The sequence below is a fragment of the Microbacterium sp. SLBN-111 genome (genome assembly GCF_049739645.1).
Lineage (GTDB): Bacteria > Actinomycetota > Actinomycetes > Actinomycetales > Microbacteriaceae > Microbacterium.
The window spans coordinates 2,620,137-2,676,075 of the sequence record NZ_JBMGQH010000001.1 but is presented as its reverse complement, the minus strand read 5'-3'; the positions used below and the strand labels follow the sequence as shown (position 1 = coordinate 2,676,075).

At 70.0% G+C, this 55,939-nt stretch carries 53 protein-coding genes, 3 tRNA genes and 2 pseudogenes (2 of these 58 only partly in view); 26 read left to right on the top strand and 32 right to left on the bottom strand.

What is annotated here, in order from left to right; translation table 11 throughout:
- Positions 1-32: the 5' end (the start) of a bifunctional 3-(3-hydroxy-phenyl)propionate/3-hydroxycinnamic acid hydroxylase gene (locus tag RKD05_RS12375; RefSeq protein ID WP_424710365.1), read on the bottom strand. 1,546 nt of this gene lie to the left of the window's left edge; only the first 32 of its 1,578 coding nucleotides appear in the window; its start codon is at positions 30-32; its stop codon lies beyond the left edge, outside the window.
- 187 nt (positions 33-219) lie between these two features.
- Between RKD05_RS12375 and RKD05_RS12370 the strand changes: the two genes are divergently transcribed.
- From RKD05_RS12370 to RKD05_RS12350, 5 genes are all read left to right on the top strand, one after another.
- Positions 220-1,038, top strand: a complete 819-nt coding sequence (locus tag RKD05_RS12370; protein WP_424710364.1) for an IclR family transcriptional regulator domain-containing protein — start codon at positions 220-222, stop codon at positions 1,036-1,038.
- A 153-nt stretch (positions 1,039-1,191) separates the two neighbouring features.
- Positions 1,192-2,409, top strand: coding sequence for a CaiB/BaiF CoA transferase family protein (locus RKD05_RS12365; protein WP_424710362.1), 1,218 nt, complete (start codon positions 1,192-1,194; stop codon positions 2,407-2,409).
- Positions 2,402-3,193: a citryl-CoA lyase gene (locus RKD05_RS12360; RefSeq protein ID WP_424710361.1), complete on the top strand. Its 792-nt coding sequence runs from the start codon at positions 2,402-2,404 to the stop codon at positions 3,191-3,193. Before RKD05_RS12365 ends, RKD05_RS12360 begins: the two co-directional genes overlap by 8 nt.
- Before the next feature lie 26 nt (positions 3,194-3,219).
- Positions 3,220-4,083 (top strand): hypothetical protein, encoded by an 864-nt coding sequence (locus RKD05_RS12355; protein WP_424710359.1) that lies wholly within the window; start codon positions 3,220-3,222, stop codon positions 4,081-4,083.
- On the top strand, positions 4,080-4,454 hold the full coding sequence (locus RKD05_RS12350; RefSeq protein WP_424710358.1) for a hypothetical protein: 375 nt from the start codon (positions 4,080-4,082) through the stop codon (positions 4,452-4,454). The genes RKD05_RS12355 and RKD05_RS12350 overlap by 4 nt, the downstream gene beginning before the upstream one ends.
- A gap of 63 nt (positions 4,455-4,517) precedes the next feature.
- Here RKD05_RS12350 and RKD05_RS12345 read toward each other — a convergent pair.
- From RKD05_RS12345 to galU, 4 genes are all read right to left on the bottom strand, one after another.
- A tRNA-Ala gene (locus tag RKD05_RS12345) sits at positions 4,518-4,593 on the bottom strand.
- 223 nt (positions 4,594-4,816) lie between these two features.
- Complete coding sequence (locus tag RKD05_RS12340) at positions 4,817-5,863, bottom strand: large exoprotein (RefSeq protein ID WP_424710356.1); 1,047 nt, start codon at positions 5,861-5,863, stop codon at positions 4,817-4,819.
- A gap of 166 nt (positions 5,864-6,029) precedes the next feature.
- The gene (locus RKD05_RS12335; protein ID WP_424710355.1) at positions 6,030-6,653 is read right to left on the bottom strand and encodes a GNAT family N-acetyltransferase; all 624 of its coding nucleotides are present in this window, start codon (positions 6,651-6,653) and stop codon (positions 6,030-6,032) included.
- A 14-nt stretch (positions 6,654-6,667) separates the two neighbouring features.
- On the bottom strand, positions 6,668-7,558 hold the full coding sequence (gene galU, locus RKD05_RS12330) for a UTP--glucose-1-phosphate uridylyltransferase GalU (protein ID WP_424710353.1): 891 nt from the start codon (positions 7,556-7,558) through the stop codon (positions 6,668-6,670).
- A gap of 66 nt (positions 7,559-7,624) precedes the next feature.
- Here galU and RKD05_RS12325 point away from each other — a divergent pair, with 66 nt between their 5' ends.
- From RKD05_RS12325 to mscL, 3 genes are read left to right on the top strand one after another with little or no spacing between them, the layout of a single operon-like run.
- Positions 7,625-8,221, top strand: a complete 597-nt coding sequence (locus RKD05_RS12325; RefSeq protein WP_022880044.1) for a 5-formyltetrahydrofolate cyclo-ligase — start codon at positions 7,625-7,627, stop codon at positions 8,219-8,221.
- Positions 8,222-8,238: 17 nt separating this feature from the next.
- Positions 8,239-8,517: an FmdB family zinc ribbon protein gene (locus RKD05_RS12320; RefSeq protein ID WP_424710352.1), complete on the top strand. Its 279-nt coding sequence runs from the start codon at positions 8,239-8,241 to the stop codon at positions 8,515-8,517.
- A gap of 43 nt (positions 8,518-8,560) precedes the next feature.
- Positions 8,561-8,977: a large conductance mechanosensitive channel protein MscL gene (gene mscL, locus RKD05_RS12315; protein ID WP_424710350.1), complete on the top strand. Its 417-nt coding sequence runs from the start codon at positions 8,561-8,563 to the stop codon at positions 8,975-8,977.
- 109 nt (positions 8,978-9,086) lie between these two features.
- On the opposite strand, the gene RKD05_RS12310 is transcribed toward mscL, so the two are convergent.
- A complete protein-coding gene (locus RKD05_RS12310) occupies positions 9,087-9,317 on the bottom strand; it encodes a hypothetical protein (RefSeq protein ID WP_424710349.1) in 231 nt (76 codons plus the stop codon).
- Complete coding sequence (locus tag RKD05_RS12305; RefSeq protein WP_424710348.1) at positions 9,314-13,045, bottom strand: AAA family ATPase; 3,732 nt, start codon at positions 13,043-13,045, stop codon at positions 9,314-9,316. The genes RKD05_RS12310 and RKD05_RS12305 overlap by 4 nt, the downstream gene beginning before the upstream one ends.
- 175 nt (positions 13,046-13,220) lie before the next feature.
- Between RKD05_RS12305 and RKD05_RS12300 the strand changes: the two genes are divergently transcribed.
- Positions 13,221-13,748 carry a methylated-DNA--[protein]-cysteine S-methyltransferase gene (locus RKD05_RS12300; RefSeq protein WP_424710346.1) on the top strand — a complete coding sequence of 176 codons (528 nt, stop codon included), beginning with the start codon at positions 13,221-13,223 and terminating at the stop codon, positions 13,746-13,748.
- 82 nt (positions 13,749-13,830) lie between these two features.
- Here RKD05_RS12300 and RKD05_RS12295 read toward each other — a convergent pair whose 3' ends face one another.
- Both RKD05_RS12295 and RKD05_RS12290 read right to left on the bottom strand, forming a co-directional pair.
- Positions 13,831-15,447, bottom strand: coding sequence for a solute symporter family protein (locus tag RKD05_RS12295; protein ID WP_424710344.1), 1,617 nt, complete (start codon positions 15,445-15,447; stop codon positions 13,831-13,833).
- On the bottom strand, positions 15,444-15,794 hold the full coding sequence (locus tag RKD05_RS12290; RefSeq protein ID WP_022879047.1) for a DUF485 domain-containing protein: 351 nt from the start codon (positions 15,792-15,794) through the stop codon (positions 15,444-15,446). Before RKD05_RS12290 ends, RKD05_RS12295 begins: the two co-directional genes overlap by 4 nt.
- A 139-nt stretch (positions 15,795-15,933) precedes the next feature.
- Here RKD05_RS12290 and RKD05_RS12285 point away from each other — a divergent pair, with 139 nt between their 5' ends.
- Together RKD05_RS12285 and RKD05_RS12280 are read left to right on the top strand one after the other, a co-directional pair.
- Complete coding sequence (locus tag RKD05_RS12285; RefSeq protein WP_424710342.1) at positions 15,934-16,785, top strand: helix-turn-helix transcriptional regulator; 852 nt, start codon at positions 15,934-15,936, stop codon at positions 16,783-16,785.
- 126 nt (positions 16,786-16,911) lie between these two features.
- On the top strand, positions 16,912-17,196 hold the full coding sequence (locus tag RKD05_RS12280; protein WP_022879049.1) for a (Fe-S)-cluster assembly protein: 285 nt from the start codon (positions 16,912-16,914) through the stop codon (positions 17,194-17,196).
- Between the two features lie 145 nt (positions 17,197-17,341).
- Here the strand turns inward: RKD05_RS12280 and RKD05_RS12275 are convergent, their stop codons facing one another.
- The 3 genes from RKD05_RS12275 to RKD05_RS12265 all read right to left on the bottom strand — a co-directional run bounded on the left by RKD05_RS12275 (position 17,342) and on the right by RKD05_RS12265 (position 19,077).
- The gene (locus RKD05_RS12275) at positions 17,342-18,217 is read right to left on the bottom strand and encodes a DUF4436 family protein (protein WP_424710341.1); all 876 of its coding nucleotides are present in this window, start codon (positions 18,215-18,217) and stop codon (positions 17,342-17,344) included.
- Positions 18,218-18,253: 36 nt separating this feature from the next.
- Positions 18,254-18,326: transfer RNA gene (locus RKD05_RS12270), tRNA-Arg, on the bottom strand.
- A gap of 16 nt (positions 18,327-18,342) precedes the next feature.
- Positions 18,343-19,077: an NRDE family protein gene (locus RKD05_RS12265; RefSeq protein WP_424710339.1), complete on the bottom strand. Its 735-nt coding sequence runs from the start codon at positions 19,075-19,077 to the stop codon at positions 18,343-18,345.
- A gap of 103 nt (positions 19,078-19,180) precedes the next feature.
- Here RKD05_RS12265 and coaBC point away from each other — a divergent pair.
- Positions 19,181-20,384, top strand: a pseudogene (coaBC, locus tag RKD05_RS12260) (bifunctional phosphopantothenoylcysteine decarboxylase/phosphopantothenate--cysteine ligase CoaBC).
- A 71-nt stretch (positions 20,385-20,455) separates the two neighbouring features.
- Here coaBC and RKD05_RS12255 read toward each other — a convergent pair.
- The 8 genes from RKD05_RS12255 to RKD05_RS12220 form a co-directional block, all read right to left on the bottom strand.
- Entirely contained in the window at positions 20,456-21,352 is an 897-nt protein-coding gene (locus tag RKD05_RS12255) for a DUF2510 domain-containing protein (RefSeq protein WP_424710338.1), read from the bottom strand.
- A gap of 67 nt (positions 21,353-21,419) precedes the next feature.
- On the bottom strand, positions 21,420-24,854 hold the full coding sequence (locus tag RKD05_RS12250; protein WP_424710336.1) for an error-prone DNA polymerase: 3,435 nt from the start codon (positions 24,852-24,854) through the stop codon (positions 21,420-21,422).
- 138 nt (positions 24,855-24,992) lie between these two features.
- Positions 24,993-26,537, bottom strand: coding sequence for a DNA polymerase Y family protein (locus tag RKD05_RS12245; protein ID WP_424711836.1), 1,545 nt, complete (start codon positions 26,535-26,537; stop codon positions 24,993-24,995).
- Positions 26,537-27,277: a hypothetical protein gene (locus RKD05_RS12240; RefSeq protein ID WP_424710335.1), complete on the bottom strand. Its 741-nt coding sequence runs from the start codon at positions 27,275-27,277 to the stop codon at positions 26,537-26,539. The genes RKD05_RS12245 and RKD05_RS12240 overlap by 1 nt, the downstream gene beginning before the upstream one ends.
- An 84-nt stretch (positions 27,278-27,361) precedes the next feature.
- Complete coding sequence (locus RKD05_RS12235) at positions 27,362-27,919, bottom strand: cysteine hydrolase family protein (RefSeq protein WP_424710333.1); 558 nt, start codon at positions 27,917-27,919, stop codon at positions 27,362-27,364.
- Positions 27,920-28,080: 161 nt separating this feature from the next.
- Complete coding sequence (locus RKD05_RS12230) at positions 28,081-28,578, bottom strand: HNH endonuclease (RefSeq protein WP_022877431.1); 498 nt, start codon at positions 28,576-28,578, stop codon at positions 28,081-28,083.
- A gap of 338 nt (positions 28,579-28,916) precedes the next feature.
- Positions 28,917-29,828, bottom strand: a complete 912-nt coding sequence (locus RKD05_RS12225) for a peptidoglycan DD-metalloendopeptidase family protein (RefSeq protein ID WP_424710332.1) — start codon at positions 29,826-29,828, stop codon at positions 28,917-28,919.
- Positions 29,829-30,160: 332 nt separating this feature from the next.
- Positions 30,161-30,859: a metal-dependent transcriptional regulator gene (locus RKD05_RS12220; protein WP_424710330.1), complete on the bottom strand. Its 699-nt coding sequence runs from the start codon at positions 30,857-30,859 to the stop codon at positions 30,161-30,163.
- Positions 30,860-30,955: 96 nt separating this feature from the next.
- Here RKD05_RS12220 and serC point away from each other — a divergent pair, with 96 nt between their 5' ends.
- Positions 30,956-32,077, top strand: a complete 1,122-nt coding sequence (serC, locus tag RKD05_RS12215) for a phosphoserine transaminase (protein WP_424710329.1) — start codon at positions 30,956-30,958, stop codon at positions 32,075-32,077.
- Between the two features lie 107 nt (positions 32,078-32,184).
- On the opposite strand, the gene RKD05_RS12210 is transcribed toward serC, so the two are convergent.
- Positions 32,185-32,853 carry a DUF3027 domain-containing protein gene (locus RKD05_RS12210; RefSeq protein WP_424710328.1) on the bottom strand — a complete coding sequence of 223 codons (669 nt, stop codon included), beginning with the start codon at positions 32,851-32,853 and terminating at the stop codon, positions 32,185-32,187.
- Positions 32,837-33,220: a cold-shock protein gene (locus RKD05_RS12205; protein ID WP_026095562.1), complete on the bottom strand. Its 384-nt coding sequence runs from the start codon at positions 33,218-33,220 to the stop codon at positions 32,837-32,839. The genes RKD05_RS12210 and RKD05_RS12205 overlap by 17 nt, the downstream gene beginning before the upstream one ends.
- Positions 33,221-33,326: 106 nt before the next feature.
- On the opposite strand from RKD05_RS12205, the gene RKD05_RS12200 reads away from it, so the two are divergent.
- The 5 genes from RKD05_RS12200 (at position 33,327) to RKD05_RS12180 (ending at position 39,581) form a co-directional block, all read left to right on the top strand.
- Positions 33,327-33,596, top strand: coding sequence for a multidrug ABC transporter ATPase (locus RKD05_RS12200; protein ID WP_424710327.1), 270 nt, complete (start codon positions 33,327-33,329; stop codon positions 33,594-33,596).
- A 1-nt stretch (position 33,597) separates the two neighbouring features.
- Positions 33,598-35,319, top strand: a complete 1,722-nt coding sequence (locus RKD05_RS12195; protein WP_424710326.1) for a helicase-associated domain-containing protein — start codon at positions 33,598-33,600, stop codon at positions 35,317-35,319.
- Between the two features lie 48 nt (positions 35,320-35,367).
- On the top strand, positions 35,368-37,017 hold the full coding sequence (locus RKD05_RS12190) for a DNA repair helicase XPB (RefSeq protein WP_424710324.1): 1,650 nt from the start codon (positions 35,368-35,370) through the stop codon (positions 37,015-37,017).
- Positions 37,018-37,087: 70 nt separating this feature from the next.
- Positions 37,088-37,780: a response regulator transcription factor gene (locus tag RKD05_RS12185; RefSeq protein ID WP_022877421.1), complete on the top strand. Its 693-nt coding sequence runs from the start codon at positions 37,088-37,090 to the stop codon at positions 37,778-37,780.
- 88 nt (positions 37,781-37,868) lie between these two features.
- Positions 37,869-39,581 carry a sensor histidine kinase gene (locus RKD05_RS12180; protein WP_424710322.1) on the top strand — a complete coding sequence of 571 codons (1,713 nt, stop codon included), beginning with the start codon at positions 37,869-37,871 and terminating at the stop codon, positions 39,579-39,581.
- Between the two features lie 119 nt (positions 39,582-39,700).
- On the opposite strand, the gene groL is transcribed toward RKD05_RS12180, so the two are convergent.
- From groL to RKD05_RS12155, 5 genes are all read right to left on the bottom strand, one after another.
- On the bottom strand, positions 39,701-41,320 hold the full coding sequence (gene groL, locus RKD05_RS12175; RefSeq protein WP_424710320.1) for a chaperonin GroEL: 1,620 nt from the start codon (positions 41,318-41,320) through the stop codon (positions 39,701-39,703).
- A gap of 176 nt (positions 41,321-41,496) precedes the next feature.
- Positions 41,497-41,700: a cold-shock protein gene (locus tag RKD05_RS12170; RefSeq protein ID WP_022877418.1), complete on the bottom strand. Its 204-nt coding sequence runs from the start codon at positions 41,698-41,700 to the stop codon at positions 41,497-41,499.
- A 132-nt stretch (positions 41,701-41,832) separates the two neighbouring features.
- Positions 41,833-42,417 carry a LytR C-terminal domain-containing protein gene (locus RKD05_RS12165; RefSeq protein ID WP_424710318.1) on the bottom strand — a complete coding sequence of 195 codons (585 nt, stop codon included), beginning with the start codon at positions 42,415-42,417 and terminating at the stop codon, positions 41,833-41,835.
- A 35-nt stretch (positions 42,418-42,452) separates the two neighbouring features.
- Complete coding sequence (locus RKD05_RS12160) at positions 42,453-42,707, bottom strand: DUF3263 domain-containing protein (RefSeq protein ID WP_424710316.1); 255 nt, start codon at positions 42,705-42,707, stop codon at positions 42,453-42,455.
- A 9-nt stretch (positions 42,708-42,716) separates the two neighbouring features.
- On the bottom strand, positions 42,717-43,709 hold the full coding sequence (locus RKD05_RS12155) for a DUF2332 family protein (protein ID WP_424710315.1): 993 nt from the start codon (positions 43,707-43,709) through the stop codon (positions 42,717-42,719).
- Positions 43,710-43,791: 82 nt separating this feature from the next.
- On the opposite strand from RKD05_RS12155, the gene msrB reads away from it, so the two are divergent.
- The gene (gene msrB, locus RKD05_RS12150) at positions 43,792-44,211 is read left to right on the top strand and encodes a peptide-methionine (R)-S-oxide reductase MsrB (RefSeq protein ID WP_424710313.1); all 420 of its coding nucleotides are present in this window, start codon (positions 43,792-43,794) and stop codon (positions 44,209-44,211) included.
- On the top strand, positions 44,208-44,777 hold the full coding sequence (locus tag RKD05_RS12145; protein ID WP_063256377.1) for a nitroreductase family protein: 570 nt from the start codon (positions 44,208-44,210) through the stop codon (positions 44,775-44,777). Before msrB ends, RKD05_RS12145 begins: the two co-directional genes overlap by 4 nt.
- Positions 44,778-44,790: 13 nt before the next feature.
- Here RKD05_RS12145 and RKD05_RS12140 read toward each other — a convergent pair whose 3' ends face one another.
- On the bottom strand, positions 44,791-45,732 hold the full coding sequence (locus RKD05_RS12140) for a DMT family transporter (protein WP_424710312.1): 942 nt from the start codon (positions 45,730-45,732) through the stop codon (positions 44,791-44,793).
- Positions 45,733-45,814: 82 nt separating this feature from the next.
- Here RKD05_RS12140 and RKD05_RS12135 point away from each other — a divergent pair.
- Positions 45,815-47,723: pseudogene (locus tag RKD05_RS12135) on the top strand (amylosucrase).
- A gap of 27 nt (positions 47,724-47,750) precedes the next feature.
- On the opposite strand, the gene RKD05_RS12130 reads toward RKD05_RS12135, so the two are convergent.
- A complete protein-coding gene (locus tag RKD05_RS12130) occupies positions 47,751-48,389 on the bottom strand; it encodes a hypothetical protein (RefSeq protein ID WP_424710310.1) in 639 nt (212 codons plus the stop codon).
- A 311-nt stretch (positions 48,390-48,700) separates the two neighbouring features.
- Here RKD05_RS12130 and RKD05_RS12125 point away from each other — a divergent pair, with 311 nt between their 5' ends.
- Complete coding sequence (locus RKD05_RS12125; RefSeq protein ID WP_424710309.1) at positions 48,701-49,606, top strand: hypothetical protein; 906 nt, start codon at positions 48,701-48,703, stop codon at positions 49,604-49,606.
- A 140-nt stretch (positions 49,607-49,746) separates the two neighbouring features.
- Here the strand turns inward: RKD05_RS12125 and RKD05_RS12120 are convergent, their stop codons facing one another.
- Positions 49,747-49,971 carry a hypothetical protein gene (locus RKD05_RS12120; RefSeq protein ID WP_424710307.1) on the bottom strand — a complete coding sequence of 75 codons (225 nt, stop codon included), beginning with the start codon at positions 49,969-49,971 and terminating at the stop codon, positions 49,747-49,749.
- Between the two features lie 316 nt (positions 49,972-50,287).
- On the opposite strand from RKD05_RS12120, the gene RKD05_RS12115 reads away from it, so the two are divergent.
- Positions 50,288-50,809 (top strand): hypothetical protein, encoded by a 522-nt coding sequence (locus RKD05_RS12115; protein WP_424710305.1) that lies wholly within the window; start codon positions 50,288-50,290, stop codon positions 50,807-50,809.
- Positions 50,810-50,900: 91 nt separating this feature from the next.
- On the opposite strand, the gene RKD05_RS12110 is transcribed toward RKD05_RS12115, so the two are convergent.
- A tRNA-Thr gene (locus RKD05_RS12110) sits at positions 50,901-50,973 on the bottom strand.
- An 841-nt stretch (positions 50,974-51,814) separates the two neighbouring features.
- Here RKD05_RS12110 and RKD05_RS12105 point away from each other — a divergent pair.
- Positions 51,815-53,389 (top strand): hypothetical protein, encoded by a 1,575-nt coding sequence (locus RKD05_RS12105; protein ID WP_424710304.1) that lies wholly within the window; start codon positions 51,815-51,817, stop codon positions 53,387-53,389.
- Positions 53,390-53,424: 35 nt separating this feature from the next.
- Here RKD05_RS12105 and RKD05_RS12100 read toward each other — a convergent pair whose 3' ends face one another.
- Positions 53,425-54,384, bottom strand: a complete 960-nt coding sequence (locus RKD05_RS12100; RefSeq protein WP_424710302.1) for a DsbA family protein — start codon at positions 54,382-54,384, stop codon at positions 53,425-53,427.
- Positions 54,385-54,597: 213 nt separating this feature from the next.
- Between RKD05_RS12100 and RKD05_RS12095 the strand changes: the two genes are divergently transcribed.
- On the top strand, positions 54,598-55,701 hold the full coding sequence (locus RKD05_RS12095) for an ABC transporter ATP-binding protein (RefSeq protein WP_063256374.1): 1,104 nt from the start codon (positions 54,598-54,600) through the stop codon (positions 55,699-55,701).
- 70 nt (positions 55,702-55,771) lie between these two features.
- Positions 55,772-55,939 carry the 5' portion of a DUF4032 domain-containing protein gene (locus tag RKD05_RS12090; RefSeq protein WP_424710301.1) on the top strand. Its footprint extends 1,155 nt past the window's final position, so only the first 168 of its 1,323 coding nucleotides appear in the window; its start codon is at positions 55,772-55,774; its stop codon lies beyond the right edge, outside the window.

Sequence of the window (55,939 nt, the reverse complement as noted above, 5' to 3'; positions counted from 1 at the left end):
TCGGTGGCGTGAATTGCTTCGTTGTCGCTCACGGGTATGTGCCCTCCACTTTGAGGTTGACGGTTCGACACCGTCCTTCTTCGCATACGGACACATGTCCGCTCTGCGGTCTGCGTCGATTGTGGAGCGGATTGCGCAGCCTGTCAACCCGACACCGGCCCCAGCGGGCCGAGTGTGCGAACATCGGTAGATCAGGGGTAGACGGCGAGGGAGCTCAGAATGGCCGGTCGCGGAGAATCGTCCGATTTCGTCGAAGCACTCGCCCGAGGGCTGGACGTTCTCGCGGCCTTCTCCGAGCAACAGCCGCGCATGAGCCTTGCCGACGTCGCGGGGGCGACCGGACTCGCGCGCCCCACCGCGCGCCGCCTCCTCCTGACACTGACGGAGCTCGGCTTCGTTCGTCAGCGCGGGTCTGAGTTCGAACTGACCCCGCGAGTCCTCGATCTGGGTTACGCCTACATCAGTTCCCTGGGCCTGTGGGATGCCGCCCGCCCCCACCTGGAGGAGCTCGTCCGGCACACGAACGAGTCGTCGTCGATGGCGCAGCTCAGCGGATCGGACATCGTGTACATGGCACGCGTCGCGGTCCCCAAGATCATCGCGCTGCGAGTCGAGATCGGCACGCGGTTCCCCGCCGTGGTGACCTCGCAGGGCAAGGTGCTGCTCGCCGCCCTGGACGAGGCGTCGCTGACGGAGACGCTCTCCACCCCGAGCCACTCGAACGTCGTGATCGCCCCCCGGGATCGCGCGGACCTGGCGCGCGAGTTGAGTCGCGTCCGCGCCCAGGGGTGGGCCCTCGCGGACGAGGAGCTGGCACCGGGCGTGCGCTCGATCGCCGCGCCCGTCCGGGACGGCCACGGCGTCGTGAAGGCCGCCGTCAACGTCACCGTCCACGCGGCGGAGACCAGCGTCGAGGAACTCACGTCTCGACATCTCCCGGCGCTCCTGAAGGCGGCGTCGGCGATCTCCGGAGATTGGGCACGCCTCGAGGCGCGTCCTTACGAGTCGGCATCCGACATGGCGCAGCGGGTTCTCTGACCGAACGGTCAGTGGTCCGACGCGCCCCGGGCAACCAGAGCTCGAGCGTTCCGGAAGCCGTGTGCGGCGTTCGCTTGACGTTGCCACGGTCGTCGGATTCAATGGGCATGTCCGCTTGACGGACGAATGTCCGCTAAATGCGATCGGATGACGATGTCTGAATCCTCGACCCGCACGGTCCTCGAAGCCGTCGACCTCGACGGCCGGCCGACCGGCCCACCCGGCCCCCTCTCCGGTCTCCTCGTGGCGGACTTCTCGCGGGTGCTCGCGGGCCCCTTCGCCACCCAGATCATGGCGGACCTCGGCGCGACCGTCATCAAGGTCGAGGCTCCCAGCGGAGACGAGACCCGCGGATGGGCGCCGCCCGAGCGCGACGGGGTGTCCACGTACTACCTCGGCATCAACCGGAACAAGCGCGACGTGGTGCTGGACTTCGGCGACGAGGAGGACCGGGAACTGGCCCAGGAACTCGCCCGCCGCGCCGACATCGTCATCGAGAACTTCAAGCCGGGTGGGCTGCGGAAGTTCGGCCTCGACTACGACTCCGTCAGCCGGACGAACCCCGCGGTCCTCTACGCCTCGATCAGCGGGTTCGGATCCGCCGGCGGGGCCTCACTGCCGGGTTATGACCTGGTCGTCCAGGCCGCCTCCGGATTGATGAGCCTCACCGGCGACCCGGAGGGCCAGGCGTACCGCAGCGGCGTGTCGGTGTTCGACATCATGACGGGCATGCAGGCGACGATCGGTGTGCTCGCCGCGCTGAATCACCGCAACGCCACCGGTCTCGGCCAGCACATCGAAGTGAATCTGCTCTCGACCGCTCTCGCGGCGATGGCCAACCACAGTTCCACCTACGTGGCCGGTGGTCGGATTCCTTTCCGGATGGGCAATGCCCACCCCAGCCTTTTCCCGTATGAGCCGCTGCCCGCGTCCGACGGGGAGATCGTCATCGTCGCCGCCAACGATGCGCAGTTCGGGAAGCTCGCGTCGGCGCTCGGCGTCCCCGCGCTCGCCGACGACGCGCGATTCCGCACGACGGAGGATCGCAACCATCACCGGGACGAACTCCGCCCGCTCCTCGTGGAGGCACTGTCGACCCGTACCATCGCCGACTGGTTCGACATCCTCACCGACGCGGGCGTCGCGTGCGGGCCGATCAACACCATCGATGGTGGCGTCGCCCTCGCGGAAAGGCTCGGATTGGATCCGGTCGTCCACGTCGGCGAAGGGGATGCCGCGATCCCCATGATCCGGAACGCGATCAGCTTCTCGCTCACTCCGCCGCGCTACGTCTCCCCCGCACCCGCGCTCGGCGCCGACAACGACGAGATCCGCGCCTGGCTGAACACTCCGGAGGACAGCAATGAGTGAGTACGAGACGTCTCTCGGGACCTCGGATGCCGACAGCATCACGCTCATGGGACTCGACGTCGCCGACGATCTCATGGGCAAGGTCGGGTTCGGCGAACTCGCCTTCTGGATGGTGGCACAGCGACGCCCCTCCGCGGGCGAAGTGCGACTGTTCGAAGCCGTCCTCGTCTCCCTCGCCGACCACGGCTTCACCCCCACCGCGATCGCCGCACGCCTGACCTACTACAGTGCGCCGGACTCCATCCAGGGCGCCGTGGCCGCGGGCCTGCTCGGTGGCGGATCCCGGTTCCTGGGAGTGACCGAGGACACCGGCACGTTCCTCCACCGCATCGTCGAGGGTCTGGGAGACACCAGCACCTGGACCGACGAGGAGTGGGACGACACGGCCCGCTCGGTTCTCACCGAGGTGAAGGGCTCCGGAAAGTTCGTGCCGGGCCTCGGCCACCCGGTCCACAAATCCGGCGATCCCCGCGTCCCCGCGATGATCCGCATCGCGACGGAGGAGGGTGTGCGGGGGCCGCACATGCGACTGTTCGAAGCGTTCGGTCGCGTGCATCCGGAGATCCTCGGACGCACCCTGCCGCTCAACGGCGCGGGCATCGCGGGAGCCGCTCTCGCTGATCTTCGTCTTCCGGTGTCGATGCTGCGCGGCTTCTCCCTTCTCGCTCGCACGGCCGGCCTGGTGGGACAGATCGCGGAAGAGCAGCGATCGCCCATCGGCCCCGACGTCTACCACTCCGTCGACCGGAACGCGCGCTTCGTCGCGCCCCGCGCCGACCTCTGACCCGAACCCCACGACAGGAGATTTCAATGGCGCACCTCTCCGCAGTCCTCGCGACGACACACCATCCGTTCTTCTTGAAGGCCACCGAGCTCACCCCGCCCGAGCAACGCATCCCGCAAGCCGCGGAGTGGAAGCGCAAGGTCGAGTCCTACCGCGAGACCCTGACGGCAGCCGAGCCGGACATCCTCGTCATGGTGGGTGCCGATCACTTCCACCAGTTCTTCGCCGACAACTACCCCACGTTCCTCATCGGCAAGCAGCCCCGGTACGACGCCACCTTCTACAACGAAGAGCGCGAGTTCGGCATCCCGAGATATGTCCTCGACGGGCACGAGGACCTCTCGGGATTCATGTTCCAGGGACTCCTCGATCGAGGATTCGACTTCTCCATCAGCCACGAGCTCAAGATCGACCACTCGATCATCTGCCCGATCATCACCACCCGCCCGCAGGCGGATCTTCCCGTGGTGCCGATCTACACCAACATCTTCGCGCCACCCCTCCCGAGCCCGAAGAGGTTCTACGACCTCGGCCGCGCGATCCGGTCGATCATCGACGAGTACCCGTCCGACAAGAAGATCGCTGCGGTCGGCAGCGGCCATCTCTCGCTCGAGCTCGGGGGCCCGCGGATGTTCGGCGAGACCGGACCCGACCCGGCCTTCGACACACAGGCGATCGAGTGGCTGGCGACGGGCGACATCGACGCCATCCTCGAGAACGTCACTCACGAGAGCATGACGAACGCGGGCAACGCCACGCACGGATTCATGGACCTGATCCTCATGCTCGGCATCGCCGGCCCCATCGACGCCTCCTACGTCGACGATCTCGACCTGTTCCACACCCGCGAGATGTACATGACCTGGTACCCGGAAGGAGACCCCCGATGAGCAGGTACTACGTCAACAAGTTCCTTTATCAGGTGGACGGCGACCCGCACCTCCTCGCCGCGTACAAAGCCGATCCGGCCGCTCTCGTCCAACGATGGGAGGACGAATACGGCCGACGTCTCGGGACCAACAACAGCGTCGAGACCACCAGCTGGCTCGATTTCACCGACCGGGAGCGCACCGCCCTGATCGAACATGACTACGTCGCTCTGTTCGAGATGGGGGCGCACTTCTTCCTCACCCTGACGATCTTCATCGCCATCTACGACGACGACTACATCGCGCAGAGCGGCCCCCTGTCGTTCCAGCGCGAGTACGCGTCGAAGCTGTCGCACTGGCTAGGGAAGGACTACCCCACCGTGGCGCTCTGACGCACGGCGATCTCCGAAAACCTCAACGGCGCCCCTCCGAAGGGAGAGGCGCCGTTGTGCGGTTGGTGGACCTGAGGGGATTCGAACCCCTGACCTCCTCGATGCGAACGAGGCGCGCTACCAACTGCGCCACAGGCCCGGACAACTCGACAACACTATCACGCACCCCTCGCCCCGACCGACCCGGCCGACCTCCCGGGCGTGCCGCGTTCAGTCGCGCAATATTGCACGACGTGACGCCGCCGTGCGCACTTTGGCGCCACCGGGATTCGACGCGCGGCGCACGCCCGCGCTGAGTCGCGGCAATCGGCGCGCGTGACGCTTCGGTCGTGCAGATCGGCGCGACCCAGGCGGGCGCGCCGCTACTGACCCGACGCGCGGCGCTCGAGGAGCTGCCGCACGTGGTCTTCGATCTCGGCGTCATCGACGTAGCCCATCGACGCGTACGGCGAGACGGCGGCCGGACGTGCGACCTCGATCGGCGTCGGCGCCTGAGCGGCGGCGATCTCGCGGGCGACCTGTTCGCGGGCCGCCGCGCGCAGGGCCTCGCGGGCGAGCTGCTCGTCGACGGTCGCCGCAGCGCGCGAACCCGCCGATGCGACGAGCGGTCGCGGAAGCTCGCGCGGCGTCCACGTCGCACGAGGAGCGGGTGCTGTCGCACCGAAGTCCTGCACCTCGACCGCGGCGCGCTGCACCACCGTTGCCACGGGGCGCGCCGATGCGCGCGCCGCGACGCGCGAGAGACGCTGCAGCACGACGAGACCGAGAACGACCGCCACTCCCCCGACGACGAGCAGAACGGGCGCGGCGCCGAACGACACCTGGATGCCACCGGCCACCGCCGCGACGATACCGAGGCCCGCGAACACCGTGGTGGCCAGGCGGAAACGTCGGCGCGCACGGGCGCGGCGCAGCTCGGGCCGCGCGACCGCGGCGGCACGCTCGGCGTGCGCGCGCTCGACGGCGGCGGCCTGCTCGGCACGCGTCTTCTCGAGGGCCGCTGCCCGCTCGGCCTTGGCGACCTCGACCGCCGCGGCGCGCTCGGCGCGGGCGAGCTCGATCGCTGCCGCGCGCTGTTCCTTGACGAGATCGCGGTCGCGGGCTGCTTCCAGACGCGCGACCTCGAGCCGGGCCTTCGCCTCGGCGAGGTCGGCCTGCGCCTTCTGCGCCTGCACCTGACGCGCGATCTTCTGCTGCTGGTGCGCCGTGCGGGCCGTGAGTTCGAGGTGGACTTCCCGCGGCGTCTCCGCGGTCTCGGCGAGAACGCGCAGCGCCTGGTTGAGTCGCACGGCGTTGCGTTCGGCCGACGTGAACCGGTGCCGGCTCTGCCACGACGGCAGGAGGTACACCAACCACAGCGCGACCGCGACGAAAACGATCACCCCGCCGCCGAGAACCTGTCCACCCATGGCACCACGGTAGGTCACGCCGAGGTCACAGCTCGGCATCCGTCCGCGTGTCGCCCCGCGAATCGCGAGACTGCATCCGCCCGACAAGGCCACGGCAGCGCGCCGCGGGTTCGTCAGCCCGATGCAGTCTCGGCGTCAGGACCGCCCGCACCCGCAGCGCGGGAGACTACAGCCGGTCGGCGGGCGGGATGGTCGCTGCGTCCGGCGGTACCTGGCCCCGGTCCCACCGGTCGAGAACGCCGTACGGCACCTCTTCGCGCACGAGAGCGAAGGAGTAGTGGTCGCGCCAGTCACCGTCGATGTGGATGTAGCGGCGACGGAGTCCTTCGTAGCGGAACCCGAGCTTCTCGACCACGCGGAGGCTCGCGTGATTCTCGGGCCGGATGCAGATCTCGACGCGATGGAGGTTGAGCTCGGTGAAGCAGACGTCAGTCGCCATCGCGACGCTGATGGTCGTGATGTTACGGCCGGCGTACTCCTCGGCGACCCAGTATCCGATCGTCGCGGACGCGAGGGAGCCCCGCGAGACACCCCACACGTTGAGCTGACCGGCGACCTCGTCGTTCCACTCCATAACGAAGGGCACGCCGAGGCCATCGCGATACTGCTGCAGGAGACGGCGGATGCCGAGCCGCATGTCGAAGGAGACGGGCCCGTCCGGGCTCGTCGCCTCCCACGGTCGCAACCACGAGCGATTGTCGATCAGCTCCTGCTGAAGGACGCGCGCGTCGCGGTTACGAATGAGACGGATCGACACCTCGCCGTGCCGTCGTGGGACGGAGAGATCCATGGCATCCCGTCGGGTCAGAGACCCGCCGCGAACTCCTTGAACCACGGACGGAGGGCCGGGCCCAGGTCTTCGCGGTCGGCGGCGAGCTGCACGATGGCCTTGATGTAGTCGACACGGTCGCCCGTGTCGTAGCGGCGGCCTCGGAAAATGACGCCGTACACGCCGCCACCGTCGCCGCCGCCGTTCGCGAGCTCTTCGAGCGCGTCGGTCAGCTGAATCTCGCCGCCCTTGCCGGGCTGGGTGTGCTCCAGGATGTCGAACACGTCGGGTCCGAGAACGTACCGACCGATGATGGCGAGGTTCGACGGGGCGTCCTCGGCCTTGGGCTTCTCGACGAGCTGGGTCACCTTGACCACGCCTTCGTCTTCCGTCGGTTCCACCGCAGCGACACCGTAGAGGTGGATGTGCTCGGGGTCGACCTCCATGAGGGCGATGACCGTCGCGTTGCGCTTGGTGTACTCCGCGAGCATCTGCTCGAGCAGCGGGTCGCGCTCGTCGATGAGGTCGTCGCCGAGGAGAACGGCGAACGGGTGGTCGCCGACGTGGCTGCGCGCGCGGAGCACCGCGTGCCCGAGGCCCTTCGGCTCGCCCTGGCGCACCATGTGCACGTCGGCGAGGTCGGACGAGTGCTCGACCTTGGCGAGCTTGTCGTGGTCGCCCTTCTCGCGCAGCTTCGTCTCGAGCTCAGGCATCGAGTCGAAGTGGTTGGCGATGTTGTTCTTGTTGCGTCCGATGATGATCAGAACGTCATCGATGCCCGCGCCCGTCGCCTCTTCGACGACGTACTGGATGGCGGGCTTGTCGACGACCGGGAGCATCTCCTTCGGCATGGCCTTCGTGGCGGGAAGGAAGCGAGTACCGAGTCCTGCGGCCGGGATCACGGCCTTGAAGGGCTTGTTAGGCATGCGCATACCCTACTGGTGCGGTGCGACAGCGCTGTTACCAATTGCGCACCCCCGTACACTTAGGGCATGCCCGACAGCATCGAGCAGGCGAAACGCGCACTCCGTGCCGACCTGCGCGAACGACGCCAGACCGTCTCCGCACACGGGCGCGAAGTCGCCGAGGCCGGCGTGAAGGAGCAGCTCGACGCCCTCGTCGAACGCCTCGGCGCCCGCAGCATCTCCTGCTTCCTGTCGACGACCACCGAACCGGGCACGCACGCGTTCGTCGCCGGAGCGGTGGCGCGTGGCATCCGGGTCCTCCTTCCCATCACGCGCGAGGACGGCCTGCTCGATTGGTCGGTGGCGACTCCGGATGCCGAGATCGCCGAGGGTCTGTTCGGGTTGCCCGAGCCGGTCGGCGACGTGCTCGGGCCCATGGCGGTCGACGACGTCGATCTGCTCGTCGTCCCCGCGGCAGCTGTGGACCGGGGCGGAATGCGTCTCGGCTGGGGCCGCGGCTATTTCGACAAGACCCTCGGATCGATCGAGAAGTGCCCGCCCGTGTACGCCGTCATCTTCGATTCCGAGTTCGTCGACGACGTGCCGCGCGACGTGCACGACCAGCCTGTCTCGGGCATCGTCACCCCCACGCGCACGGTCACGATCGACCGCTCCCACGCCTGATCACCGAAGGAAACCGAATGCCCACCTACGCCTATGCCTGCAAGCAGTGCGGCCACCGCTTCGACGCGGTGCAGTCCTTCTCGGACGCCGCTCTCACCGAATGCCCCGTGTGCGGCGGTGAACTGCGCAAGCAGTACGGCTCGATCGGTGTGACGTTCAACGGCTCCGGCTTCTACCGCACGGACTCGCGTGGATCGAATGGGGCGTCGTCCGGCGCGGCATCCGGAACCACGGGCGGATCTTCGACATCATCGTCGTCTGAGTCGACGAAGACCGCGTCCACCCCGGCATCCTGACCTTCGCCGACCCTGCGTGACGCGGCTGGAAGGGAGCCTCGTCATGATCAAGGGATTCAAGGAGTTCATCCTCCGCGGAAACGTCATCGACCTCGCGGTCGCGGTCGTCATCGGAGCGGCGTTCACCGCGGTGGTCAACGCGATCGTCAGCGCGATCATCAATCCGCTCATCGAAGTGTTCTACGTGCCGAACGCGAACGGCGACTTCGGTCCGGAGATCACCGGCCTGTACGGGCAGACGGTCGTGTTCCCGCTCGGGTCGCTCCTCACCGCGATCATCAGCTTCTTCGCCGTCGCGCTGGTGGTCTACTTCGTCTTCGTCTTCCCGATGAACCGGTGGAAGGCGCGCGCCGCGGCACGGGCGGGCGTGGTCGAGCAGACCGACGAGCCGAAGCTCCCGACCGAGCAGGAGCTGCTCGTGCAGATCCGCGACCTGCTGGAGCGCCAGCCCCGCGGCTGAGTCGCCCCACCACCCTCACCGAGAAACGCTTCTCACGGGAGGAAACGGCCCGTCGCGCCGTTTCCTCCCGTGGGAAGCGTTTCTCGCGTATCCGGGGGCGGCGCGCGCGTCAGTAGTGCGGCGGAACGTCGCGCAGAAGCTGCGCGTCGTTGGGACCGGATGCCGCGGGTGCCGACGGGCGCTCCCTGCTGCGGTCGTCCGCGGGTGCGGGTTCCGCGCTCGTCCCCGGCGCCGGGAGCAGCCGCGCGCGCCGGGCGCCGCGGACGCGGACGATCGGCTGGCGCTCGTTCGCGGAGGCAGCGGGGTCGGTGGCATCCGGAGTCGGGGCCACCGTGCTCACCCGTTCAGGTCGAGGGGCTCGGTGGTGGTGCCGGGAGCGGCGGAGTCGTCCGGGGCGGCGCCGAGGAGTTCCGCGATCCGGGATGCCACGCCCGCGGGGTCGCTGTACAGGTCGAACGCGTGCACGCGCACGTAATGCCAGCCGAGCCGCCGCAGGATCTGCGGCCGCAACCGCAGCGTCTCGCGGAGCGTCTCACCGATCGTCTCGGGGTCGCTCTCGGCCACGACCGCCTTGCCGCGGTACCGCGCGACCAGCGGTAGCAGCCCGCGATAGTCGAGGTCGACCTCGATGCCGAGCCGCCGCAGCTCGCGCGCGAGCGCGCGGGTGAGCGGGTCGGCGAGGTCTTCGAGCCGCGACTCGCGGCCCCGACCGGCGAGATTGCCGAGGATGCCCATGAGCGTCGCGGCGCCGTGCTCGAGACGGCCGTCGTCGAACGCCGAGGGACGGATCGAGGAGACGATCACCATCGAGCGCCGCGCGCGCGTCATGCCGACCGTGAGCAGCCGCTCCCCGTCGGGCGTCGACAGGTCGCCGAAGTCGCTCAGGACGCGCCCGTGCCGGGTGAGGCCGAAACCGAGCGAGAACACCACGCGGTCGCGGCTCTCGGCCACGGACTCCTCGAGGGTCAGCACGGCGAAGGGCTCCGCGGCATCCCGCGAGATGAAGGCCGCGACGTCGGAGCGTCCGGCGAGCGCCGCCTCGACCGCCGCGCGGACGCGCTCGGCGTGCTTGCGGCTCGCGGTCACGACCATGAGCGACTCCGACGCGCGGTTGACCGCGTGCTCGACGACGAGGGTCACGACGCGGGCGACCTCGGCATCCGGGCTCTCGACGGCGCCGCTGACGGGGTCGGGGGCGCCGACGCCGTTCTCGACGTAGTCGACGCTGAGGCTCCCGCGGCCGAGGTACGAGCCTGCCCAAGGCAGGGACACGATCTCGCCGCCGTAGAAGGCGTCGTTGACGAGCTGCGCGAGATCCTCGCCACCTGCCCGGTAGCTGCGGGTCAGGGTCTCGACCGGGAGCAGCTCCGCGATCCGCTCGAAAACGGACACGTGATCGAAGGGGACGTCGTCCGCCTCGTCGTCCGGAACCGGAACCAGCGACGCGCTGACGCGGAAGGGCGTGGGCTTCTGGATCACGGGGTCGCCGAACAGCACGACCTGACGCGCCCGCAGCAGGGCCGGCGTGGCCTCCGTGAGGCACAGGGCTCCGGCATCCGCGATGATCACGGTGTCGAACGCGAGACCGGTCGGCACGTCGGGAACCTCGTACGGGGATGCCAGCCACACCGGCGCGAGCGTCCGGAGCAGCGTGGGCGCGGCCTCGGCGATCTCGTGAGCGCTGTGCAGTCCGTCCTTGAGCGAGTTCTTCAGCGCCTCCGCCTCGTCGGGGTGATCCACGATCCCGATGCGCCACTGCTTCGCGAGCTCGGCGGCGAGGAGCGGACCGGCCGCGGCGGCGTGGGCCTCGTCGACCAGACGGAAGTCGCGCTCGAGGCGATCGACCACGCTCGTGTTCGCGCCGAGGAGGGCCCGATCGCTGCGCAGCAGGTGCTCGAGGGCGGACTGCCACCAGGCGAATTCGAGCTCGTCGCCGACGCGGTCCTCGGGGACGTGCCGCACCGACAGCTCGACGAGGAGCTGTTCGAGGCCGAGGCGGGCGAGCTCACCGCGCAGCTGCGCGCGTTCGACGAGGTTGTCGAAGAACGTCGACTCGGCCGCGAGACCGGCGAGCGTGCGCACGAGGATCTGGACCGGCAGGGTCGCGAGACGGTCGGAACCCTGGCGACCCAGGATCTGGTCGAGTTCGCCGAGCATCGCGTCGACGCGCTGCCAGGCGACGTGCACGTCGGCGAGTCCGAGCGGAACCTCCGGGGTCACGCCGGCGTCGACGACGCGCTGCCACTCGGTGCGCTGCTGCTGGATCCGGACCAGGGCGTCGTACATATCCGGCACATGGACACCGGGGCGCACGTACTCCTTCGACAGGCGACGCAGGCGACGACGGTTGGGACCGCTCATCGCCGAGGAATCCCGGCGCGGCGAGTGCGCATCGATCAGTTCGCCGAGCGGACGCTCGAACACCGTGGGGCTGAACCGGTCGAGCGACTCGCGGATCCCCTGCAGGAGCTTGAGGTACGCGCCGAGCTCGGACACCGTCTGGAACGGCCGCATGCGCGTCTGCGCGATGAGCTCGTATCCGCGCTCGAGGAGCCGCGGGACGTCCTGCGCGTGCAGCTTGCCGGCGAGGTCGTGCGCGGCGCGGGCGTCTTCGGTCCGCGTGAAGCTGACGCCGTACCACGGCGAGTCGTCGGGCCCGAAGCGGAACTCGCCGAGCCGCGCCGCCGTGGCCAGAGCCTTCGCGGCGGCGTCCCGGCGCCCCGCCAGACGCTCGAGCGTGGCGAGATCGAACCGGGCCGTCGTCGACGGCGGAGGGAAAACGGATGCCAGTGCCGTCAGCGCACGGAGGACGTCGAGGGTTGAGACCCCCAGTGCCAGGTGCGGCTCGGTGACGGCCGAGCGGTAGTCGCGCAGCACGGTCCGGAGGCGGACGAGCGCGTCGTCGATCTCGGAGACCTTGGGCTGCTCCGCTTTCTCGTTGCGGCCGATCGCGCGGATGAGATCGCGGCGCACGTGAGTGGGAGAGACCGCCAGGCCCGTGAGCCCCACACCGGCGAGGCGATGACGGATGCCGTCGAGCGTCGACCGACGCGCACTGACGACGAGCACGCGCTTGCCGGCGTGCACCGCCTGGCCGATCGCGTTGATGACGGTTTGCGTACCGCCCGTGCCGGGAAGCGTGTGGACGGCGAGCGAATGGCCGGCGGCGATCCGCGCGAGGACCCGTTCCTGCTCGGCATCCGCGTCCAGGAGGAGGGTGTCGGCCGCGGGCGTCCGCTCATCGGGGCTCGTCAGCACGGGGTCGGCCGGCCGGACCATGATGCGGGCGCGATCGTCCGGGTGGCCCGCGAGCGCATTGAGCAGCGGAGCGTCGAGGTGCTCCGTCTCGCGCGCCATCCCTGATCCCACGTCGGTGAACGACGAGATGATCAGGCGCGGGTGGACCACGAACGTCGGCACGTGGGTCGTGAGACGGCGCAGGTGGTCGATCACCGGCTGCGGCTTGAAGACGCCCTGGTCGTACGCGAGGCCCGCGAGGGCGGTGCTGTCGATCTGGATGCCGAGGTGGGTGCGGAACGCACGGGCGAGCTCGGGGTTCATGACGAACGCGCCGTGGAGCTTCAGTTCGAAGTCGCCGTTGTGGCGGCGGATGGCGAGCGGGCGCAGCAGCACGGGGGCGGACCACTCCACTCCCCCGATCTTCCACGCGGCCAGGCCGACGGCCAGGTGCACCGGCTCGAGTCCGCGCGCGGTGCGCAGCTCGACGTTCTTCGCCGTGATGCGTTCGGCGGCGATGCGCGCGGTGCGCAGGGCCACCTCGTCGCGGAAGAGGTTGGACAGCAGCGTCGCGCGCCCGATGATGAACTGCGGCAGCGAGCCGGGGTGGGCCTTCGTGATGTCGATGCCGGCGTCGCGGGCATCGTCGAACCGCAGCAGCGTCGAGCGGCCACCCAGGGCCGCGGCCTCCGCGCGGATGCGCTGGCGTTCGGGGTCGGCGACGTGACGAACCACGATGCCGGGCTCCGACAGTCGCAGCTCGCCCGGATCGATCGACGCCGGAACGTCGCCCTCGGCGCCCGTCACGACGCCGTCCTCAGCTCGCCACACACCTGCCAGACTATGCCGGGCACCCGTGGATGGTGCGCAGCAGGCCCGAGTTTCGCGGGATTGCACGAAACGCCGGACGATCGGCCCTTCCTCCCCCGTGGCCCGATTCGCGGATCCATCCACCGATCGTGCCCGCCGCGCTGCGGCGTCGGAACGGCGTGATGAGGATGAGGGAATGAGCACAGCCACCAGCACCGTGTACGACGGCCCGTTCGCCCCGATCCTCCTGACGTTCCTCGACGACGCCCTGGTCCATCTCGACGTCGCCCACGATGGCGTCGACGTCGCGCGGGCCGCGATCGCCCACCGCCTGGGCGTCGTTCCCGACCCCGATCCAGGACCCGCTCGGGATGCCATCGCCCAGTTGGACGAATACTTCGACGGTCAGCGCCGGACGTTCGAGATCCCTCTCGACTGGCGCCTCGTCACCGGATTCACCCGGGACGCGCTGCAGGCCGTCCGGCGTGTCCCGTACGGGGAGGTCGCGTCGTACGGCGAAGTCGCGATCATGGCGGGCTCCCCCGGCGCCGCGCGGGCCGTGGGCACCGCGTGCGCCAACTCGCCGTTCTCCATCGTCGTGCCGGTGCACCGCGTCGTGCGCGCCGACGGGTCGATCGGCGAGTACGGCGGGCACCCCGAGGTGAAGCACTTCCTTCTCGATCTCGAGAACGGCGTCGCGGATCGGTTGCGGACGCCGGCATAGCGAGGCGTAGCGGCTGACCGCCAGAGCGATCGGAACGGCCTCGCCCGGTCCGACGCGTGGGCCGGACCGGGCGAGGACGCGATCAGTGGTTCGACGCTTTCTCCGCGCCGAAGCCGGTGAGGGAACGCACGTCCATCTCGGCGGCCTTGCGCGGATCCTCGGTCTGCTTCGACGTGATCGAGCCCAGCCAGCCCAGGAGGAAGCCGAGCGGGATCGACACGATGCCCGGGTTGTTCAGCGGCCAGATCGCCACACCCGTGTTCGCGAACACGCTCGTGGGGCCGCCCCAGAACACGGGCGAGAGGAGGATCAGCACGAGCGCCGACCCCAGGCCTCCGTACATGCTCCACACGGCACCGCGCGTGGTGAAGCGGCGCCAGAAGAGCGAGTACAGGATCGTGGGAAGGTTCGCCGAGGCGGCCACGGCGAAGGCGAGCGCGACGAGGAACGCCACGTTCTGCCCCTGCACGCCGATCCCCCCGATGATCGCGAGGATGCCGATGACGATGACCGTGCGCCGCGCGACCTTCACTTCGCCGTCGGGCGGGACGTTGCCCTTCTTCACGACGTTGGCGTAGATGTCGTGCGCGAAGGACGCCGCCGCGGTGATCGTCAGGCCCGCCACGACCGCGAGGATCGTCGCGAACGCCACCGCCGAGATGAACCCGAGCAGGATCGGTCCGCCGAGCGCGAGGGCGAGCAGCGGCGCCGCCGCGTTCACGCCGCCGGGCGCGGCCAGGATGGCCTCGGGTCCGACGAGGGCACCGGCTCCGTAGCCGAGCACGAGCGTGAGGAGGTAGAAGATACCGATCAGCCAGATCGCCCACACCACCGAGCGACGCGCCTCCTTCGCGGTGGGCACCGTGTAGAAGCGCATCAGGACGTGCGGGAGCCCCGCCGTTCCGAGGACCAGCGCCAGCGCGAGCGAGAGGAAGTCCCACGGGTTCGCGCCGTACTGCAGGCCGGGTCCGAGGATCGCCTCGCCCTTCGGCGATGCGGCGACCGCAGCCTCGAGCAGCGTGTTGAGGTTGAACCCGTTGATGGCCAGCACCCAGATCGTCATGACCACGGCTCCGCCGATGAGGAGGAATGCCTTGACGATCTGCACCCACGTGGTGCCCTTCATGCCGCCGATCAGGACGTACACGATCATCAGGATGCCGACGACCGCGACGACGATCGACTGGCCCACGCGTTCCGTGATCCCGAGGAGCAGCGACACCAGACCGCCCGCGCCCGCCATCTGCGCGAGCAGGTAGAAGAAGCACACCGCGAGCGTCGTGATGGCCGCAGCCATCCGGACCGGGCGCTCCTTCAGACGGAACGACAGCACGTCGGCCATCGTGAACTTGCCGGTGTTGCGCATGAGCTCGGCCACGAGGAGCAGCGCCACCAGCCACGCCACGAGGAACCCGACCGAGTAGAGGAACCCGTCGTACCCGTTGATCGCGATCGCCCCGCAGATCCCGAGGAAGGAGGCCGCCGACAGATAGTCGCCCGCGATCGCGAATCCGTTCTGCGGGCCGGTGAAGGAACGGCCGGCCGCGTAGTAGTCGGCCGCCGTCTTGCTGTTGCGACTCGCTCGGATCACGATGAACAACGTCACGGCGACGAACGCGCCGAAGATCGAGATGTTCAGGACCGGATTGTTCTCGACCGTCTGAACAGCCGCGTGGACGGTGGCGAAGACCTCGTTCACGACTCACCCCGCTCGGCCCGCTCGAGTTCGACGCGCAGACTCTCCGCACCGGGGTCGAGTCGCCGGTTGGCGTACGCGACGTAGCCCATCGTGATCGCGAAGGTCGTGACGAACTGCCCGAGCCCGAAGACGAGGCCCACGGTGACGGCGCCGAACACCGGCTGCGCCATGAAGTCCGGCGCGAAGGACGACAGCAGAACGTAGACGAAGTACCAGACGAGGAACGCCACGGCCATGGGGAAGATGAAGCTGCGCTGCCGCCGCTTCAGCTCCCGGAACGGGGCGGACTCCTCGACCGCGATGTAGTCGACGCCGCGCGGGGCGCCGTCGATCCTGTTATCCGTCATGTGGCCTCCTTGCCTCATGAGACCGGCGCATCGGCGCACCGGAAGGGGGGAAAACACCGGGTCGGAGCGCCTTCCCGGTGGTAGGGTCGACGCTACGAAAGGCGGCGACGCAGCCGTCACCCCCGGAAGTAGGTAGTTCGTGGGAACACCGGTCGCACTCCGAGACGACGTGACGCTCGTGTCGCACGCCGTGACCGAGCTCGCGCGGCGCACGCACTTCCCCGTCGCCTTCGGTGGTCTCGAGCACGACGGCGCCGTCCACGTCTCCACCGTCGTCGGGGCCCGCACGCGCAGCATCGAGGGGCTGGTCGTCCACGCCGAACGCGGTCTCGGCGGTCGGGCCCTCGTGGAACGGCGCCCCCGACTGGCGCTCGACTACCGCACCGCGCGCACCATCACGCACGACTACGACCGCGCCATTCTCGGAGAGGGCATCGCGACCCTGTTCGCCGTGCCCGTGCTCGTCCGCGGCAGCGCACGCGGCGTTCTCTACTGCGGCTCCTGGGCACAGGCACCCCTCGGCGAGCGCGAGGCGCGCCCCGCCTTCGACATCGCGGGCGAACTCGGCACGGAACTGCGCGTGCGGGACGAGGTCGACCGCCGCCTCGCCTCCCTCAACCCCGGCGACGACGGCCTCAGCGCGGGCGCGCGCGAGGAGATCCGACAGAGCTACGCCCAGCTCCGCAGCATCGCCGCCACCGTCCCCGACGAAGGGGTGCGTCGCCGCCTGGAAGAGCTGGAATCCCGCCTCGCCGCGCTCTCCGGCGACGCGACGATCGAGCCCGAGATCACCGGCATCCACCTCTCCCGTCGCGAACTGGACGTCCTCTCGTGCGCGGCCGTCGGGGCCACGAACGGCGAGATCGCGGCCTCCCTCCACCTCCGCGAGACGACCGTGAAGTCGTATCTCGCGTCGGCGATGTCGAAGCTGGATGCCTCGACCCGACATGCCGCCGTCGCACGGGCGCGCCGCGCCGGGCTGCTGCCCTGACAGCCCCGAGGAGTGCCCTGGGTGCTCCGTGAGAATCCCCTGGCAATGGCGCCGTGGGGTTGAGACCGCGCCTGATTCTCGGAATCGTGGCTGGCCCCTGACGTCGACACAGAAGGAGAGTCACCCATGCTGACGCTCACCGAAGAGGCCACCACCGCCGTCAAGACCATCGCCGCCCAGCTGCCGGATGCCGCCCAGGGCGGTGTGCGCATCGAGGGTGCCGGCTCGCCGGAGTCGCAGTTCCGGCTGTCCGTCGTCGACGGCCCCGAGCCCGAGGACGCCGTCGTGGAGAACTCCGGCGCCCGCGTCTTCCTGGACGCCGACGCCGCCCAGGTGCTCGACGACCGCGTGCTCGACGCACAGCTGGACGGACAGGGTTCCGTGCAGTTCGCGGTGACCACCCAGGCCTGAGTCCTGATCGACGATGCCCCGGCCGCGCGCCGGGGCATCGTCATGTCCGGGCCGGAGCATGTCCCACTTCTTGCGGCCCGAACGAACCGCAGACAGCAACGATCGGGACGCGCACCCGCAGAAAGCGGGACAAGGTGTGACTGCGCTACACGCTCTCCCCGGCGGGGCCGCGCCGGATCCAGGCGACGACGAAGATGACCAGACCCCCGACCAGGGCGGCGAGCACCCAGAGGACGACGAGGTAGTCGATCCACGAGCCGATCGGCGGCGATCCCGGAAGGAAGTTGCGCAACGGGATCGTCGCGAAGAGCATCGCGCCCATCCACCCCAGCGTGGTCACCTCGACCTTGCGCCGCCCCCGCAGCACGAGGATCGCGACGACGAGGACGAGCGCCGGGATGATCACCATGAGCGTGAGCAGGACGATCCCGAACGCGATCGTCGACCCCGAGCGCGACACCGAGATGTCCACGGCGTTCACGCCCTCGCCCACCGGCGTCTCGGCGACGGTGATGTCCCAGCCCGGGATGCCACGTTTCGACGGCTGCACGGTCGTGGGCAGCGGATTCGACTCCCCCGCCGCGTCCTCCTGCAGCGCGGTCATGATCGAGCGCACCGTGTACCGGTCGAACGGCCAGTTCTCGATCTGACCGTCCATGACCAGCGACGTCTCGATCGGCGAGATGAGGTCACCCTCGGCGAACTGCGTCGCCTTCGACCCGGCGACCGCGGAGACGAGCACCCCGAAGGGCCGGTGCGCGATGAGGCCGTTCGTGACCGACCCGTCCTCGCCTTGCGTCGGCAGGATCGACACGGTGAAGCGGTTGGTCGCGGCATCCATCTTCTCGGGCGTCAGCGACAGCGCCACCGTGTCGCCGGAGGTCTCGCCGTCGCCGCTGCCCACGATGTCGCCGCTCCCGGCGTACAGACCGACGACGGTCGCGTAGAGCGCGACGAACAGCACGACGGAGCCGACGATCCAGAGGACCGGGCGACGACGGGAGGACGCGGGGCTGCTCACGGAGTCAGTGTGGCAGAGCGCGGGGACGAGCTTCGGTGCCCCCGACAGGATTCGAACCTGCGACGCCCGCGTTAGGAGTGCGGCGCTCTATCCCCTGAGCTACGGAGGCGGGACTGCCTTCCAGCCTACTGCGAGCGTGCCGGAGCACCGACGCGGAGCTGCGCGGCGAGCGCGGCATCCCACTCCCCCGGCTCGGACAGCACGGCCTCGCGCACGTCCACGCCGTTCGCGTCGACCGTCGCGACGCACACGAGCAACGACTCCAGCACGACATCGTCGTGCGGGTCGCGGCGCAGGATCGACGCGGACGGGTCGGACGTGGATGCCTCGACCACCGCGAGCCACCGACCCCACCAGTCGTCGCCCTCGGCGATGCCTGCTCGGCGGAACTCCTCGAGCCAGCGCCCGACCCGCGGGGTGGCCGGGTCGTCGGGAGCGTGGTGCGCGATCATGTGCGTGCCCGGGGCCAGGCGGGTGCGGTGGGCGGCGAGTCCGTCCCATTCCACGACGGTGGCGCCGTCGGCATCCACTTCGACGAGGTTGAAACCGCGCGTCACGGGGGCCTCCGCGAGCGACCCGGCGACCGACTGCAACGGGATGCCACCCCGGCTCACGACCTCGTCGTCGGATCGCCCGGACAGATCCTCGCGATTCAGCAGGACCGCCAGGCGCCCCGCGCGCGGATCGGCGGCGAGCCAGGCTCCGCCCGCGCGCTCGTCGCGGATACCCCGCACCTCGGGCTGCTCCGGCCACCACTCGCCGAGCCGACGCCACGGACGGTTCCGGTCCTCGTCCCGGACGGCGAGCACCCGGACGGGCTGAGCGCTCTCGCGCGGGACGTCGACCACCACGGTGCACATTCCCACCACGCTACCGGCGCGGGGGCCGTGGTGGGCGGGTGCGGGCTCGGGGGCTCGGCGCGCGCGACGCCACCGCGCGACCCCGACCTGGGAGACTGGGGCCATGTTCGTCGTCGTGGGAGTGACCGGAGGCATCGCCGCCTACAAGACCGTCGGGCTCGTCCGGCTGCTGGTGAAGGCGGGGCACGATGTGCACGTCGTCCCGACCGACGACGCGCTGCGGTTCGTCGGGCTGCCGACGTGGGAGGCGATCAGCCGCAACCCCGTCACGACCTCCGTGCACGAGGACGTCGCGCGCGTGCGGCACGTGTCGCTCGGACAGTCCGCGGACCTCGTCATCGTGGCGCCCGCCACCGCGAACACCCTCGCGTCGATGACCGCGGGGCTCGCAGCGGACCTGCTCGGCACGACCCTCCTCGCGACGACCGCTCCGGTCGTGGTCGCTCCCGCGATGCACACCGAGATGTGGCGGCATCCCGCGACCGTGCACAACATGGACGTGCTCCGCGCGCGCGGCGTGCACATCGTCGGCCCCGCGGGACGGCGCGCTCACCGGCGGCGACAGCGGCCCCGGGCGTATGTCGGAACCCGAGGAGATCGTCGCCGCCGCCCTCGCCCTCGTGGAACGGCCGCGGGATCTGGCCGGGCTCTCGGTGCTCGTGAGCGCCGGCGGCACCCGCGAACCGATCGACCCGGTGCGCTTCCTCGGCAACCGGTCCAGCGGCCGCCAGGGTGTCGCGATCGCGCGCGCCGCCGCCGACCGCGGCGCCATCGTCACCCTGGTGGCGGCGCACCTCGACGCCGATGTCCGCCCCGATCCGCGCGTCGAGGTCATCTCGGTGGGTACGGCCGACGAGCTGGGACGGGCGATGGATGCCACCTCCCCCGACGCCGACGTCGTCATCATGGCCGCGGCGGTCGCCGACTACTCCGTCGCCGCGGTGTCGGAGCACAAGCTCCGCAAGCAGGACACCCCCGGCGGCCTGACCCTCGAACTGGTCGAGAACCGCGACATCGTCGCGGGGCTCGTCGCCGGCCGGCGACCGGGCCAGACGATCGTCGCCTTCGCCGCCGAAACCGTCGACAGCCAGGACGAGCTTCTCGAGCGTGCGCGCGCCAAGGCGGCTCGCAAGGGCGTGGATCTCCTCGCTGCGAACGCCGTCGGCTGGACGAGCGGGTTCGAGACGGCGGACAACGCCCTCACGATCATCGGGCGTGACGGCGACGTCGTCGGCCAGGCATCCGGTTCCAAGGCGGAGACGGCCGACGCGCTGCTGGACGCCGTGCTCGCCGTGCGTTCGCGCTGAGGCCGCGCGGGCGGCACCGGGCGCGGTCGACGCGGGCGCACCGTGCTCGCGCCCGGACGCCGCGCCGAGAGTCAGTAGCCCGTGGAGTACGACAGCTGTTCGATCAGCGGGGCGAGCGAGGTGAAGAGCGTCACCGCCCAGATCACGACGGCGATGATCGTCACGAGCGTCACCGCGATCCAGCCCCAGACCGGTCCGAGCCCCTTCCCGGTCTGGCGCCGCAGGACGACCCCGCGCCCGATGATGTACACCGCACCGCTGGAGACGACGAGGACGAAGAAACTCCACGCCCAGTGGAAGGGCTTCTGGATGCCACGGGCGCGAAGCTGGCGCCAGTCGAGGTACGAGAACAGGACGGTCAGACCGGCGATGACGAAGCTGAACACGGAGGCCCCGGCCGAGACGGCCAGCGACGCCGACGCTGCGTAGGGAGCCTGCTCCGGGTAGAGCGACGCGTACATCGACTCCTGCAGGTAGGTCGACCAGTCGAAGAGGAAGAGCGTGGTCAGCGACACCAGGGGCAGCAGAACGACGAGCCAGATCCAGACGGTGTTCGTCGGGATGTCGGCGCGGCCGGATGCCGGCGTCGCGTCCGCGGGCGTGCCGGGGTATGCGGGCGTGCTCGAGTAGGCGGTCGCGCCCGAGCCGGGGTAGGCCGGGAAGCCGGAGGCCGCGCCGTCGGACGGGGCCCCACCGGAGTACGCGGGGGCGGCAGGGGCACCGGGGTGGGTCGGGGCATCCGAGCCGGGGGCGACCGGCGGCACGGGCGCCTCGGGCGGGGTGACGGGCGGTACGGGCGGGCTCACGGGCTCGGCCGGACGCGGCGCATCGTCCGCGGGGGCGACCGGCGGCTCGGCGGCGGACGGACGCACCTCGTCGGTCCACGCGGTGCCGTTCCAGCGACGGAGTCCGCCGCTCCCGGCGGGGTCGGGGTACCAGCCTTCGGGCGGAGTGGGCGTGTCGGTCATGTCGTTCCCCCTGTGATGCTGCGGCATGGCGTGCGTGTCCCCCCGAGTCTAGTGACGACCCCCGACGTCATCGGAAGTCCCTCGACGCGTGCGAGACCCCGACGCGGAGGTCGGTGAACCCGTCGGCGACGACGTTCGTGACGCCCTCGACCGACCTCTCGAGCATGCCCCGCACGATCAGGGCGGGCGATTCGCGCACGATCCGGCGGTACCTGTTCCAGACCCCCACCGAGCAGACGATGTTCATGAGGCCGTGCTCGTCCTCGAGGTTGAGGAAGGTGATCCCGGATGCCGTCGCCGGCCGCTGGCGGTGCGTGACGAGTCCCGCCACCTCGACGCGGCGGTCGGTCTCTGCCGAGCGCAGTTCCCGCGACGTGAGCACGCCGCGCGCGTCGAGTGCCGAGCGGAAATGGGTGAGCGGATGGTCGTCGGTGGAGAGTCCCGTCGCCCACAGGTCGGCGGCGAGGACCTCGTAGCTCGACGGGTCGGTGAACAACGGAGGCTGCACGAAGGCGACCGAGTCGGGCAGGAACTCGGGCCGGTCGAGCGCCGCCGAACCCGACAGCCAGATCGCCTCGCGTCGCGAGTGCCCGAGGCACTCGAACGCGCCGGCCGTCGCTAGGGCCTCGAGCTGCGCGGTCACGAGCCCCGTGCGGCGCACGAGATCGCGAAGGTCGCGGTAGGCGCCCCCGCGCTCCCGCTCCGCGACGATGCGTTCGGCGACCTTGGCCCCGATCCCCGTGACACCGGCGAGCCCCATCCGCACCGCGAACGCCCCGTCGCGACGGTGCGCCTCGCTCTCGTCGGGCGCGGAACGGTCGAAGTCCCCGGTGGGCGGCTGGTCGGCGCACGCGCACGCGTCGAGCCCGGTCGCGGGGCGGCGGCGGTCGGCATCCGGGCTCCCGGACTCATCGTCGAGCGGCTCGAGCCCCGCCTCGACTCCGGACCGCAACAGATCGGGGCGTCGCACCCGCACGCCGTGGCGGCGGGCGTCCGCGGTGAGCGTCGCGGGTGAGTAGAACCCCATCGGCTGCGCGCGCAGGAGCCCCGCGAGGAACGCGGCCGGGTAATGCAGTTTGATCCACGAGCTGGCGTAGACCAGCAGCGCGAACGACAGCGAGTGGGACTCCGCGAACCCGAAGTTCGCGAACGCCTGGATCTTGGCGTACAGCTCATCGGCCACCGCGCCCACGAGCCCGTTCTCGGCCATGCCTGCGTAGAGCTTCTCGCGCAACGAATCGATGCGTTCGAGCCCGCGCTTCGACCCCATCGCGCGCCGGAGCAGGTCGGCGTCCTCGGCGGTGCAGTTGCCCACGGCGACGGCCATCTGCATGAGCTGCTCCTGGAACACCGGCACACCCATGGTGCGCTCGAGCACCGGCCGGAGGTTCTCGTGCACGTAGGTGATCGGCTCCTGTCCGAGCTTGCGCCGCACGAAAGGATGCACGGCACCGCCCTGGATGGGCCCGGGGCGGATCAGCGCGATCTGCACCACGAGGTCGTAGAACCGTCGGGGCTGCAGGCGTGGCAGCAACCCCATCTGCGCGCGGGACTCGACCTGGAACACCCCGATCGAATCGGCGCGGCACAGCATGTCGTAGACGGCCTTCTCTTCCTTCGGCAGCGTCGACAGCTCCCACCGCTCGCCCGTGGCATCCCGGATCAGGTCGAAGCAGTACTGCAGCGCCGCGAGCATGCCGAGCCCGAGGAGGTCGAACTTCACCAGTCCCATCCACGCGGCGTCGTCCTTGTCCCACTGGATGACCGTGCGGTTCTCCATGCGGGCGTGCTCGATCGGCACGACCTCGCCCACCGGACGGTCGGTGAGCACCATGCCGCCGGAATGGATGCCGAGGTGCCGCGGGGCCTTGAGCAGCTCGGACGCGAACTCGATGACCTCGTCGGGGATATCGTGGTCGGCACCGGTCTCGAGCGTCGCGCCCCAGCGTTCGACCTGCTTCGACCAGGCATCCTGCTGGCCGGGCGAGTGGCCGAGAGCGCGGGCCATGTCGCGCACCGCGTTCTTGGGTCGGTACTGGATGACGTTCGCGACCTGCGCCGCACGATCGCGACCGTAGGTCTCGTAGACCCACTGGATGATCTCCTCACGGCGATCGGAGTCGAAGTCGACGTCGATGTCGGGCTCTTCATCGCGCAGGCTCGACAGGAAGCGCTCGAACGGCAGGCGATAGAAGATCGAGTCGACCGCGGTGATGTCGAGCAGATAGCACACGGCGCTGTTCGCCGCCGACCCTCGCCCCTGGCACAGGATGCCGCGGCGCCGGGCCTCGGCGACGATCCCGTAGACGATGAGGAAGTACCCCGGGAAGTCCTTCATCTCGATGACCGCGAGTTCGCGCTCGATACGGTCGCGATCGGCGGCGGAGAGCTTCGGATACTTCCGCGGCACGGCCTCCCACACCAGATGCCGGAGCCACGACATCGGTGTGTGCCCCTCGGGCACCGTCTGCTTCGGTAGCGCGGGCTTGGCTCGCCGCAGCGGGAAGGCGAGTTCGTCGGCGAGCGAGACGGTCCGCGCGACGGCGCCGGGGTACCGGGCGAACCGCGCCGCCATCTCGGCACCGGAACGCAGGTGCGCCCCGGCGTGCGCGGGCAGCCACCCGTCGAGTTCGTCGAGACTGCGATTGGCGCGCACGGCGGCGACGGCCGCGGCGAGCAGCTCCTTCTGCGGGGCTGCGTAGTGCACGTTGTTCGTTGCGAGGACGGGGAGGCCGCGCTCGGCGGCGAGAGAAGCGAGCAGGTCGTTGTGGGCCGAGTCGAGCGGGCTGCCGTGGTCGATGAGTTCCACCTGCACGGACTCGGGACCGAACAGATCGACCAGGCGGTCGAGCGCGCGGGCCGCCCCCGCCGGACCCTCGGATGCCAGAGCCTGACGCACGCTTCCCTTCCGGCATCCGGTGAGTACCGCCCACTGCGGATCCGTACAGCCCCCAGCGCGTTCGGCCAGGTCGGCGAGGTCGTAGACCGGGCGCCCCTTCTCGCCGCCGGAGAGCTGCGCGTGGGTGATGGCCGCGGCGAGCCGGTGGTACCCCTCTTCGCCGCGGGCGAGCACGAGGAGATGGGAACCGGCGGGATCGGGCTGACCGTTCTGCGGTCCCGGGAGCCCGAGCGAGAGCTCGGCGCCGAAGACGGTCCGCACGGCGCGCGCCTCGGCCGCCTCGGCGAAGCGGACGATGCCGTAGAACCCGTCGTGGTCGGTGAGGGCGAGCGCGTGGAGCCCCAGCTTCTCGGCCTCTTCGACGAGCTCCTCGGGCGAGGACGCCCCGTCGAGGAAGGAGTACGACGAATGCGCGTGCAACTCGGCGTAGGGAACGGCATCGGCGGGGCGCTCGATCGTCGGGGGAACGTAGGGACCGCGTTTGTGCGACCACGCCGGGCTGTCGCCGCCGTCGCCGTTCGCCGGGGCGGAGACCGGTCGGCGCGTGTCGCTCAGCGCGCGTTCGAGCTCCGACCACTTCACGGGGGGATTGTGGAAGCCCATCAGCGCCCGCCCCTCCCGGGCCCACGGGCAAGGAGCGTCGACGCCGTGGGGGCCGCGAGGGCTGCGGGCGCCGCGGCCGACGCGAGGGTCGCCGGCGCCGTGGGAGCCGTGGCCGACAGGGGCGCCGCGTCCCGCCGCTCAGTCATAGCGCCCCTCCGCCCGCCACTCGCCCTCTTCGACGACCAGCAGCCACGCGCCGCCGTCGGCGTCGACCACCTGGAACCGGTGGGCCCGCCGTCGCCGCAGGGGATCCCACCCGCGTTCGCTGATCGGCCAGGGCCCCGCCCACTCGCGGATCCGCACCCGTCGCCCTCCGGCCTCGAGGATCGCCGGTGGCGCGCTCAGCACATCGCGCTCCCCCACCGTGACCGACGCTCCCGCGACGTCGGTGACCTCCACGAGTCGCGGCTCCGGATACACGGTCGCCGGCAGCGGGTCGGGAAGGCTCCCCGGCCAGGGTCGAGCACGGTCCTTCGCCGTGACCGCCCGGTCTCCCCACGGCACCAGCACCTGCCGTTCGGCCAGCCAGCGTCCTCCGCCGACGACGGGGGTGACGACAGCGCGGTGTCCGAGCATCGCCTGCACGCGGGAGAGGGCGTGGTGGACCCGCTCGTCCGGACCGGCGCCGAACAGCCCCTTGGCGTGGCGGGCCGCGTCATCGACCGCCTCGGGCTCGATCGACACGCCCGCCACCCCGCTGCCGAAGATGCCGCGCCCGTCTTCCGCGAGCTGCCACCGGACGCGGTCGACCACGGCACCGGCGTCGAAGGACCCGGGGTGCAGCCACACGCGTTCGCTGCGCTCCCCCCGTTCGCCCGAGAGCACCACGCGCAGCTCGGTGCACACCAGGTTCTGCTCCCCCAGGCGCGCGATGAACTCCTCCGCGGCGACGCGCATGCCGAAGGCGATCTGGTCGGCGAGTTCGAGCGGCGGCTCGAAGGCGACCTCGCGATGCAGTTCGGGCGGAGGCGTGCGGGGCTGCACGGGCTGGGAGTCGCGCCCGGAGGCGAGAGCGTGGAGTCGCGCCCCGCGCTCGGCGAAACGCTCGCGGACGCGCTCGACCGGCATCGCGGCGAACTCGCCCAGGGTGTGTACGCCGAGACGAGCGAGCAGGCTCGCCAGGTCGACGTCGTCGAGCGTGGTCACCGGGAGCGGAGCGAGGAACGCCGCCGCCTGCCCGCCGGGCACCACGCGCACCGGGTCGTCGGCCCGGGTGACGCGGGCGGCGTGCTCGGCGGTGAAGACGCCGTCGGCGACGCTCGCGCGGGCGTCGGTGAACCCCTCGGCCGCGAGGAGCCGGACGAGCATGCGCGCCGCTTCCTCTTCGCCGCCGTAGTACCGCGCCGGACCGCGCGCGCGAAGGGCGCAGAGTCCGGGGCGCACGATCTGCACGCCCGGGGCGTGCTCCTCCACCAGCGCGACCACCGGGGCGAAGACGCGCGCGTCACGGACCGGGTCTGCGGCGACGACGACGACGGACGGACAGAGCGCCTGGGCGTCGCGGCGACGCTGGCCTCGCCGGACTCCCTGAGCGCGCGCCGCGGCGGAGCACGCGACCACGGTGTTGTTCTCGAACACCGCCAGGGGCGCGTCGGCCCGCGGCGGCCGTGTCGCCTCGCGGCGGTACGCCGACACCGGCCAGTCGGGGAGCCACAGCACGAGGCTGCGGGTGGGTTCGCGCATCATCCCGCCGCCCTCTCCCGGTACTCGGGCCGGTACGCCGCATCGTCGCGCGGGACGAGCCGCTCGGTGGGGGCGCCGAGCAGCTCGATCGAGCCGTCGGCCGCGGGCAGCAGCATGCGCGCCCGCCGAGCCGTGGGCGTGCGCTTGCTGCGCACCGACACCGTGAGCTCACGCCCGGCGAGATAGCCGTGCCCCTCTCCGAGCCCCGCCCACCGCGGATCGGCGACGTCGATCACGGCCTCCGCCTGCGGCCACGGCCCCTGCACCAGCAGCACGGTGCCGCGATCGCGCAACCGCGCCGCGAGCCGGGTGGCTTCTGCTCCCCCTCGGGCAGTGTTCGCCCCCGCCGGAGGGCGCACCGCCACGACCGGCAGGACCTCGGCGATCGTGGCCGTGACCGCCAGCCAGCGCGGCCCGGGATCGGGGATGAAGACCAGCCGATCGAGGTCGAGACCGTACTTCTCGGCGGCTTCGGCCCCCAGCTCGGGCATGCCGACGACACCGCACCACGCACCGTCCTGGGAGGGGCGAGCCATGAGCGCCAGCAGCAGCGACATCGAGCGGGCGATCGCGTACGCCGACCCCGACCGCAGACCGCCGCCGGGAAGCAACGAAGTGAAGGCGGGATGCGTCGGCAGCACCGGTGCATCAAGGCGACGCCCCTGCATCCGCTCGAGCCGATCCCGGAGCGCGTGGATGTCGGGAACGGCCTCCGCCTGGTCTCGCACGATCGCCCTCACTCCCACAGGTTAGAACATGTGTTCTACACTCTCAATCCCTGTGGTTCGAAGATACGATCACCCTCCGACATCGCCGCGAGCGGCTCAGATCAGGTCGGCGGTCCGTACGATCCGGGCGAATCCGCCCTGCTGCAGCACCAGCCCGGTCGCGGCCATGAGCTCGGCCGCCGACCGCGTCACGGTCCCCGCGCCCGCGACCTCGGCCGACAGATCGAAGGTGCGGGTGGCATCCAGCACAACGGTCACGTCGTAACCGAGATTGCCCGCCATCCGCGCCGTCGTCTCCACGCACATATTCGTCTGGATGCCGCAGATCACCAGTTCCCGGATGCCACGCTCCCCCAGCCACGCGTGCAGGTCGGGGTCGCCGTAGAACGCCGAATTGACGTTCTTGGTGAGGAACAGCGCCGGCTCCACCGCCGCGACGACGTCGACCAGGGCATTGCCCGGCGACGACGGATGCAGCGGCGATCCTTCCGAAAGCGAGTCGTGACGCACCACGACGACGGGCTCCCCGTCCGCCTCCCAGCGCGCCACGAGCGCGCCGACGTTTGCCTCGCAGTCCGGATTGGCGGTCGGGCCCCAGAAATCGAGGTCGTCGAAACCCCGCTGCATGTCGATCACGAGGAGAGCACGAGTCATACGTCCATCACACCACGCGACGGCACGACGTCAGCGATCCTCACAACCTCAGTCGCGAACGGCCCTCGCGAACTGAGGTTGCGCGAATCACCGACGAACGGACGCTACCGAACGGCCCCACACGGATGCCACGCACCCCCGCAACCGCGGAGGGCGACGCCTCACGCCGCGAGCGCCAGGTACGGCTCCCACCGCGGATCGGACTTGTCCACGCCTCGCACCGTCCAGGACGATCCGTGCGGCGGCCCCGGGATCAGGCGCAGCTCCCACATCATCTCCTGGGGCGTGCGGTCCCCCTTGACGTTGTTGCAGCGCAGGCAGCAGGCGACGAGGTTCTCCCACGTGTCCTTGCCCCCGCGCGACCGGGGAAGCACGTGGTCGATGGTCGACGCCGCCTTCCCGCAGTACGCGCACCGGTGCGCATCCCGACGCAGGACCCCGCGGCGGGTCACCGGCACGCGACGCGCGCCGGGCACGCGGACGTAGCGGGTGAGGATGATCACCGCCGGGCGATCGTACGTTCCCGCCGCCGCCCAGACGGGATCACCGTCCACGCGTTCGACGACGGTGGCCTTCTCGTTCATCACGAGCACCAGGGCTCGCTTGAACGACACGACGGCGAGCGGTTCGTAGCCCGCGTTCAGCACCAGTGTGCGCATTCCGTTTCCTCTCGAATGGCCGAGACGGCTTCTCGGATGTTCGACTCGCGACGGTGGAAGAGGCGCTGGGGCATGAAAAAAGGCGCTGTCTATGCAGACAGCGCCCCAGAAGTCGCGGTGAGGCCGCGGCATCCGCTCACACGATGCCGAAGGACGAGCAGCCCGAGCGCATCCATGGTGCGGATGCGAGGCATGGTGTCCATCAGCGTTCCCTTCGGTTCTCCCGACGTCGCGAACAGGCTAACCCACCGCGACACGCCCGGGGTCCGCTCCACAGGGAAACGACAGACGGCGTGTCGGAGAACGATCGTCTCCGGCACGCCGTCTGGGATGCGCGATCAGCCCGCGTTCTGCTGGAGCCAGGCGTACGGGTCGACCACGGAACCGTTGATGTGCACCTCGAAGTGCAGGTGGTTGGCGGTCGAGCTGCCGGTCGAGCCGACGAGGCCGATGAGCTGGCCGGCGGCGACCGTGTCGCCCGCCTGGACCTGGCGGCTGCCGTAGGTCATGTGGCCATAGGTCGTGGAAACCCTCTGCCCGTTGATGACGTGCTCGATGACGATGCCCACGCCGTAGCCGCCGTAGCTCTCGGACGACACCTTCACCACGCCCGCGGCGGCGGCGAAGATCGGCTGGCCCTGCGGCGCGAGGAGGTCGACACCCTGGTGGTAGCCCGAGTCCCACAGGCCACGGCCGAGGATGTAGCTGGTCAGGGGCCAGCGCACCTCGCCGGAGCCGGGCGCGGTCATGTTCAGGTTGATCGAGGAGACGGCGACGTTCGCGCTGGCGGCGAGCTGCCGGGCACGTTCGGCCGCAGCGGCCGCGGCGGCCTCCTGCTCCTTCTTCTTCTGGATCTCCTCCGCCGTGGTGGCGGAGTAGCTGCTGCGATCCAGGGTTTCGGCGTTCGCGTTCGAGGCGACGACGAGCGACTGGTTGTCGGGGGCCGACATCTCCTGCAGCGTCATCGTTTCGGCGGCCGGCAGCGACGCGGCGTAGGCGGGGATGGCCACCGTCGCGACGAGCCCGGCGACCATCGAGAGGATCACGGCGCTGCGCAGCGACTTCGTGTTCCGCCGGAACGACGACGAGCTCGGGGTGGGAGCGGTACGCGCGACCGTCGACGACGCGACAGCGGGCTTCTGCGGGGGGCGGGCAGCGGGTCGGGTGACCGCGGCGCGCGCGCTCTTTCGAGTCTGACCCGTTGCGGGGACCTCGGGCAGGTCCGCGACGGGATCGGTGTGTTCAGCCAAGTTTCCTCCGGCGCCTCTGCGTTCGTACGCTGGCTCGTCAGCACTCGATTGTGGGCACGATGTGCGGGCTTCACCCTCTGCGGACGACGAGCCGGTGAGGCAAACCGCGAGGGGTCCGACGGCGGGCTTCTCGCCTGTGGACCTTTCGAGGCTACCCGAACATAACGAAACTGTCACGCCTGGTACCCCCGCGTGCAGGCGATGGCCGGGTTGCGACGAATCATGCCGACACGTGATGACGCGGTGCGTCACACGGGCCGGATCGCCTTGGGCGTCGGCCGTTCGGGGCGTGATCGCCCCCGCGGATCGCGCCTCGCCGGCGAAGAAGCGGGTCAGACCTCGTCGACGAGGAAGATGTGCGAGGCGACCTCGACCGGCAGCTCGAGTCCGTCCTCGACGCCGTCCATCTCGACCAGGACGTAACCCTCGTTGAAGCGGTAGTTCCCCCGCGCGCCCGGAAGGACGCCGGCCGCCTTCAGCTGCTGCAGGAGTTCGGGATCGACCTGCGCCGGTTCGGCGAGACGGCGAACCGTGCCGGAGATGGGCCCACCGGCATCCGTCAGCTTGCGCACGAGTCCGACGACGCCCTCTTCGAAGGTGGCGCTCGCGACGTCGCCCAGCTGGTCCAGGCCCGGGATCGGATTGCCGTACGGCGACTCGGTGGGGTGGCCGAGCAGCTCGACGAGACGACGCTCGACCTGCTCGCTCATGACGTGCTCCCAGCGGCAGGCCTCGTCGTGGACGTAGGCCCAGTCGAGACCGATGACATCGCTGAGGAGGCGCTCGGCGAGACGGTGCTTGCGCATGACGTCCACGGCCTTCTGACGCCCGTCGCCGGTCAGTTCGAGACGCCGGTCCTCCGAGACGACGACGAGACCGTCGCGCTCCATCCGACCGACGGTCTGCGAGACCGTGGGACCCGAGTGCCCCAGACGCTCCGAGATCCGCGCGCGCAGGGGAACGATGTTCTCCTCTTCGAGCTCGAGGATGGTGCGCAGGTACATCTCGGTGGTGTCGATGAGATCGGTCATTCAGCAGTCCTCGGGCGTCGTAGCGGTGTTCCCAGCCTACCGACCCCGTCCGACACACGCGCCGGTCGCGTCCGAGCCCCGTCCTAGAATCGACGCATGCCGCACGTGGACCTTCCCGCCGACCTCCTACCCACCGACGGACGCTTCGGATGCGGCCCTTCGAAGGTGCGCGGTGCGCAGCTCGAAGCGCTCGTGACCCGCGGCGCCTCGATCCTCGGAACCTCGCACCGTCAGGCGCCCGTCAAGAACCTCGTCGCCAGCACGCGCGAGCGCCTCGCGGAGCTGTTCCGCCTGCCCGAGGGGTACGAGATCCTCCTCGGCAACGGCGGCTCGACGGCGTTCTGGGATGCCGCGGCCTTCGGTCTCATCGAGAACCGCAGCCAGAACCTGGTGTCGGGCGAGTTCGGCGGCAAGTTCGCCGCCGCGGCCGCCGCGCCCTGGCTGCAGGCGCCCGACGTTCGCCGCGCCGAGCCCGGCACGCGGGCCGCCTTCGAAGCCGTCGAGGGCATCGACCTGTACGCGTGGCCGCACAACGAGACCTCGACCGGCGTCGCCGCACCCGTCACGCGCGTGCACGGGGACGCCGGAGCCCTGACGGTCATCGACGCCACCAGCGCCGCGGGTGGCATCGACTTCGACGTGGCCGAGGCCGACGTCTACTACTTCGCGCCGCAGAAGAACCTCGGCTCGGACGGCGGTCTCTGGTACGCAGCGGTGTCGCCGGCCGCGATCGAACGGATCGAGCGCATCGCGGCATCCGGTCGCTACATCCCCGAGTTCCTGAGCCTGAAGAACGCCGTCGACAACTCGCGGCTGCAGCAGACGCTGAACACGCCGGCGCTCGCGACGCTCCTCCTCCTCGACGAGCAGCTGGGCTGGATCCTCGACAACGGCGGCCTGAGCTGGGCCGGTGCCCGCACGGCGGAGTCCTCCTCGGCTCTCTACGCGTGGGCCGAGGCGAGCGAGGTCGCGACGCCGTTCGTCGCCGATCCCGCCGACCGCTCCCCCGTCGTCGTCACGGTCGACTTCGACGACTCGATCAACGCTGCGGCGATCGCGAAGAGCCTGCGCGCGAACGGCATCGTCGACACCGAGCCGTATCGCAAGCTCGGTCGCAACCAGCTGCGCATCGCGACGTTCGTCTCGATCGAGCCAGAGGACGTCCGGCGCCTCATCGGCGCGATCGACTACACGATCGAGCGCCTGCCGCAGGCCTGACCTCGCATCGCACCGGAAGCCGTCCCGCCACCGCGGGGCGGCTTCCGTCGTTCACGCCGGACCCGGATGCCGACGCTCCGGCGTGTCAGCGACGGGGTGCGCGCGGTTCAGTAGCTGCGTTCGTGCTCGTCGTCGTCGTCGAAGTCGTCTTCGTCGGAGTCGTCCTCGTCGGAATCGTCCGCGTCGGAATCGTCATCCTCGTCGGAATCGTCCGCGTCGGAATCGTCATCCTCGTCGGAATCGTCCTCGTCGGAATCGTCCTCGCCGTCCGCCGAGTCGTCGAGTTCGTCGATGTCGACGCCGTCGAGGTCGCCGGCGTGCAACCGCGCCTTCGGCTCCTCGTCCTCGTCATCGTCCGAATCGTCCGACTCGTCGTCCAGGTCCTCGTCGTCCAGGTCGTCCTGGTCGTCGAGGTCGTCGTCGGACTCCTCGCCTGCGGCAGCGGCGGCGGCCTGAGCAGCTTGATATTCCGCGAGACGCTTCGCCCACGGCACCCAGTCCGGGGCGAGCAGAGCGCCCTCACCGGGCAGCAGCTCCGCCTCGAGAACCGTCGGCTCGGAGTCCTCCACCACGGCGACCGTCACGGTCCAGTGCCAGCCCGGGTATCCCGCGAGGCGCGTGTGGAACCGCAGCGAGACGACGTCGTCGGCCTCCACCACGTGGCCCGCCGGGGGTCCGATCGTGTCGGCAGGGGTGATCTCGCGCAGCGCGGACAGCGCGAGGTCGTGTGCGTGGAGCAGTCGCTCGTCGGCGACGGGCTCAGGCTTCGAAGTCATCGGCGACCTTGCGCAGGACCGCAGCGATCTTCTTGGCGTGCGCGCCGCTGGGGTAGCGACCCCGGCGCAGGTCGCCGCCGATGCCGTCGAGGAGCTTCACGAGGTCCTCGACGATGATCGCCATGTCGTCGGCGGGCTTGCGGGACCGCTTCGCCATGCTGACGGGAGCTTCGAGCACACGCACCGAGAGGGCCTGGAGCCCGCGCTTGCCGTCCGCGACGCCGAACTCCAGACGCGTGCCGGCTTTGGGGGCGGGTGTCCCGGCGGGCAGGGCGGTGGCGTGCAGGAACACGTCCTGGCCGTCATCGGTGGTGACGAAGCCGAAGCCCTTCTCTTCGTCGTAGAACCTGACCTTGCCGGTGGGCATGGACACCTCGCTGAATGTGTGCGCGATTGCGCGGCGGAACACGGAACCCGATCGGATCCCGGCCCCTCAGCCTACGGCACGCCCGCCAGGCACTAGGCTGACGACGATGAGCACGCGCACCCCCGACGGCGATGTCCCGATCCGTCGCATCGATCGCATCCTGGCTTTCATGTCGCTGGGCCTGGGGATCGTCTCGATCGTGTGCTTCTTCGTCGTGATCCTCGCGCGGCCCGCCGGCGTCACGAACTTCGGTGAAGGCATCTGGCCGACCATCGTGGTGCTGCCCCTGGTCGCGCTCCCGATCGCCTTCCTCATGATGATGGCCGTGCTCATCATGAGTTTCGTGCGAAGGGCACGCGCCAACAAGGGACGCTGACGTGCCCGAGACCTCCGACCAACGTGCGCTGGCGGTCTCGCTGAGCGCTCTCGACGACGGGGTCCTGGCCGCTCTCCTCGCCGATCGCCACGTGTCGGAGTCGGCGACGTGGCGCGACATGTTCGACGCCGCGGACGCCCTCCTCGACCCCGCCTCCGTCGCCCGAGCCCTTCCCCTCCTGGACCGCGCGGAGGCCGACGCCCTCGTCGCGGCGGCGGTCGACGGCATCCCGGTTCCGGACGGCGCCCGCGAGACCCTGCACCGCCGCGCGCTCGTCGACGGAGAGGGGCTGCCGTACACCGTGGTCGCGACCGCGGTGCGCGACGCCGCGGCGAACGGACTCCCGGACGCCCCCGCGCCCGCCCCGGTCCCCGCATCCGACGACGCCGCCGCGGCCGAGTCGGCGTTCACGCACGCCGCCGCACTGGCCGACGTCCTCCTGCTGACACTGGAGTCTCCGCTGGGGCGCATCGGCTCGGGTTCGCTCGGGGCGGGCGAGCGCCGTCGACTCGTGGATGCCGGAGCAGCCGCGACTCCGGAGGAGGCCGATCTGCTCGTGGGCATGGCCGCGCGGACCGGGCTCCTCGGCACCAACGGCCGCGCGTGGCTCGTGACGGCTTCCGGTCGCGCGTGGCTGCGACTTCCCACCCTAGAACGGTGGGCGACGACCGCCCGAGCGCTGCGCGACGAGCTCCCCCGCGCGTACCGCACGCCGAACGGTGGATGGATGCCACAGGCCACCTGGTCCACGGCGACGCCCTTTGACCCCGCGGGGCCCGAACGCGCCTCGCGGTGGACGCACCGCCTCCGCGCCTGGGGACTGCTCGACGACCACGGCGCCGTCCCCCCGTGGGGACAGGGACTCTCCGAGGGCGCAGACGTCGACGTGTCGGCGCTCAGCGCGCTACTCCCGCCCGAGGTGGACCGCGTCTATCTGCAGAACGACCTCACGGCCATCGCACCGGGACCGCTCGCCCCGCACCTCGATGTGCGGCTGCGCAGCATGGCAGCGCGCGAATCGCGTGCGCAGGCCTCGAGCTACCGGTTCAGCGCCGCGACGATCGGCGCGGCCATCACGGGCGGCGAGACCGCGGACAGCCTCCGCGAATTCCTGACAGGGATCTCGCTCACCGGTCTCCCGCAGCCGCTCGCGTACGTCATCGAGCGCACCTCGGCCGAACACGGTCGCGTCCGGGTCACCGCCGACACGGCATCCGGTCTCACCACCGTCCGCACCGACGACGAGACGCTGCTGCGCTCGATGGAGGTCGACACGTCGCTCCGCTCCGTGGCTCTGACCCGGTCGGGCGACGAACTCATCACGCACGTCGCCGCCGACGTCGTCTTCTGGGCGCTTACGGACGCCCGATACCCCGCGGTCGCGGTGGACGAGGACGGCCGCCCCCGCGCGGTGGACCGCGCCAGGCTCGCCGCCGCGGAGACGCACGACACGCCGGCCGACGTCTACGCGCCGCTGATCGCCCGGCTGCGCGCCGGGGGCGAGGACTCGGATGCCGCGTGGCTCGAGCGCGAGCTCGACCAGGCGGTGCGCGCCCGCGCCGTGGTCGACGTCACGGTACGCCTTCCGGACGGTTCCGCCCGCGTGTTCCGACTGGAGGCGACCGGTCTCGGCGGCGGGCGCCTGCGCGGCAGGGACCGCGCCGCGGACGTGGAGCGCACCCTCCCGCTATCGCACATCGACTCGGTCAGCCCCGTCTCCTGAGCGACCGGCGACGACGCCGCCCCCGGCGCACCGGTAGAATCGAACGCTATGGCTGACGGCCCCCTCATCGTCCAGAGCGACCGCACGGTGCTCCTCGAAGTCGCGCATCCCGACGCGGAGACCGCGCGGCACGAGCTCGCGGTGTTCGCCGAGCTCGAGCGCGCGCCCGAGCACATCCACACCTACCGCATCACGCGCCTCGGTCTGTGGAACGCCCGCGCAGCCGGGCACGACGCGGACGCGATGCTCCAGACGCTGGACCGCTGGTCGCGCTTTCCGGTCCCCGCCTCGGTGAGCACCGACATCCGCGAGACCGTCGGGCGCTACGGCCGACTCGTCATCGAACGCGACGAGGAGGGCGCGCTCGTCCTGCGCTCGACCGATCCCGCCGTCCTCGGCGAGGTCTCGCGCAACAAGCGCATCTCGCCGCTGCTCATCGGCCACCCCACCCCGGACAGCTACACCGTCGACGCATGGGCCCGCGGGCACATCAAGCAGGAGCTGCTCAAGATCGGCTGGCCCGCGGAAGACCTCGCGGGCTACACGCCCGGGACCCCGCACCCGATCGATCTCGCGGAGGACGGCTGGAAGCTGCGCCCCTACCAGCGCCAGGCGGTCGAGTCCTTCTCCGAGGGCGGCTCCGGTGTCGTCGTCCTTCCCTGTGGTGCGGGCAAGACGCTGGTCGGCGCCGGGGCGATGGCCGAGACCCGCACGACGACGCTCATCCTCGTCACCAACACCGTCAGCGCCCGCCAGTGGCGCGACGAGCTGCTGCGCCGCACGAGCCTGACCCCCGAGGAGATCGGCGAGTACTCCGGTCAGTCCAAGGAGATCAAGCCGGTCACGATCGCGACGTACCAGATCCTCACCGCCAAGCGCGGTGGGCAGTACGCCCACCTCGCCCTCCTCGACGCGCTCGACTGGGGCCTGGTGCTGTACGACGAGGTGCACCTGCTGCCCGCGCCGGTGTTCAAGCTCACCGCCGACCTGCAGGCGCGTCGCCGCCTCGGTCTCACGGCGACCCTGGTGAGAGAGGACGGCCGCGAGGGCGATGTCTTCAGCCTCATCGGCCCCAAGCGCTTCGACGCGCCGTGGAAGGAGATCGAGGCCCAGGGCTACATCTCCCCCGCCGCGTGCTACGAGGTCCGCATCGACCTCCCGGCCGACGAACGCCTCGAGTACGCGGCCGCAGCCGACGAGGAGCGCTACCGTCTGGCGGCCACCGCGCCCGCGAAGATCGACGTCGTGAAGCGCCTGGTCGATCGGCATCCGGGCGAACGCGTGCTCGTGATCGGGCAGTACCTCGACCAGATCGACGAGCTCTCGGAAGCCCTGAACGCGCCGAAGATCACGGGCGCCACACCCGTCGCGGAGCGGGAGGAGCTGTTCCAGGCGTTCCGCGAGGGCTCGATCTCGCTGCTGGTCGTCTCCAAGGTCGCGAACTTCTCGGTCGACCTCCCGGAGGCCTCCGTCGCGGTCCAGGTGTCGGGGTCGTTCGGGTCGCGGCAGGAGGAGGCGCAGCGTCTCGGGCGTCTGCTCCGGCCCAAGCAGTCGGGGCACACGGCGAGCTTCTACACGCTCATCGCGCGCGACACGGTCGACCAGGATTTCGCTCAGAACCGTCAGCGATTCCTCGCCGAACAGGGCTACGCCTACACGATCCTGGATGCCGAGGGGATCGGCGCCGCGGCCGCCTGAGCCCTACCAGGACGCGGCGTTTCTTGCGACATCCAGCACTTCCCTGAGTGAAGTCACGATAATGGGGCGCATGACAGCACCGCGCATCCTCGTCGTCGACGACGAACCCAACATCCGCGACCTGCTCATCACGAGCCTGCGTTTCGCCGGATTCCAGGTCCGGGCCGTCGCCAACGGCGCGCAGACCATCTCCGCGGTCCTCGAGGAGGAACCCGACCTCATCGTGCTCGACGTGATGCTCCCCGACATGAACGGGTTCAGCGTCACGAAGCGCCTCCGCGGGGCCGGGTACACCGCTCCGATCCTCTTCCTCACCGCGAAGGACGAGACCGAGGACAAGATCACGGGCCTGAACGCGGGCGGTGACGACTACGTCACGAAGCCGTTCAGCCTCGACGAGATCGTGGCGCGCATCCAGGCCATCCTCCGCCGCACGATGCAGGCGGACGAGGAGTCGGTGATCCGCACGGGCGAACTCACGATGGACCAGGACACGCACGACGTCAGCGTCGGCGACGTCTCGATCGACCTGAGCCCCACCGAGTTCAAGCTCCTCCGCTACCTGATGCTGAACCCGAACCGGGTGCTCTCCAAGGCGCAGATCCTGGACCACGTGTGGGAGTACGACTTCAACGGCGACGCGGGCATCGTCGAGAGCTACATCTCGTATCTGCGCCGCAAGATCGACCCGCACTCCTCCGAGCCCCTCATCCAGACCAAGCGCGGCTTCGGCTACATGCTGAAGTCCGGCAAGAGCGCCTGAGCGGAGCGCGATCCTGGAGAAATCCGACGATGCCCTGACGCACTGGTGGCGCCGGCTGAGCCTTCGCACGAAGGTCACCGGCGTCACGGTGACCCTGCTGGCGGTGGGGCTCATCGCCGCGGGCATCGGCACCCTGGTGTTCCTGCGCACCACGCTCATCAACAACCTCGACGAACAGCTGGGACAGCAGGCCGCCGGCAACATCGCCAACAGCATCTTCGTCACCGACCAGGTCGACGGCGAGCCGCGGTTCACGCAGGTCGAGAACGCCCCGCAGATCGGCTCGATGGTCGCCGTGTACGCCCCCGACGGCGCCCGCAAGGCGTTCTACAACGGCACCGCGATGAAGACCGTGCCCGAACTCCCGGACACGTTCACGGTCGAGCAGACGTACAGCCAGGTCGACCGTCGCATCGAGCTCGAGGACCCCGTTTCGGGTCAGCACTTCCTCGCGCGCGTGGGACAGCTCGTTCTCCCCGGCTACAACGGCGTGTACACGCAGATGGTGATCCAGCCGCTCGCGCCGACCGACCGGATCGTCGCGGCGTACGTGGGCATCTACGGGTTCGTGGCCCTGTTGATCCTCATCGCCAGCGCCCTGCTCACGCGCGCGCTCGTGACGCTGACGTTCCGCAGTCTCGGGCAGGTGGAGACGACCGCCATGGACATCGCGGCGGGCGACTTCAGCCAGCGACTGACCGACATCGTCCCCGACACCGAGGTGGGTCGCCTCAAGACCGCGATCAACGCGATGCTCGCCCGCATCGACGGCGCCCTCAATCAGCGGGATGCCACGGTGCGACAGATGCGACGGTTCATCGGGGATGCCAGCCACGAGCTGCGCACCCCCCTCGTCACGATGCGCGGGTATGCCGAGCTGTACCGGATGGGAGCGATCCGCTCCGACGAGGACGTCGCACAGGCGATGGAGCGCATCGAGAAGGAAGCGATCCGCATGGGCGCGCTGGTCGAAGACCTCCTGGCGCTCGCCCGCCTCGACGAACGGCGCGACGTCGCGATCACCACGCTCGATCTGCGGCCGATCGCGAAGGACGCCGCCCTCGATCTGCGCGTGACGTCCCCGCAGCGCGAGGTCACGGTGGACGACACGACGAGCCGTGCCGCGATCGTCCTGCCCGTGATGACGCTGGACGCCGAACAGCCCGCGGACGGGGCGGCCGCGGCATCCACTCGTCGACGGACGGCACCCACCACGTCGGCGATGGCGATCGCCGGAGCGACGCTCTCGCGCCTGCGCCGTCGACGCGACGCCGGCGACGCGACCGCGGGCACCGAGGCGGATCCGCACGAGAGGGAGGCCTCGTCGGGACCGCAGCGGCTGCCGAGCCTTGCGCCTATCGTGCTCGGCGACGAGAACCGCGTGCGTCAGGTCGTCGCGAACCTCCTAGGCAACGCCCGCCGCTTCACTCCCGACGACTCCCCCATCGGCCTGCGCGTGGGCGTGGATGCCGCCACCGACATGGGATGGATCGAGGTCATCGACCACGGCGAGGGCGTCCCAGAGCAGATCCGCGAGCAGATCTTCCAGCGGTTCTGGCGCGCGGATACCTCGCGGACGCGTGAGACGGGCGGGTCGGGACTCGGCCTGTCGATCGTGGCATCCATCGTCGACCTCCTGCACGGGACGGTGGAGGTGAGGGACACGCCCGGGGGTGGCGCCACGTTCCGCGTCTCGCTGCCGCTCGCGGAGCGTCGGGATGCCATCGAGCATGCGCTCATCACGACGCAGCCGCTGGAGCGCCTCCCGGAGGCCCTGAGCCCCGAGGCCACGGACCAGTAAAACCCCCGTGACTTCGGGCGCATGCGCGTGCGCGAACATCAGCCCGAAGCCAGCGGGCTCGGACACGAAAGAACGCCCCCTCCCGAGGGAGAGGGCGTTCTTTCGTGCCTAGGCGGGGATCAGAAGTCCATGCCACCGGTCGGGTCGGCGGGCGCAGCCGCGGCCTTCTCGGGCTTGTCGGCGACGACGGCCTCGGTCGTGAGGAAGAGACCGGCGATCGACGCGGCGTTCTGCAGCGCGGAGCGCGTCACCTTGGCGGGGTCGATGATGCCCTGTGCGAACAGGTCACCGTACTCGCCGGTCGCCGCGTTGAGGCCGTGGCCCACGGGGAGCTCGGAGACCTTGTTGGCGACGACGCCCGGCTCGAGACCGGCGTTGAGCGCGATCTGCTTGAGCGGAGCCTCGATGGCGACGCGGACAATGTTCGCACCGGTGGCCTCGTCACCCGAGAGCTGGAGGTTCGCGAGCGCGGTCTTGCCGGCCTGGATGAGCGCGACGCCACCACCGGCGACGACACCCTCTTCCACAGCGGCCTTGGCGTTGCGGACGGCGTCCTCGATGCGGTGCTTGCGCTCCTTCAGCTCGACCTCGGTGGCCGCACCCGCCTTGATGACGGCGACGCCGCCGGCGAGCTTGGCGAGGCGCTCCTGGAGCTTCTCGCGGTCGTAGTCGCTGTCGGTGTTCTCGATCTCGCGACGGATCTGGGTCACGCGACCCTCGATCTGGGCGGAGTCACCGGCACCCTCGACGATGGTCGTCTCGTCCTTGGTGATGATGACCTTGCGCGCACGGCCGAGCAGGTCGACGGTGGCGTTCTCGAGCTTGAGGCCCACCTCTTCGGTGATGACCTGGCCGCCGGTGAGGATCGCGATGTCCTGCAGCTGCGCCTTGCGACGGTCGCCGAAGCCGGGAGCCTTGACGGCGACCGACTTGAAGATGCCGCGGATCTTGTTGAGCACGAGCGTCGCGAGAGCCTCGCCCTCGACGTCCTCGGCGATGATGAGGAGCTCCTTGCCCTCCTGGATCACCTTGTCGACGATGGGCAGAAGGTCCTTGATGTTCGAGATCTTCTGGTTCGCGATCAGGATGTAGGGGTCTTCGAAGACCGCTTCCTGGCGCTCGGGGTCGGTGACGAAGTAGGGGTTGATGTAACCCTTGTCGAAGCGCATGCCCTCGGTGAGCTCGAGCTCGGTGCCAAAGGTGTTGGACTCCTCGACGGTGACCACACCCTCCTTGCCGACCTTGTCGATGGCCTCGGCGATGAGCTCGCCGATCGCGGGGTCGGCGGCGGAGATCGACGCGGTCGCGGCGATCTGCTCCTTCGACTCGACCTCCTTGGCCGAGGCGAGCAGCTCGTCGGTGACGGCCTTGACGGCCTTCTCGATGCCCTTCTTGAGCGAGATGGGGTCGGCACCGGCCGCGACGTTGCGCAGGCCCTCGCGCACGAGCGCCTGAGCGAGGACGGTCGCGGTGGTCGTTCCGTCACCGGCGACGTCGTCGGTCTTCTTGGCGACCTCCTTGACCAGCTCGGCGCCGATCTTCTCGTACGGGTCGTCGAGCTCGATCTCCTTGGCGATCGAGACGCCGTCGTTCGTGATCGTGGGGGCGCCCCACTTCTTCTCGAGCACGACGTTGCGACCGCGGGGGCCCAGGGTCACCTTGACGGCGTCGGCCAGGGTGTTGAGGCCGCGCTCGAGACCGCGACGGGCCTCTTCGTCGAAAGCGATGATCTTTGCCATAAGTGTGTCGTCCCTCCCGGACGGGTGACTTCCAGATTTTGGCACTCGACGAAAGCGAGTGCTAACTCATTCTGGCACTCGCCCCTGGGGAGTGCAAGCCACGCGAACGGCCCGGAGCACGACGACGCCGCGGCCCCCGAGAGCGGGGACCGCGGCGTGTGCGAAGCGGAAGGAGGTCAGGCGATCAGGCGGACCGACTCGGCCTGAGGACCCTTCTGGCCGGACCCGACCGTGAACTCGACGGCCTGGCCCTCCTCGAGGACCCGGAAACCGGACATCTCGATGTTCGAGTAGTGGACGAAGACGTCCTGGCCGTCGGTCACGGTGATGAAGCCGTACCCCTTCTCGGCGTTGAACCATTTGACGGTGCCCTGGGCCATGCGAACTCTCCTGTTGCTGAACGACGAGGTCATCGTAAGCACGCGGACCCGCGCCGTTCCGGCCCGGGCGGGCATTGTTGACACGGCGGCAGCCAACTTTTTACGCCGCGGAAACACGCGGCGGAACGGGGGTCAGGGAGTGGGCTGACCGCCTGCGCGATCGAGTCCGATCACCACGACCAGACGCTTCTCGGCGCTCTCGTCCCCGGACGTGTTCGGGTCGTCCGTGGGCTGCAGGAAATCGCTCTGCGCGATCTCCGCCCCGCCGATCGCGTCGGCCAGCCCGCGCGCGGCCTGTTCGTCCTCGGGACCGCGGTAGTACACCGTCGTCGTCGCGAAGTCGGTCGTGTCGGAGTCCCCCGTCTGCACCGCGTCGCCCGACCATCCGAGCGCGACGATCTGGTCGCGGAGGTTGCCGGCCAACCCGGCATCCGCCGTGCCGTTCAGCACGAGCACCGAATACGACGTGTCGATGGCGGCCGGGGTGGTCTCGGTGGGGGTCGGGGTCGGCTCGGCCTCACCGCCGAGCGAGATGCGACCGGACGCCACCAGAACGCCGAAGACGCCGACGATGATCAGGACGACCGTCGCCAGCAGAGCCCAGAAGAAGACGGCCCAGCCACGGGAACGAGGACGCTGCGCCCGGTGGGCGCCGACGCGACCCCCCTCATCCGGAAGGTCGTCGAAGCGATCCCGAGGGAAAGTCGATCTGGGCATTGGACGATGTTATCGGTCGGATTCTGTGGCGACCCTCAGTGGGCGGCAGCGCGTCCCAGCCGCGCGCGGTGCTGCTGCGCCGCGTCGTCGCGGCGACGGCGCAGGCGTCGCACCAGCATGGGGTCGGCGGCGAGCGCCTCGGGGTCGTCGAGGAGGCGCCCCAGCAGTTGGTAGTAGCGGGCCGGTGCGAGGTCGAACTCCGCGCGGATCGCCTCTTCCTTCGCACCTCCGTGCCGACGCCACTCGCCCTCGAAGGCGAGGAATGCACGGTCACGGTCGGAGAGGGCCACACCGCCACGCTACTGCGGGCGAGCCGCGGATCCCGGATGCCACGCCACCCAAGCTCCGAGCGGGTCGACGCCGGCGAGGACGTCTCCGTCCAGCGCGAGCGCGAACCCTCCGGGACGCAGCTCGGGCGTCTCGTTCCAGGCATCGTGGAGGCCTGCGGCATCCAGAGTCACCCATCGCCCCGCGGTGCGGGCGGCGTCGATCACCGCACCGCGATGGCGGCGCGGAACGTGGGCGAGGACACCCGGGGTCGTGACGACCAGGGTCGCATCGCGCGGGGCGAGCGCCGCGAGCGCCGGCAGCGCAGCGGCCCCGTCACCGGCGACGAGGAGCGGCGGGTCGGCGGCGGCGATGTCGAGGGCGGCCGTGATGCGCTCGAGGCGGCCCTCCTCTCCCGGCCAGACCAGCCCGGTGAGCCACGCGCGGTCGGCCGGGTCGCGGGCGTCGAGCGGCTGCAGGTCGATGCCCGCGCGCCACACGACCCGAGGGAGGCGCAGCGGCGGGCCGCCGTCGACGTCCGACTCCAGGACCACCGCACTCGGCCCGTCCGTCGGGTCGAGGCTCGTCACGACCCCGTCCGACGAACGGAAACGGTACGAGTAGCGGTCGGGGTACAGGCACAGCCCCGCGCTCGCGCCGATCTCGATCAGCGCGATGGGTCCGTCGATGAGCGACAACGCGGGCAGCAGCGCCGCGCACCGCAGCGGTTCGTTCGTCTGCACGGAGCGCCGCCCGGACTCCGCGACGACCGCGTCCGCGTGGGCGAGGACCCACGCGGCCCACCGGTCGCCCGTCACCAGCGGAGCGCCGAGCAGGCGCATGACGGCGAAGACGAGCGGAGGCTGCCGATGCGTGTCGGGAATCCGCGCGAGGACCGCCGCGAGCTCCGGGTCGATGGCGATCCGCTGCGCCCACGCCTCGTACACGAGAGAACGTCCGGGCGCCTCGTCGCGCGCGAAGCGCCCGTAGCGGTCGATGACGGCGGTCACGGCATCCTGGTCCACCCGGCGATTATGCCGCGGCAGGCTTCACGCGGCCCGTGCCGGGAGAGACACGAGAGAATGGAGGGGACGAAGGAGACCATCCATGACCTACGCCGTCGAAAAGTCCGACGACCAGTGGCGGGCAGAGCTCACGCCCGACCAGTATGCGGTCCTGCGCCAGGCCGGCACCGAGCGGGCCTGGACCGGCGAGCTGCTCGACGAGAGCCGCGCCGGCCTCTACACGTGCGCCGCGTGCGGTGCCGAGCTGTTCCAGAGCGGTACGAAGTTCGATTCGCATTGCGGGTGGCCGAGCTTCTACGAGTCGGTGCGGCCGGAAGCGGTCGAGCTGCTCGAGGACAACAGCCACGGCATGCAGCGCACCGAGGTCCGCTGCGCGAACTGCGGCTCGCACCTCGGTCACGTCTTCCCCGACGGATTCGGCACGCCCACCGGCGACCGCTACTGCATGAACTCGCTGTCGCTGAGCTTCACCCCCGCCGACTCCTCGCCCGACGAGGCATGAGCGCGCTCGAGGCGATGCGCGACCGCCGGTCGTGGTCGAAGGTCACCGACCTCGCCCCGACCGGTCCCGAGCTGGAGGCGTTCGTCGCCGCGGCCGGTCGCGTCGCAGATCACAAGTCGCTGCGGCCGTGGCGACTCATCGAGATCCGCGGCACCGATCGTGACGTCCTCGCCCGCGCGCTGAACAAGGCGGATGGTAAGAAGGGCCTGTCGTCGAAGCCGCGTCGCGCGCCGCTCATCATCGCGGTGGTCGCGGATCTCCGGTCGAAGAAGATCCCCGCGTGGGAGCAGGAGGCCGTCGCTTCGGGCGTCGCCCACATGCTCAGCCTCGCGCTCGACGAGGCCGGGTTCGGCGTGTTCTGGCGTACCGACGACAACACCCGCAGCCGGGTCCTCGCCAAGGCGCACGGCCTGGCCAAGGGCGAAGTGCTGCTGGGGTGGCTGTACGTGGGCGGAAAGCCGGTGCGCTCGCGTCCCGTCCGACGGAAGACCGTGGATGCCGCGAAGCACATCTCGCGCCTCCCGGGTGGGAAGAAGCGCCGAAAGGTCGACGAGACCCGCCTCTGATCCGCGGAGGCGATCAGCCTGCGCGTCGCCTCCACGGCACGGCCGCGACGACGACGCCGCTGATGGCCACCGCGGCCGCGATCACGGCCACGGCCACCGGCGGTGCCGCGGGCGCGGGCCAGATGGCATCCAGGATCACGGAGGTCGTGAGCAAGCCCACGACCGACCCGAGGCCCAGCACGAGCACGCCGGTGCGCTGCACGATCACCGACGACAAGAAGATGTAGACGACGCCGATCGCGCCGCCGAGGTACAGCCACGGGTCGGCGGGCAGCGCTCGCGGGGCGCCCACCACGGCGATGTGCACGAGCGCCGCGACGATGAGGACGGCCGTGCCGCCGGCGAAGTTCACGACCGTCGCCGCGAGCGGGCTCTGCACCCGTAGTCGGAGGCGACCGTTCGTGCCCTGCTGCCACGCGACGCCCGCGCCGGCGATCACCGGTACGACGAGCATCCAGACCGGGATGCCGCCCACCCGGTCGCCCGCGAGCGACACCGCCACACCGGCGAGCGCGAGCAGCGCGCCGACGACCCGGCGGACGGTGACCGGCACCACGCCCGCGGGGCCGTGGCCGAACCGGTCGAGCAGCAGGCCGCCGGTGGTCTGGCCAGCGACGAATCCGACGGTGAACAGGGCGACGCCGATCGTGGGCACGGCGAGACCCTGGCACGCGACGGTGAACGCGCCCGCGGCGCCGCCCCACAGCATCCAGGCCGGGATCGAGCGTTCGCGCACCCCCGCGACCAGACGTGCGAGCCCCGCACGGCCCGCGGGCAGCGCCGCGGCGATGATCAGCACGACGACGAGCCCCGACCCGAACGAGACCCCGCCCGCGAGCACCCCGTCGCCGAGCTCGCCGCCGAGCGATCCGTTCACGCGCGCCTGCAGCGCGGTGAGCGCCCCGATGAGCACGGCCCCGAGCACGGCGATCCCCGGTGATCGTCGGTGAGACATGGGCCCTCTCCCCCGGCCGCTCCCGTCGAGGGCCGTCGTCGATCGTACGTGCCCGCGCGCCGGTGTGGACCCCGGCGTCCGGATGCGCGAGGCTTTCCGCGTGCCTCACCTCAGCTCCGGTCCCGACGACGTCTCCGGCATCCTGTCCCGGCTGACCGCCGCGCGCGCCGATCGCGAGTTCCTCGCCGGCGTCGAACTCCACCTCCCTCGACTGCACGACCTGTTCCTCCGCCTCTACGGTGATCGGCCGGACGGCGTCGAGCGGCTGGCATCCGTCGTCGACCTCGCCCGACGCTCGTGGCACGCCCGCCCCGAGGAGCTCAAGGACGTGGACCGGAACCGCGCGAGCGAACCGGACTGGTTCGAGAGCGAACGGATGCTCGGCGGGGTCTGCTACGTCGACCGGTATGCGGGTGGGCTCCGTGGCATCCGGGAGTCCATCCCGTACTTCCGCGAACTGGGGCTGACGTACCTGCACCTCATGCCGCTGTTCGAGAGCCCCGAGGGCAACAGCGACGGCGGCTACGCGGTGTCGAGCTACCGGCGCGTGAATCCGGCCCTCGGCACGATAGCGGAGCTCGCCGAACTCGCCGGGGAACTGCGCCGGGCGGGCATCTCGCTGGTGGTCGACTTCATCTTCAACCACACGAGCAACGAGCACGAGTGGGCGCAGAAGGCCGTGGCCGGGGAGGCCGGATTCGAGGACTTCTACCTCATCTACCCCGACCGCGAGATGCCCGACGCCTACGAGCGGACGACGCGCGAGATCTTCCCCGACGACCACCCCGGCTCGTTCGTGCAGCTGCCCGACGGCCGGTGGATCTGGGCGACCTTCTACCACTTCCAGTGGGACCTGAACTACGCCAACCCCGCGGTGTTCGAGGCGATGGCCGGGGAGATGCTGTTCCTCGCGAACCAGGGCGTGGAGATCCTGCGGATGGATGCCGTGGCCTTCATCTGGAAGCGGCTCGGCACGACGTGCGAGTCCCTGCCCGAGGCGCACCTCCTCCTGCAGGCGTTCAACGCGGTGCTGCGCATGGCGGCGCCGAGTCTGCTGTTCAAGTCCGAGGCGATCGTCCACCCCGACGAGGTGGTCTCGTACATCTCGCCCGAGGAGTGCCAGCTGTCGTACAACCCGCTGCAGATGGCGCTCACGTGGGAGGCGCTCGCCACCCGCGACGGACGTCTGCTGCAGCAGGCGCTCGAGCGCCGCCACGGCCTGCCCGAGGGCACCGCGTGGGTCAACTACGTGCGCAGTCACGACGACATCGGGTGGACGTTCGCGGACGAGGATGCCGAGGAGTTCGGCATCCAGGGGTATCCGCATCGGCGGTTCCTCAACGACTTCTACGTCGGACGCGTCGAGGGGTCGTTCTCGCGCGGCGTCCCCTTCCAGGAGAACCCCCGCACCGGGGACGCTCGCATCACCGGGACGACGGCCTCCCTCGCCGGGATCGAGGCCGGCGACGCGGGCGGCGAGGACCGCGTGATCCTCGCGCACGCGCTGGCCCTTTCGACCGGCGGCATCCCGCTGCTCTACCTCGGCGACGAGGTCGCCCAGCTCAACGACTACACCTATCGCCGCAACCGCGCCGAGGCGGGCGACAGCCGGTGGGTGCACCGCCCGCACCGTCCCGAACAGAACTACGCGGAGCGGACGGATGCCACGACCCCCGCGGGCCGCGTCTTCTCACGGCTCACGCGGCTCATCGACGTCCGTCGGTCTACGCCCGAACTCGCCGGGAACGAGCTCATCGCTTTCGACGCGCACATCGACTCGGTGGTCGCGTTCCTCCGCCCCGGCGACGCCGGCGCGTCGATCCTCGTACTGGCCAACGTCGCCGATCATGCCGTCGAGATCGACGCGCTCGCCCTCTCCGCGACTGGAACCGGATGCCGTCGACCTCGTCGCCGAGGAACAGGTCGCCCTCGCGGGCGGGCTCACGGTACCAGCGCACGGGGTGCTGTGGCTGCGGGTGGGCGTGCGCTGACGCGGCGATGCGGCCCGGGCGCCGAGCTCAGGGAGTCGGTGCCTGCGACAGCGGGACGTTGGTGTTGTTGATCTGCGCGGGGTTCCGCACGAGGGTCACGGTCGCCGAATTGACCGTCGCGAACCGACGCGTCTGCGCCGTGTTTCCCGCGTAGTACGGGCTGTCGAAGCGGAAGTAGAAGTCCACCGGGATGTCGGTGATCGCGCCCGTCGCGACCACGGGCTGAGCGTACGTCGAGCGGTAGACGTTGTAGGTCTGGCCCCCGACGACCTCGGTTCCGACCTGGGACAGCGTGCTCCAGTCGGGGTTGCTTCCGGGCAGCGCCGCGAAGGTCGGGGCCGGCCACCCCTGCGAGAACAGGACCTCGAAGAAGATTCCCGTGACGACGTCCCCGGCGGACGTACCTGTCACCCGCAGATACTTGTCCCCCGAGTCAGCGTCGTATTGCAAAGCCCCGGACGATTCGGAGCCCTGCGTCGTCGGGTACCAGCCGACGCCGAAGCTCGACTCGATGGCGTACGTCGGAGTGCCCGACGCTGAAGCATGCGGGGCAGCCATGGCGATCGCCACCGCGGGCACGCTCCATGCCGCACCCACCATCAGCGTTCGACGGGGAACGCCGCTTTTCGAGTCGGCAGGGTTCTGGTGCGAGGGCGTCGCGGTCATGGGAGTCCTCCTCAGACGAGCTCATCCGCACCGGGCGTGCGGAGGTCTGCCGATTCTGGGCGGGAGCGCGGCTCTCGGGTGGCGGCGAGAGACAGTTTCTCCGTCGGTGGGACGGACTGGCCAAGCCCCGGACAGGCGTGAGACACCCCAGCGCCGCATGAGACAGATTGGCCTCCCGCGTCTTCCCGGGTCGAGAACCGGTCCCACACGCGGGCGGAGATTGCAACCGACAGTTGCGGTGGGAGCTGCTCAGTATCGTCGCTCCCACGATCCCCCCGGCCAGGAGCAGCGTTGAACAGCCGAGATCGGCGTTGCCCTCGCACGCCTCCGGTGTCGCGCTGACCGGTACAGCAGCGCAAGCGTGGCTGAGCGCGCACGGATGGCACGCCCGGCCAGACCGTCCGCTGAGACTGTTCGCGGACGTCATCCGCGCCGATCCGTTCGCCCTCGGCCGGATCTGGCACACCGCGGCAACCATGAGCTTGGCGGGAAACGAGCACTGGGGCGACGAGCACTTCCTCGCCGTGTTGGGCGTCGAGGGAGACCAGATGCTGTCCACTCCGCGGGGCGTGGTTCCTTTGGCACCCGGGTCATTCCACATTCAACGTCTCAACGAGGAACTTGTGGTGTCGGCGCCGAGGGCCTGCGCGCGGATCGTGATCGTCTCCGACTGGGCCAGCATCGGTGTGCCGGCTCCGCCCGCGCCCCCGTCCGTGATCGATCAGGACTACGTGAAGGTCTTCGTCAGCGCCGTGAACGCTGCGTTGAACCTGCCGAATCTCCCTCCGGGAGACGCATTCACCCATCTCAAGCTCGGAATCGAATCGCTCTTCGCCGCCACGGTCACCGTGGCGGATGCCCCCCCCCCCCACGAGAGCATCTTCGAGCGCGCGGAGTCCCTGATCCGACAACGTTCGTTGGATCCGCGATTCGATGTACGCCGACTCATCCAGGAACTGGGAACGTCCCGCGCGAGCCTGTACCGAGCCTTCGAGGCCCACGGGCGCGCGCCCAGTACGGACATTCGGGCACGGCGGGTGGCGGCGGCGCGAGCGATGATGCAGCGCACGACGCCGCGTAGCCAGGATGACCTGCTGCGGGTCGCGTTCTCCTCGGGGTTCGGCTCGGTGAAGTCCATGCAGAGGGCGCTGACGTCCGAACCCGAGCCAGCCGCGCCGACGGAGGCGGAAACGACACGCCCCGTCCTGATCACGTGAGGCGGACGCGCCCAGCACGGCGAGCAGAGTGGATGCCATCGAGGCAGCGTCGCGGTCCTCCTCAACGAGCGAGAAGTTCGAGAGAACGACCTCGGCCTGACGAAAGAGGGACGGCGAGTTACAAGGAACTTCCGCCGAAATCAGTGGGTGAGCACCGTCTGGTGAGCCTCACCTCGACACAGGCAGACCTCGGCCCCGGCGAGTCCGCTCACCGGCTCGTCGATGAAACTGCACTCCGCCACCGTCCGTCGACGGAACAGCGTGCGAACGATGCGAACAGTGGCGTTGCCGTGGCCGCAGCGGCGGCACGTGGACTGCCGGAGCTTGTCGCCCGGAACTCCGGTCCATACGTCGGAGACAACCATGTCTGAAGCACCTCTCCCAGCGCGCGCGTCGTTGCGTTTTCTGTGCTGGCGCGCAGGAAAATAGCACCGGCCGCGAGCCCCGTCAGCGAGGATGCGCAACTTCACCTCGCAGTTCACCCTGAGTGCAGGCTTCTCACGAGACTCGACGACCCGAGGGCGGGAAGCGGAGAGCTTACCGACGAGGGGGTCGCGCGTTACACGTCTGTCACGATCCTCCTGAATACTCGGGCTCACGGGGTGGCGATGTGGCTGACGTGCCAGGTGGGCGCGTTCGGCCGCCGATCGGGGCATGTCTCCCGCTATCACGGGGAATTCCATGACTGACGTCTCATCCATCGACGAATTCGCACGCAACGGCGTCAACCGTCGCACGGTCCTCAGGGGAGCGGCATGGACGGTCCCCGTCATTGCGCTCGCGGTCGCCGCACCGGTCGCCGCCGCCGCGTCGACCACGGACGCTAGTGCCTACGCACTCAACGGCTCTTGCGGCACGCCCGGCATCCTGGGGCCCGGGTTCACTCTTACTGCGAGCCCGACGGCACCGCTTCCGGTCGGCACCACTGTCGTCATCTCTGGCACAGGGGTGGCGAACATCGGTGTGTTCTCGGCGACGCCCTCTGGCTTCGCGACGCAGACTCGCCTGAGCGCTACGAGCACGCAGTTCACGCTTACGGCGGAAGTTGCGGCGGGCGCGACGATCGCGATGCGCACCACCCTGTCGACCAGTGTGCGGTGGACGTTGCGTGCCACGACGACCCTGCCCGAGGGGTACATCGGTACGGGTGCCAAGACAGACGCCACCGTCACCTCAGCGCTCACCGGCTGCTCGACCGCGTAGGTCCTCTCCCTAAGACGCCCCTCTTCGCACTCCGTGCGGGGAGGGGCGCTTTTCGTGGGACATCGACTTCGCCGCAGCGCCAATGTTTCCGTGCCGGCTACAGGACTTGAACCTGCAACCCCCGTATTACAAGTACGGTGCGCTACCAATTGCGCCAAGCCGGCGAACCGCGGAAATCCGCGGACCTGACCTTCGGTGGGGGTGAACCCACCGCGAACCGACACACGGGCCGGTGAGCAAGAGTCTATCGAGCCACGGCCGCGCCGACGGCGTCGACCGGACGGGAGGCGGACGACGAGCCGTGCGCGACACGGACACTCCTTGTCGGCGCCAATGCGGGCGCCTGTGTGGCACCGCGCACAAAGATTCCCCTACTGCGTGCCGTGAGCCACGAGTCTTGGGGGAATCATGGAGATTTTGTCGCGCCGGAGCATGTTGACCGCGGCGGCCTGGGGAGCACCGTCGATCGCCCTCACGGTAGGGAGTCCGCAGAGGGCCGAGGCTGCCGAAGACGCGACACCGGAGTCCATCTGGGCCGTGACGGATCCCATCGCGATCGATGTCGCCTCTCCCCGATGGTCGGTCGATGCGACCGGGGCCACGGACTCGACGGCGGGGCTGAACGCCGCCATCGCGGCCGCGCCCGTCGGCGCCACGCTCATGCTGCGGGGAAAGTTCCTCTTCAACTCCTCCGTGTCGATCCCCGGGTCGAAGTTCCTCACCCTGGATGCGCGAGACGCAACGCTCGTCCGCGGGGGCGACGGATTCCTGATGCGCGCCGCCAGGACCCTCGAGTCGCCTACCTCCGTGACCGCGGTGACGACCGCGTCGACGGTGCTCGACGGCCAGACCTACTCGTTCTCCCGCCTCACCCTGAGCGAGGCACGCAGCTGGTCGAGGGGGGACGTCGTCAAGGTCGTCGCGGACGACCCGGCGCCCACCGCTCGCTACGCCTCGGGAGCCGCGTCGATTCCACGGATCGGCGAATTCGCGACGGTCTTCCAGGTGGATGGCACCACCGTCGATCTGGTCAGCACCCTCATCGACTCGTACCAGACCAACGTGCGCGTCGCGCGACTGGCCCCGGGTTCGGCGACGTTCCTCGGTGGCGCATGGGACATCACCGATGGAGTACTCAGCGGTCGAGTCGTCGGCGGGGCCATTCGTTGCACGAACCTCACGCAACCGACGGTTCTGGACCAGGAGGCACTGCGAGACGTCGGGCAGCCCGTGATGATGCGGTCGTGTTTCGGATACCTCGTCGAGCGGCAGCTCGTGCGGTACGCGATGAACGCACCGGACAACTCTCCCTCGGTCGTCGGGTACGGGGTGGTCGATCAAGGTTCGATGCATGGCCGCGCACGCGACTGCCGCACCCTCGACGGACGTCACGGGTGGACCGACGTCGCCGCGGCCGTCGAAACGGGCGGAGATGTCAGCCTCTATGGACGCACCATGTCGGCGAAGATCTTTGGCGCGCAAGTCACGGCGGCGGGGAACTCCGGTCTCGACACTCATCACGGCTCCTACGGCATTGAGTTCCACGGGGCGAGTGTCGTCGGCGCTCCCGGTGCGAATACCGGCTTTGCGCTGCGCGGCGAAAAACACCGTGTGGTCGGCTGCACCGTCGTGGGCTGTCAGAACGCGGTCACCGTCTTCAACGACACGACAGGTTCGGGCGCCGGTACTTCCCCCGAGTCGCGCGAGCACTACGTGAGTGATCTGCGCACCGTCGACACTCGGCGAGTGTTGAATGTCGATGTTCACGGAACAGGGCATCAGAAGGTAGGCCAAAGAGACGGACGCTCAAGCATCGTCGTCGACGGACTCTATGCTCTCGGAGCCACGCAACTCGCACGAGTCGTCAACGGGCGAGCGCGTATCGCACGTGCGACTGTCAATCTTGGCTCGGATGTCTCAGGTGCAGTCGTCGAAGCCTTCAATTCGCAACTGATCCTCGACGTGGACATCGATGCCGAGGGGGTCACTGGCGCAACGGACACGCCACGAGTCCTCTACTCAGCAGATTCGGATATCCGCCTCCACGGGGCGCTCTCCACCTCGAACGCCTACCGCACGGCCGTCGGACCTCAGCCCTTCTACTGCGAGACATCGACGCAGCGGGCCGACTTCGACGTCACCTTCGAACAGCCGTGGACGAGCGACAACCTGTTCCGCGTCCAGGAGGCCATCACCAAGGCCAGTGTCGTGTGGCGCGTGCTTCCCGACGCCGCCGATACCGGGACCCAACGGTCGTCCGCGGCTCTGGAGATCGTCGGCAGCGATCTCGAGACGACGACATACCCCGCGCGACTGCTCCGGTCGATCGAACCCAACCTTCTTCTCCTGGCACGGACGAAGGACGGGATCGCGCGGAACCTCGGGGCGCTTGCCTCCGGCAAGTTCATCGGCCAGCGTCTCACGGTGTCACCCTCGAGTCTCAGCGGCGCTTTCACCGTCCGACACGGAGCGTCCTACGGAACCTCCCTCGCGGGCGCCTCCGACAAGACACTGACCGTGGGGCAGTTCCTCCGACTCATCTGGATCGGAACGGTCTGGGCGCAGGAGGACGGGCTCTAGTCGGGACGCTCGCCGGGGTCTCCCCCGCGCGGGCCTCAGCCCGCGGCGGTCGGGGTGGGCGTCGGGGTCGGCGTGGCGGTGGAGTAGTAGGCGTTGCTGTCGACCGTGAGCACGAACTGGGCGAACTCCTTCGGGTCGTCCATGCGGCCGACGTACGGCGTGCCGTTGACGAGGACCGTGGGGGTCGCGGTCAGCGCCTGGCCCTTGGTGTCGGGCAGACCCTTGATCGCGCGGTCGGTCGCGGCCTTGGCCCACGCGGTGTAGGTCTCGTCCTCGATGCACTGGCGAACCGTGTCGGGGTTGCTCACGCCCGCGCCCTGCGCCATGTCGGCGAGCTTCTCGTCGCTGTAACCGTCGGAGTCGACGGGCGGCTGGTTGATCAGCAGCTCGTGGTTGAACGCGAAGAACTTGTCGGAGGCGTGGGTCGCGACACAGGCCGCGGCGCCGGCGGCGCGGAGGCTGTACTTCGTGCCGTTCGACTTCGAGGTGAGCATCGCCACCGGGTAGTACGTGAGCGAAGCGGCATCCTGGGACACCCACTTCGAGAGCTGCTCGGCGTTCGCGAGCTGGAACTCCCGCGCCTCGCTGGAGAGATAGTCGACGTACACGCGGATGTCGACCGGCGCGGCGGTGGTGGTCGGCGACGGGGTGGGCGTCGGAGTCGGGGTGGGCGTGGCCTCGGCCGCCAGAGCGGAGGCGTTGCCGTCGACGGTCTGATCGGCGCGGGGGTCGGCGATGCCGGTCGCCGCGGTGACGACGAAGCCGTCGTCGGAGGCGGCATCCGGAAGCGCCTGCGAACGTCCATCGCGCGAGGACAGCGCGTAGGTCACGCCGGCGGCGCCCACGGCCACGACCGCGACGGCGCCGACGACCAGCAGCGTCCGGCGCACGATCCGCGCCCGGGTCTGCCGCGCCTTGACCTGCTGCGCCTTCTCGCGCACCGCCTCGCGGCGGGCGTTCTCGGCGGGCAGATTCGGCGTCTGGTCGTTGGACATGGGACCTCTCGGGCGCGGACGGATGCCGCTGACGATGATGGGAACGCACGGGTAGGCGAACGAGGATCGATGGTAGTAAGCCTGGCTGAGAAATGACCAGACACGTGCGATACTGACCCTGCGCTCACTGTCGCGCGCGCTCGGGGTCGCCCCCGTTCATTCCATTCACTACGGATCGTCCGGCACGTACCTGCCGGTGAAGGAGAAGAAGAAATGGCGTCCGTCACCTTTGACAACGCAACCCGTCTGTACCCCGGAGGCACTCGCCCGGCGGTCGACAAGCTCAACCTCGAGGTCGGAGACGGCGAGTTCCTCGTCCTCGTCGGCCCCTCCGGTTGCGGTAAGTCCACGTCGCTGCGCATGCTCGCCGGCCTCGAAGAGGTCAACTCCGGCCGCATCCTCATCGGCGACCGTGACGTCACCGACGTCCCCCCGAAGGACCGCGACATCGCGATGGTCTTCCAGAACTACGCGCTGTACCCGCACATGACCGTCGCCGAGAACATGGGCTTCGCCCTGAAGATCGCCGGCGTCGGCAAGGAAGAGCGTGCCGCTCGCGTCCTCGAGGCCGCGAAGCTCCTCGACCTCGAGCAGTACCTGACCCGCAAGCCGAAGGCCCTCTCGGGTGGTCAGCGTCAGCGTGTCGCCATGGGCCGCGCGATCGTGCGTCAGCCCCAGGTGTTCCTCATGGACGAGCCGCTGTCGAACCTCGACGCGAAGCTCCGCGTGCAGACCCGCACGCAGATCGCGTCGCTGCAGCGCCGCCTCGGCGTCACCACGGTCTACGTCACGCACGACCAGACCGAGGCCCTCACCATGGGTGACCGCATTGCGGTCCTCAAGGACGGTCTGCTCCAGCAGGTCGGCACCCCGCGCGACCTGTACGAGAAGCCGAAGAACGTCTTTGTCGCCGGCTTCATCGGCTCCCCCGCGATGAACCTGTTCCCGGTCGACCTGGCCGAGGGCGGCGTCCGCTTCGGCGACCTCGTCGTCCCCGTCGAGGCCGACGTCATCGGCAAGGCGCACGGATCGGAGGTCACCATCGGTGTCCGCCCCGAGGACATCCAGGTCGCCCCGGCCGACGGCAAGGGCCTCACGGTCGTCGTCGACCTCGTCGAGGAGCTCGGCGCCGACGGCTACCTCTACGGTCACACCGACATCAACGGCAAGCGCACCGACATCGTGGCGCGCGTCGACGGCCGCCGTCACCCCAACGCGGGCGAGACGGTCGTTCTGGCGCCGGTCCCCGGTCACGTGCACGTCTTCGACCTCGAGTCGGGCGAGCGCCTCACCGACAAGGCCATCGCTTCGGCCTGATCTACGCACCGTCGCGGCGCGGGGAGTCTTCTTGGACTCCCCGCGCCGCACCCTTTTCCCCGGAGGAACCGTGGCCGAATCCCTCAGCATCACCGCCAGCGCCGTCGACCCGGGACTGCTGCAGCTGCCGTGGTCGACGGGCCTGGCCGACTGGCCGAGCTCCCACATCGTCGCCCTTCCCAAGGGCATCTCGCGCCACCTCGTGCGGTTCGCGAACCTCTCCGGCCGCGTCGTCGCC

Excerpts from the sequence above, each read along its gene's own strand:
- RKD05_RS12370 (WP_424710364.1), top strand. The coding sequence starts at position 220 with ATGGCCGGTCGCGGAGAATCGTCCGATTTCGTCGAAGCACTCGCCCGA.
- RKD05_RS12365 (WP_424710362.1), top strand. The coding sequence starts at position 1,192 with ATGTCTGAATCCTCGACCCGCACGGTCCTCGAAGCCGTCGACCTCGAC.
- RKD05_RS12360 (WP_424710361.1), top strand. The coding sequence starts at position 2,402 with ATGAGTGAGTACGAGACGTCTCTCGGGACCTCGGATGCCGACAGCATC.
- RKD05_RS12355 (WP_424710359.1), top strand. The coding sequence starts at position 3,220 with ATGGCGCACCTCTCCGCAGTCCTCGCGACGACACACCATCCGTTCTTC.
- RKD05_RS12350 (WP_424710358.1), top strand. The coding sequence starts at position 4,080 with ATGAGCAGGTACTACGTCAACAAGTTCCTTTATCAGGTGGACGGCGAC.
- RKD05_RS12340 (WP_424710356.1), bottom strand. The coding sequence starts at position 5,863 with ATGGGTGGACAGGTTCTCGGCGGCGGGGTGATCGTTTTCGTCGCGGTC.
- RKD05_RS12335 (WP_424710355.1), bottom strand. The coding sequence starts at position 6,653 with ATGGATCTCTCCGTCCCACGACGGCACGGCGAGGTGTCGATCCGTCTC.
- galU (WP_424710353.1), bottom strand. The coding sequence starts at position 7,558 with ATGCCTAACAAGCCCTTCAAGGCCGTGATCCCGGCCGCAGGACTCGGT.
- RKD05_RS12325 (WP_022880044.1), top strand. The coding sequence starts at position 7,625 with ATGCCCGACAGCATCGAGCAGGCGAAACGCGCACTCCGTGCCGACCTG.
- RKD05_RS12320 (WP_424710352.1), top strand. The coding sequence starts at position 8,239 with ATGCCCACCTACGCCTATGCCTGCAAGCAGTGCGGCCACCGCTTCGAC.
- mscL (WP_424710350.1), top strand. The coding sequence starts at position 8,561 with ATGATCAAGGGATTCAAGGAGTTCATCCTCCGCGGAAACGTCATCGAC.
- RKD05_RS12300 (WP_424710346.1), top strand. The coding sequence starts at position 13,221 with ATGAGCACAGCCACCAGCACCGTGTACGACGGCCCGTTCGCCCCGATC.
- RKD05_RS12290 (WP_022879047.1), bottom strand. The coding sequence starts at position 15,794 with ATGACGGATAACAGGATCGACGGCGCCCCGCGCGGCGTCGACTACATC.
- RKD05_RS12280 (WP_022879049.1), top strand. The coding sequence starts at position 16,912 with ATGCTGACGCTCACCGAAGAGGCCACCACCGCCGTCAAGACCATCGCC.
- RKD05_RS12265 (WP_424710339.1), bottom strand. The coding sequence starts at position 19,077 with ATGTGCACCGTGGTGGTCGACGTCCCGCGCGAGAGCGCTCAGCCCGTC.
- RKD05_RS12255 (WP_424710338.1), bottom strand. The coding sequence starts at position 21,352 with ATGACCGACACGCCCACTCCGCCCGAAGGCTGGTACCCCGACCCCGCC.
- RKD05_RS12250 (WP_424710336.1), bottom strand. The coding sequence starts at position 24,854 with ATGGGCTTCCACAATCCCCCCGTGAAGTGGTCGGAGCTCGAACGCGCG.
- RKD05_RS12245 (WP_424711836.1), bottom strand. The coding sequence starts at position 26,537 with ATGCGCGAACCCACCCGCAGCCTCGTGCTGTGGCTCCCCGACTGGCCG.
- RKD05_RS12235 (WP_424710333.1), bottom strand. The coding sequence starts at position 27,919 with ATGACTCGTGCTCTCCTCGTGATCGACATGCAGCGGGGTTTCGACGAC.
- RKD05_RS12230 (WP_022877431.1), bottom strand. The coding sequence starts at position 28,578 with ATGCGCACACTGGTGCTGAACGCGGGCTACGAACCGCTCGCCGTCGTG.
- RKD05_RS12220 (WP_424710330.1), bottom strand. The coding sequence starts at position 30,859 with ATGACCGATCTCATCGACACCACCGAGATGTACCTGCGCACCATCCTC.
- serC (WP_424710329.1), top strand. The coding sequence starts at position 30,956 with ATGCCGCACGTGGACCTTCCCGCCGACCTCCTACCCACCGACGGACGC.
- RKD05_RS12210 (WP_424710328.1), bottom strand. The coding sequence starts at position 32,853 with ATGACTTCGAAGCCTGAGCCCGTCGCCGACGAGCGACTGCTCCACGCA.
- RKD05_RS12205 (WP_026095562.1), bottom strand. The coding sequence starts at position 33,220 with ATGCCCACCGGCAAGGTCAGGTTCTACGACGAAGAGAAGGGCTTCGGC.
- RKD05_RS12200 (WP_424710327.1), top strand. The coding sequence starts at position 33,327 with ATGAGCACGCGCACCCCCGACGGCGATGTCCCGATCCGTCGCATCGAT.
- RKD05_RS12190 (WP_424710324.1), top strand. The coding sequence starts at position 35,368 with ATGGCTGACGGCCCCCTCATCGTCCAGAGCGACCGCACGGTGCTCCTC.
- RKD05_RS12185 (WP_022877421.1), top strand. The coding sequence starts at position 37,088 with ATGACAGCACCGCGCATCCTCGTCGTCGACGACGAACCCAACATCCGC.
- groL (WP_424710320.1), bottom strand. The coding sequence starts at position 41,320 with ATGGCAAAGATCATCGCTTTCGACGAAGAGGCCCGTCGCGGTCTCGAG.
- RKD05_RS12170 (WP_022877418.1), bottom strand. The coding sequence starts at position 41,700 with ATGGCCCAGGGCACCGTCAAATGGTTCAACGCCGAGAAGGGGTACGGC.
- RKD05_RS12165 (WP_424710318.1), bottom strand. The coding sequence starts at position 42,417 with ATGCCCAGATCGACTTTCCCTCGGGATCGCTTCGACGACCTTCCGGAT.
- msrB (WP_424710313.1), top strand. The coding sequence starts at position 43,792 with ATGACCTACGCCGTCGAAAAGTCCGACGACCAGTGGCGGGCAGAGCTC.
- RKD05_RS12145 (WP_063256377.1), top strand. The coding sequence starts at position 44,208 with ATGAGCGCGCTCGAGGCGATGCGCGACCGCCGGTCGTGGTCGAAGGTC.
- RKD05_RS12140 (WP_424710312.1), bottom strand. The coding sequence starts at position 45,732 with ATGTCTCACCGACGATCACCGGGGATCGCCGTGCTCGGGGCCGTGCTC.
- RKD05_RS12130 (WP_424710310.1), bottom strand. The coding sequence starts at position 48,389 with ATGACCGCGACGCCCTCGCACCAGAACCCTGCCGACTCGAAAAGCGGC.
- RKD05_RS12120 (WP_424710307.1), bottom strand. The coding sequence starts at position 49,971 with ATGGTTGTCTCCGACGTATGGACCGGAGTTCCGGGCGACAAGCTCCGG.
- RKD05_RS12115 (WP_424710305.1), top strand. The coding sequence starts at position 50,288 with ATGACTGACGTCTCATCCATCGACGAATTCGCACGCAACGGCGTCAAC.
- RKD05_RS12100 (WP_424710302.1), bottom strand. The coding sequence starts at position 54,384 with ATGTCCAACGACCAGACGCCGAATCTGCCCGCCGAGAACGCCCGCCGC.
- RKD05_RS12095 (WP_063256374.1), top strand. The coding sequence starts at position 54,598 with ATGGCGTCCGTCACCTTTGACAACGCAACCCGTCTGTACCCCGGAGGC.